At 71.4% G+C, this 56,368-nt stretch carries 50 protein-coding genes and 1 tRNA gene; 24 read left to right on the top strand and 27 right to left on the bottom strand.

Features of this window, described 5'->3' with window-relative positions:
- The first annotated feature begins 149 nt into the window (after positions 1-149).
- The 3 genes from ABFX81_RS27335 to ABFX81_RS27325 all read left to right on the top strand — a co-directional run bounded on the left by ABFX81_RS27335 (position 150) and on the right by ABFX81_RS27325 (position 3,596).
- Positions 150-809, top strand: a complete 660-nt coding sequence (locus ABFX81_RS27335; RefSeq protein WP_346138813.1) for an ATP-binding protein — start codon at positions 150-152, stop codon at positions 807-809.
- Positions 806-1,240 (top strand): hypothetical protein, encoded by a 435-nt coding sequence (locus ABFX81_RS27330; RefSeq protein WP_086847352.1) that lies wholly within the window; start codon positions 806-808, stop codon positions 1,238-1,240. The genes ABFX81_RS27335 and ABFX81_RS27330 overlap by 4 nt, the downstream gene beginning before the upstream one ends.
- Before the next feature lie 382 nt (positions 1,241-1,622).
- Positions 1,623-3,596: an ABC transporter ATP-binding protein gene (locus ABFX81_RS27325; protein WP_086847350.1), complete on the top strand. Its 1,974-nt coding sequence runs from the start codon at positions 1,623-1,625 to the stop codon at positions 3,594-3,596.
- A gap of 24 nt (positions 3,597-3,620) precedes the next feature.
- On the opposite strand, the gene ABFX81_RS27320 is transcribed toward ABFX81_RS27325, so the two are convergent.
- From ABFX81_RS27320 to ABFX81_RS27310, 3 genes are all read right to left on the bottom strand, one after another.
- Positions 3,621-3,803 (bottom strand): hypothetical protein, encoded by a 183-nt coding sequence (locus tag ABFX81_RS27320; RefSeq protein ID WP_086847348.1) that lies wholly within the window; start codon positions 3,801-3,803, stop codon positions 3,621-3,623.
- Between the two features lie 155 nt (positions 3,804-3,958).
- The gene (locus ABFX81_RS27315) at positions 3,959-4,648 is read right to left on the bottom strand and encodes a DUF899 family protein (protein WP_086847346.1); all 690 of its coding nucleotides are present in this window, start codon (positions 4,646-4,648) and stop codon (positions 3,959-3,961) included.
- Between the two features lie 139 nt (positions 4,649-4,787).
- Positions 4,788-6,152, bottom strand: coding sequence for an amidohydrolase family protein (locus tag ABFX81_RS27310; protein ID WP_086847343.1), 1,365 nt, complete (start codon positions 6,150-6,152; stop codon positions 4,788-4,790).
- A 134-nt stretch (positions 6,153-6,286) separates the two neighbouring features.
- On the opposite strand from ABFX81_RS27310, the gene ABFX81_RS27305 reads away from it, so the two are divergent.
- On the top strand, positions 6,287-7,237 hold the full coding sequence (locus ABFX81_RS27305) for an endonuclease/exonuclease/phosphatase family protein (RefSeq protein ID WP_086847341.1): 951 nt from the start codon (positions 6,287-6,289) through the stop codon (positions 7,235-7,237).
- Positions 7,216-7,803, top strand: a complete 588-nt coding sequence (locus tag ABFX81_RS27300; protein WP_086847339.1) for a methyltransferase domain-containing protein — start codon at positions 7,216-7,218, stop codon at positions 7,801-7,803. Before ABFX81_RS27305 ends, ABFX81_RS27300 begins: the two co-directional genes overlap by 22 nt.
- Here the strand turns inward: ABFX81_RS27300 and ABFX81_RS27295 are convergent.
- Together ABFX81_RS27295 and ABFX81_RS27290 are read right to left on the bottom strand one after the other, a co-directional pair.
- Complete coding sequence (locus ABFX81_RS27295) at positions 7,771-9,753, bottom strand: FUSC family protein (protein WP_346138812.1); 1,983 nt, start codon at positions 9,751-9,753, stop codon at positions 7,771-7,773. The genes ABFX81_RS27300 and ABFX81_RS27295 overlap by 33 nt on opposite strands.
- 223 nt (positions 9,754-9,976) lie before the next feature.
- On the bottom strand, positions 9,977-10,753 hold the full coding sequence (locus tag ABFX81_RS27290; RefSeq protein WP_428837218.1) for a nucleotidyltransferase domain-containing protein: 777 nt from the start codon (positions 10,751-10,753) through the stop codon (positions 9,977-9,979).
- Positions 10,754-10,904: 151 nt separating this feature from the next.
- Between ABFX81_RS27290 and ABFX81_RS27285 the strand changes: the two genes are divergently transcribed.
- Both ABFX81_RS27285 and ABFX81_RS27280 read left to right on the top strand, forming a co-directional pair.
- Positions 10,905-11,318, top strand: a complete 414-nt coding sequence (locus ABFX81_RS27285; protein WP_086854936.1) for a Rid family hydrolase — start codon at positions 10,905-10,907, stop codon at positions 11,316-11,318.
- A gap of 17 nt (positions 11,319-11,335) precedes the next feature.
- A complete protein-coding gene (locus ABFX81_RS27280) occupies positions 11,336-11,938 on the top strand; it encodes a transferase (RefSeq protein ID WP_086854937.1) in 603 nt (200 codons plus the stop codon).
- Here the strand turns inward: ABFX81_RS27280 and ABFX81_RS27275 are convergent.
- Entirely contained in the window at positions 11,935-12,657 is a 723-nt protein-coding gene (locus ABFX81_RS27275) for an aspartate/glutamate racemase family protein (protein ID WP_086854938.1), read from the bottom strand. The two genes, ABFX81_RS27280 and ABFX81_RS27275, sit on opposite strands and share 4 nt — an antisense overlap.
- A gap of 5 nt (positions 12,658-12,662) precedes the next feature.
- Positions 12,663-14,126 (bottom strand): cytosine permease, encoded by a 1,464-nt coding sequence (locus ABFX81_RS27270; RefSeq protein WP_086854939.1) that lies wholly within the window; start codon positions 14,124-14,126, stop codon positions 12,663-12,665.
- 175 nt (positions 14,127-14,301) lie between these two features.
- On the opposite strand from ABFX81_RS27270, the gene ABFX81_RS27265 reads away from it, so the two are divergent.
- A complete protein-coding gene (locus tag ABFX81_RS27265) occupies positions 14,302-14,976 on the top strand; it encodes an FCD domain-containing protein (protein ID WP_086854940.1) in 675 nt (224 codons plus the stop codon).
- A 6-nt stretch (positions 14,977-14,982) separates the two neighbouring features.
- On the opposite strand, the gene ABFX81_RS27260 is transcribed toward ABFX81_RS27265, so the two are convergent.
- From ABFX81_RS27260 to ABFX81_RS27250, 3 genes are all read right to left on the bottom strand, one after another.
- Positions 14,983-15,687, bottom strand: a complete 705-nt coding sequence (locus ABFX81_RS27260; RefSeq protein ID WP_346138810.1) for a uracil-DNA glycosylase — start codon at positions 15,685-15,687, stop codon at positions 14,983-14,985.
- A gap of 85 nt (positions 15,688-15,772) precedes the next feature.
- The gene (locus ABFX81_RS27255; protein ID WP_346138809.1) at positions 15,773-16,993 is read right to left on the bottom strand and encodes an MFS transporter; all 1,221 of its coding nucleotides are present in this window, start codon (positions 16,991-16,993) and stop codon (positions 15,773-15,775) included.
- A gap of 98 nt (positions 16,994-17,091) precedes the next feature.
- Positions 17,092-17,709: a helix-turn-helix domain-containing protein gene (locus ABFX81_RS27250; RefSeq protein ID WP_086854943.1), complete on the bottom strand. Its 618-nt coding sequence runs from the start codon at positions 17,707-17,709 to the stop codon at positions 17,092-17,094.
- A 134-nt stretch (positions 17,710-17,843) separates the two neighbouring features.
- Between ABFX81_RS27250 and ABFX81_RS27245 the strand changes: the two genes are divergently transcribed.
- Complete coding sequence (locus ABFX81_RS27245) at positions 17,844-18,491, top strand: RNA-binding S4 domain-containing protein (RefSeq protein WP_346138808.1); 648 nt, start codon at positions 17,844-17,846, stop codon at positions 18,489-18,491.
- 18 nt (positions 18,492-18,509) lie between these two features.
- Here ABFX81_RS27245 and ABFX81_RS27240 read toward each other — a convergent pair whose 3' ends face one another.
- The 3 genes from ABFX81_RS27240 to ABFX81_RS27230 all read right to left on the bottom strand — a co-directional run bounded on the left by ABFX81_RS27240 (position 18,510) and on the right by ABFX81_RS27230 (position 20,851).
- Entirely contained in the window at positions 18,510-18,974 is a 465-nt protein-coding gene (locus ABFX81_RS27240; RefSeq protein ID WP_346138807.1) for a DoxX family protein, read from the bottom strand.
- A 112-nt stretch (positions 18,975-19,086) separates the two neighbouring features.
- The gene (locus ABFX81_RS27235; RefSeq protein WP_346138806.1) at positions 19,087-20,148 is read right to left on the bottom strand and encodes a protein kinase family protein; all 1,062 of its coding nucleotides are present in this window, start codon (positions 20,146-20,148) and stop codon (positions 19,087-19,089) included.
- On the bottom strand, positions 20,141-20,851 hold the full coding sequence (locus ABFX81_RS27230) for a methyltransferase domain-containing protein (RefSeq protein WP_086852688.1): 711 nt from the start codon (positions 20,849-20,851) through the stop codon (positions 20,141-20,143). Before ABFX81_RS27230 ends, ABFX81_RS27235 begins: the two co-directional genes overlap by 8 nt.
- Positions 20,852-21,013: 162 nt before the next feature.
- Between ABFX81_RS27230 and ABFX81_RS27225 the strand changes: the two genes are divergently transcribed.
- Entirely contained in the window at positions 21,014-21,277 is a 264-nt protein-coding gene (locus tag ABFX81_RS27225) for a DUF6343 family protein (RefSeq protein WP_086852686.1), read from the top strand.
- Positions 21,278-21,346: 69 nt separating this feature from the next.
- On the opposite strand, the gene ABFX81_RS27220 is transcribed toward ABFX81_RS27225, so the two are convergent.
- The 4 genes from ABFX81_RS27220 to rpsA form a co-directional block, all read right to left on the bottom strand.
- Complete coding sequence (locus ABFX81_RS27220; protein WP_086852684.1) at positions 21,347-21,727, bottom strand: tetratricopeptide repeat protein; 381 nt, start codon at positions 21,725-21,727, stop codon at positions 21,347-21,349.
- Positions 21,728-21,777: 50 nt separating this feature from the next.
- Entirely contained in the window at positions 21,778-22,398 is a 621-nt protein-coding gene (gene coaE / locus ABFX81_RS27215; protein ID WP_086852681.1) for a dephospho-CoA kinase, read from the bottom strand.
- A gap of 52 nt (positions 22,399-22,450) precedes the next feature.
- Positions 22,451-23,389, bottom strand: a complete 939-nt coding sequence (locus ABFX81_RS27210; RefSeq protein ID WP_086852678.1) for a PAC2 family protein — start codon at positions 23,387-23,389, stop codon at positions 22,451-22,453.
- 232 nt (positions 23,390-23,621) lie between these two features.
- Complete coding sequence (gene rpsA, locus ABFX81_RS27205; protein WP_086852676.1) at positions 23,622-25,118, bottom strand: 30S ribosomal protein S1; 1,497 nt, start codon at positions 25,116-25,118, stop codon at positions 23,622-23,624.
- A gap of 365 nt (positions 25,119-25,483) precedes the next feature.
- Between rpsA and ABFX81_RS27200 the strand changes: the two genes are divergently transcribed.
- Together ABFX81_RS27200 and hrpB are read left to right on the top strand one after the other, a co-directional pair.
- A complete protein-coding gene (locus ABFX81_RS27200; protein ID WP_086852675.1) occupies positions 25,484-26,293 on the top strand; it encodes a methyltransferase domain-containing protein in 810 nt (269 codons plus the stop codon).
- Between the two features lie 4 nt (positions 26,294-26,297).
- Positions 26,298-28,838 (top strand): ATP-dependent helicase HrpB, encoded by a 2,541-nt coding sequence (hrpB, locus tag ABFX81_RS27195; RefSeq protein WP_346138805.1) that lies wholly within the window; start codon positions 26,298-26,300, stop codon positions 28,836-28,838.
- A gap of 12 nt (positions 28,839-28,850) precedes the next feature.
- On the opposite strand, the gene pgfA is transcribed toward hrpB, so the two are convergent.
- From pgfA to ABFX81_RS27180, 3 genes are all read right to left on the bottom strand, one after another.
- Positions 28,851-29,843, bottom strand: coding sequence for a cell envelope lipid trafficking protein PgfA (gene pgfA, locus ABFX81_RS27190; protein ID WP_086855486.1), 993 nt, complete (start codon positions 29,841-29,843; stop codon positions 28,851-28,853).
- Between the two features lie 26 nt (positions 29,844-29,869).
- Positions 29,870-30,004, bottom strand: coding sequence for an SPW_0924 family protein (locus tag ABFX81_RS27185; protein WP_106975450.1), 135 nt, complete (start codon positions 30,002-30,004; stop codon positions 29,870-29,872).
- A gap of 162 nt (positions 30,005-30,166) precedes the next feature.
- The gene (locus ABFX81_RS27180) at positions 30,167-31,915 is read right to left on the bottom strand and encodes a lytic transglycosylase domain-containing protein (RefSeq protein WP_346138804.1); all 1,749 of its coding nucleotides are present in this window, start codon (positions 31,913-31,915) and stop codon (positions 30,167-30,169) included.
- Between the two features lie 316 nt (positions 31,916-32,231).
- Between ABFX81_RS27180 and ABFX81_RS27175 the strand changes: the two genes are divergently transcribed.
- Positions 32,232-33,107 carry a DUF4184 family protein gene (locus ABFX81_RS27175; RefSeq protein WP_086848817.1) on the top strand — a complete coding sequence of 292 codons (876 nt, stop codon included), beginning with the start codon at positions 32,232-32,234 and terminating at the stop codon, positions 33,105-33,107.
- On the opposite strand, the gene ABFX81_RS27170 is transcribed toward ABFX81_RS27175, so the two are convergent.
- Positions 33,007-33,606, bottom strand: a complete 600-nt coding sequence (locus tag ABFX81_RS27170) for a hypothetical protein (protein WP_346138803.1) — start codon at positions 33,604-33,606, stop codon at positions 33,007-33,009. The genes ABFX81_RS27175 and ABFX81_RS27170 overlap by 101 nt on opposite strands.
- 137 nt (positions 33,607-33,743) lie before the next feature.
- Positions 33,744-36,470: a DNA polymerase I gene (gene polA / locus ABFX81_RS27165; protein WP_346138802.1), complete on the bottom strand. Its 2,727-nt coding sequence runs from the start codon at positions 36,468-36,470 to the stop codon at positions 33,744-33,746.
- A gap of 155 nt (positions 36,471-36,625) precedes the next feature.
- On the opposite strand from polA, the gene ABFX81_RS27160 reads away from it, so the two are divergent.
- From ABFX81_RS27160 to ABFX81_RS27125, 8 genes are all read left to right on the top strand, one after another.
- Positions 36,626-38,905 (top strand): FdhF/YdeP family oxidoreductase, encoded by a 2,280-nt coding sequence (locus ABFX81_RS27160; RefSeq protein WP_346138801.1) that lies wholly within the window; start codon positions 36,626-36,628, stop codon positions 38,903-38,905.
- Positions 38,906-38,962: 57 nt separating this feature from the next.
- Positions 38,963-39,451 carry a hotdog fold thioesterase gene (locus tag ABFX81_RS27155; protein WP_086846451.1) on the top strand — a complete coding sequence of 163 codons (489 nt, stop codon included), beginning with the start codon at positions 38,963-38,965 and terminating at the stop codon, positions 39,449-39,451.
- Between the two features lie 151 nt (positions 39,452-39,602).
- Entirely contained in the window at positions 39,603-40,475 is an 873-nt protein-coding gene (locus ABFX81_RS27150; protein WP_346138800.1) for a trypsin-like serine protease, read from the top strand.
- Between the two features lie 794 nt (positions 40,476-41,269).
- Complete coding sequence (locus ABFX81_RS27145) at positions 41,270-42,496, top strand: ABC transporter substrate-binding protein (RefSeq protein WP_086855522.1); 1,227 nt, start codon at positions 41,270-41,272, stop codon at positions 42,494-42,496.
- A 138-nt stretch (positions 42,497-42,634) separates the two neighbouring features.
- Positions 42,635-43,564, top strand: a complete 930-nt coding sequence (locus ABFX81_RS27140; protein ID WP_086855523.1) for a branched-chain amino acid ABC transporter permease — start codon at positions 42,635-42,637, stop codon at positions 43,562-43,564.
- A 4-nt stretch (positions 43,565-43,568) separates the two neighbouring features.
- Positions 43,569-45,380 carry a branched-chain amino acid ABC transporter permease gene (locus tag ABFX81_RS27135; protein ID WP_346138798.1) on the top strand — a complete coding sequence of 604 codons (1,812 nt, stop codon included), beginning with the start codon at positions 43,569-43,571 and terminating at the stop codon, positions 45,378-45,380.
- A 5-nt stretch (positions 45,381-45,385) separates the two neighbouring features.
- On the top strand, positions 45,386-46,252 hold the full coding sequence (locus ABFX81_RS27130) for an ABC transporter ATP-binding protein (RefSeq protein ID WP_086848239.1): 867 nt from the start codon (positions 45,386-45,388) through the stop codon (positions 46,250-46,252).
- Entirely contained in the window at positions 46,249-46,965 is a 717-nt protein-coding gene (locus tag ABFX81_RS27125) for an ABC transporter ATP-binding protein (RefSeq protein ID WP_059414413.1), read from the top strand. The genes ABFX81_RS27130 and ABFX81_RS27125 overlap by 4 nt, the downstream gene beginning before the upstream one ends.
- Positions 46,966-47,030: 65 nt before the next feature.
- Here the strand turns inward: ABFX81_RS27125 and ABFX81_RS27120 are convergent, their stop codons facing one another.
- Positions 47,031-47,687 (bottom strand): response regulator, encoded by a 657-nt coding sequence (locus ABFX81_RS27120; RefSeq protein ID WP_086848237.1) that lies wholly within the window; start codon positions 47,685-47,687, stop codon positions 47,031-47,033.
- Between the two features lie 103 nt (positions 47,688-47,790).
- Between ABFX81_RS27120 and ABFX81_RS27115 the strand changes: the two genes are divergently transcribed.
- Together ABFX81_RS27115 and ABFX81_RS27110 are read left to right on the top strand one after the other, a co-directional pair.
- Positions 47,791-47,865, top strand: a tRNA-Leu gene (locus ABFX81_RS27115).
- Positions 47,866-47,971: 106 nt separating this feature from the next.
- The gene (locus ABFX81_RS27110; protein WP_086848235.1) at positions 47,972-48,718 is read left to right on the top strand and encodes a helix-turn-helix domain-containing protein; all 747 of its coding nucleotides are present in this window, start codon (positions 47,972-47,974) and stop codon (positions 48,716-48,718) included.
- 12 nt (positions 48,719-48,730) lie between these two features.
- Here the strand turns inward: ABFX81_RS27110 and pyk are convergent, their stop codons facing one another.
- Together pyk and ABFX81_RS27100 are read right to left on the bottom strand one after the other, a co-directional pair.
- Positions 48,731-50,167 carry a pyruvate kinase gene (gene pyk, locus ABFX81_RS27105; RefSeq protein WP_086848233.1) on the bottom strand — a complete coding sequence of 479 codons (1,437 nt, stop codon included), beginning with the start codon at positions 50,165-50,167 and terminating at the stop codon, positions 48,731-48,733.
- A gap of 163 nt (positions 50,168-50,330) precedes the next feature.
- Positions 50,331-51,050: an SIMPL domain-containing protein gene (locus ABFX81_RS27100; RefSeq protein WP_086848231.1), complete on the bottom strand. Its 720-nt coding sequence runs from the start codon at positions 51,048-51,050 to the stop codon at positions 50,331-50,333.
- 161 nt (positions 51,051-51,211) lie between these two features.
- Here ABFX81_RS27100 and ABFX81_RS27095 point away from each other — a divergent pair, with 161 nt between their 5' ends.
- Complete coding sequence (locus ABFX81_RS27095; protein WP_086848229.1) at positions 51,212-53,017, top strand: 5'-nucleotidase C-terminal domain-containing protein; 1,806 nt, start codon at positions 51,212-51,214, stop codon at positions 53,015-53,017.
- Between the two features lie 13 nt (positions 53,018-53,030).
- Here ABFX81_RS27095 and ABFX81_RS27090 read toward each other — a convergent pair whose 3' ends face one another.
- Together ABFX81_RS27090 and ABFX81_RS27085 are read right to left on the bottom strand one after the other, a co-directional pair.
- Positions 53,031-54,509 (bottom strand): lysine N(6)-hydroxylase/L-ornithine N(5)-oxygenase family protein, encoded by a 1,479-nt coding sequence (locus tag ABFX81_RS27090; protein WP_346138797.1) that lies wholly within the window; start codon positions 54,507-54,509, stop codon positions 53,031-53,033.
- Positions 54,506-55,912 (bottom strand): pyridoxal phosphate-dependent decarboxylase family protein, encoded by a 1,407-nt coding sequence (locus tag ABFX81_RS27085; protein ID WP_346138796.1) that lies wholly within the window; start codon positions 55,910-55,912, stop codon positions 54,506-54,508. Before ABFX81_RS27085 ends, ABFX81_RS27090 begins: the two co-directional genes overlap by 4 nt.
- Positions 55,913-56,368: the final 456 nt, after the last annotated feature.

Raw genomic sequence — 56,368 nt, 5'->3', positions numbered from 1 at the left:
GAACTCACGTTCCGAACAGATCTTCGACGATCTCAACTGGCGCCGCGCGAGGTGCTGTTGCGAGCAGTGTGCCACGGCCTTCCAGACCGTCACACGGCACTCTGCAATTTTCAGAGTGACACTTGCCAAGTGTTCACGGCGGGGCGATAGTGGCAAGCGTGATTCCGTCCGCGCCCTTAGGAACAGACGCCGCCGCAGGCCCCCTCGGCCTGGGTGCCACCTCGGAAGCAAGCCCCGTCGGGGCCGCTGCCGAGCGCCGGTTCCGTTTCGAGCTGGCCGCACATCCGGGTTCTCCCGCACAGGCCAGACGCCTGACGCGGGCCCGGCTGACCGGCTGGTCGGTGTGCGAGGACACCTGCGACAGCGCGGCCCTGGTGGTTTCCGAGCTGGTCACCAACGCCATCGTGCACACGGCGAGCACGCACATAGTGTGCGAGCTGCACGACGGCGACGACCTGGTGCGGATAGCCGTGCGTGACGAGGGCTGCGCCCCGGGCCAGCCCCACGCGGCCAGCCGCACCCGGCCCGAGGAGGAGCACGGGAGGGGACTGCTTCTCGTCGACGCCCTCTGCGACGCCTGGGGTGCCCATGAGCACGGCCCCGGGCTGCTGGTCTGGGCCGAGCTGCCGCGCACGGCGGACACCCCGGGCGAGGCGGCGGAGCCCCGGAGCGACCTGGGCTGGGGCGCCCGTCCGAAGCCGGGACCGTCCGACGACCCGGGCGACGGGGACGGAGCAGACCGGGCCCACACGAAGGGCGCCCAGGAGGTTCCCCCGCAGGAGCGCCGCCGACAGCGGGGGCCTGCATGAGTCCCGGGCGCGGTGGCCGCGTCCTGAACCTGGACACCCTGACCCGCCTCCGGCGCGGCCTGGGGACGACGGGGCCGACGCTGCGGCTGCCGGTCCCCGACGGCATGACCGCCCCGCTCGGCTGCGACGCGGTCGCCGTGCCCGCCCGTTTCGGCCCGCTGGTCATGCCCCGGCTGCCCCGCGTGGGCTGCGTCTACGCCGACGAGACGCACTGGTGGTGGCTGGTGCCGTCCGACTCCGACCACGCCCTGGAGTGGCCCGCCCCGGCGCACTACGCCACCGGCGCGGTCGTCCCGGACACCCCCGAGCTCCCCGACCTGATCCACCGCCCGGACGGCCGGCTGCCGTACACCCCGCCGATACCGCTGTATCTCGCCCTGTGCCGCGTGACGGGGACCGCTCCGGCCTGGTCGCGGCCGGTCAGCGCGTAAGGTCCGGCGAGCTCGCCGGACACGGCTCGGCCGGCGCATACGCACCACCCCGCCGAACACAACGGCCGGCGCATACGCACCACCCCGCCGAACACAACGGCCGGCGCATACGCACCACCCCGCCGAACACAACGGCCGGCGGATACGCACCTCCCCGCCGGACACGGCTCGCCCGGGGCACACGCACCACCCCGCCGGACACGGCCCGGCCTGGACATTCGCACCACCCTTGCGACTCCGCGCCGTCCCACGCCTCCCCTGGTCGGGTCGTGCGCCCGCGCGCCTCCGGCGCCCCGGGCTGCGCCCTGCCCGGGCGGGCTCCGCCCCCGCCATAGTGACCGTTCGTCCACGAGCGGGGCATGACGGGGGAGGTCGGTCGACGGTGGCGAAGAAGCGGACCGCGCCGGAGGTGTCCGAGTCGGAGCGGCTGCTCTTCGGCGGACCGCTGCGCTACGACATGGGCTGGAACCAGCACGCCGACGCGTTCCTGGAACTGAACTTCCGCGCCATGATCAGCCGGCTGCCGTCCCTGCTGGCGTCCAGCCTCCGGCTCGCCCGGCAGGCCGACCGGGGCGCCGCGCGGGTCGTGCTGGCCGCCGAGGCGGGCCGGGGCGTGGCGCAGGCGGTGGCACTGCTCGCGGTCAACAGCGTGCTGGCACGGCTGATGGGCGGCGGCCCGATCGAGGACCGGCTGCGCGGCGCCGTCCCCGCGCTGGTCACGGTGGCCGCCGTGATGCTGCTCGCGGCGCTGCTGCGGGCCGCGAGCATCTACGCCACCGGACGGCTGGAGCCCAAGGTGGAGCGGGTGGCGACCGAGCAGTACCTGGAGCGGGCCGCGGCCGTCGAACTGGCCGCGATCGAGGACCACGCCTTCCACAAGCTGCTGGACACCGCGCAGTACGGGGCCGCCTCCGCACGCCGGATGATCATGTACGGGACACGCGTGATCAACGCGATGATCTCGCTGGTGGCGGCGGCCGGTGTCCTGACCGTGCTGCACCCGGCGCTCCTGCCGCTGCTGGTGACGATGACGCTGCCGAGCGCCTGGAGCGCGCTGACCGTGGCCCGGCGGCGCTACGAGTCCTTCCACGCCTGGGTGCAGCACGCCCGTGCCGGCCGGCTGATCGGCAATCTGCTGATCGAGCCCGAGGCGGCCCCCGAGATCCGGGTGCACGGGGTGGGCGCGTTCCTGCTGCGGCACTTCCGCGCGATGTCGGAGACGGCGGAGGCCGAGCAGGCCCGGCTGGCCCGGCTGGCCGCCCGTACCGGCCTGATCGCGGCGGCGTGGACGGGCCTGGCGACGGTGGCGACGTACGCGACGCTCGGCGGGCTGCTGCTGGCGGGGGCGATGGCCCTGTCGGTGGCGGGTACGGCCGTGATCGCGATCCGGACCGGCTCGCAGAGCCTCGACACGCTCGTCGTGGAGGTCAACGCGCTGCACGAGGAGGCCCTCTTCGTCGGCGACCTGCAACGGCTGTACACGGAGGCGGCACAGCGGGCCATCCCGGTGGGCGGCCGGCCGCTGCCGGAGAACCCGCACGAGATCCGCTTCGAGAACGTCACGTTCCGTTACCCGGGCGACTCCGCCCGCCCGGCCCTCGACGACGTGTCGCTCACCCTTCCGCTGGGCCGGATCGTGGCACTGGTCGGCGAGAACGGCTCCGGCAAGACGACCCTGGTGAAGCTGCTCGCCGGGCTCTACACGCCGGAGAAGGGGCGGATCCTGTGGGACGGCGTGGACGCGGCGACCGCCGACCGGCACCGGCTGGCAGAGCGGATCGCGATGGTGGCGCAGGACTTCAAGCGGTGGCCTTTCACGGCCCGGGTGAACGTCGCCCTGGGGCGCACGTCGGCGCCGGTGTGCGAACAACGGCTGGCCGAGTCGATCGCCGAGGCCGGGGCCGAGCCGGTGATCGCGGACCTGCCGCGCGGGCTGGACACGCTGCTCGCCCGCAACTTCAGCGGCGGGCACGAACTGTCGGGCGGCCAGTGGCAGCGGCTGGGCATCGCCCGGGCGGCCTACCGCAGGGGCCGCATCCTGATCGTGGACGAGCCGACTGCGGCCCTGGACGCCCGGGCCGAGCTGGAGGTCTTCGAGCGGATCCGCGCCCTGGCCGACAGCGGCCAGACGGTGGTACTGATCACGCACCGGCTGGCGTCCGTACGCCACGCGGATCTGGTGCACGTCCTGGACCAGGGCCGGCTTGTGGAGTCCGGGACTCCGGAGGAGCTGCTGGCGACCGGCGGTCTCTACGCCGAGCTGTACACCCTCCAGGCGGAGCAGTTCGCCAAGTCACCCACCACGGTCCAGCCGGTTCAGCCGGTTCCGAAGGTGCCGTCGCCCAAGGCGGGCTGAGCCGGGCCCCCCTCGGGGCACGCGTCAGGCCACGGCGTCGGCACCGTCCCCGCTGCGCACGATCACCAGGAACATGTCCGTGGCGAGGTCCATGACGACCTCGGCAGGCAGGCCCTCCAGACGCCGCGCCTGCGCGAACTCCTCCGCCGGCCAGGAGCCACGCGGCCCACCGGCGGGAAAGCTCTCGAGCACCGTTCGCCCGTTCACCCTGCACCTCCATGTCGCGCTGTACTCGTAGAGTTAAACGCCAACCATGGGGTGAACGGCTCGCTAAGTGACGGTTCTGAGACGTAGTTGACACTCGTTCACCACCGAGTGTGACAAACCTCTCAGCCCTCTGGCCTATCTTTTCACTTTCCGTATCAGTCGTCGTACTCGTCGTGATACCGGATGCGCTCACTTCCCGCAGCTGCCCCAAGGGCCGACGCGCGCCCCTTGGGCTCCTCCCACTCCTCCTGGCGGCCCAGTGCGGTGAGGTCCAGCAGGCTGGTGGTCGAGCCGAGGCCGTCCAGGCCGCGCTCGTACGTCGAGTAGGTGTGGAAGACCCGGTCACGGTCCCGCAGGAAGCAGCTGAGGCCGGGGCGCTCGACGAGCTCGCCTTCGTGTTCGAGGGTCACCTCGAAGTCGTGGTTGAAGTCGCCGCCGTACGACGAGTACCAGGGCACGGTCCAGCCCATCCGTGCTTTGAACGGCAGGATCTTCGGGTACGGCGCCCGGGACACGGCCGCGAACGACGTGCCGCGGGCCGCGAGATGGGCGAGATGCCCTATTTGGTCCAGGAACCCGGAGCAGCTGGGGCAGCCGGCGTCCCACTCGGGCGCGAACATGAAGTGGTAGACGACGAGCTGGTGCCGGCCCTCGAACAGGTCGAGCAGGGTCGCCTTGCCGTCCCCGCCCTCGAACACGTACTCCTCGTCGACCTCCACCATGGGCAGTCCGCGCCGCTCGGCGTTGAGCGCGTCCCGCGCGCGGGTGGCGGCCTTCTCCTTGACCAGCAGTTCCGCGCGCGCCGCGCGCCACTGCCCGCGCGAGACGATCTCCGGAAGCGACATGGGCCCTCCTGTGGCAACGGTCCGTCCGTGGGTGGTGACCGGCGGGAGGGACGGAACTCATCGCTGCCCTGGAAGGAATTCCGGAGGAAAGCCTGGAAGGAATCCGGAGGGAAGCGATTCCGCGGGTTCTTCCGGAAGGTCAGGCGTCGTAGTCCTGGACGCGCCGGCCGTGGCTGCGGTCGACGAGGGCGGGCAGGCGCTCCTCCAGTTCCCGTACCACCGCCGGCACGTCGATCGTCAGCAGCGTCCGGTCGCGCATCAGGATCCGTCCGTCGACGATCGTGGTGCGGACGTCGGCGGAGCGGGCGCTGTGCACGAGGGTGGCGGCGAGGTCGTGGACGGGCTGGGTGTGCGGTCCGGTGAGGTCGACCAGGACGATGTCCGCCCGCCGCCCCGGCGCGATGCTGCCGACGCTGTCCCCCAGGCCCACGGCACGGGCGCTCTGGAGGGTGGCGTGGTGCAGGGCCTGGCGGGAGGTCAGCCAGCGCGGGTCGCCCTCGGAGGACTTCTGGACCAGGGAGGTGAGGGCCATCGACTCCCACACGTCGAGGGAGTTGTTGGAGGCGGCGCCGTCGGTGGCGAGTCCGACGTCGACGCCGATGTCGCGCAGGGCGCGGACCGGTGTGGTGTCGGGCCAGGCGAACTTGAGGTAGCCGCGGGGCGCGGTGGCGACGGCCGTACGACCGTCCGACCGCTCCAGCAAGGAGAGGTCGCTGTCGACGATGCCGGTGCCGTGGGCGAGGAGCAGGTCCGTGTGGAGGATGCCGGTGCGTTCCAGGACCTCGATCGGGGTCTCGCCGTGGCGGGCCAGGCTGGTCTCGGTCTGGTCGCGGTTCTCGGCGGCGTGGAGGTGCACGGGCAGGCCGTGTGCGCGGGCGAGCCCGGCTGTGGCGGCGAGGTCGGTATCGTCGACCGTGTAGGGGGCGTGGGGCGCCAGCGCGGTGGTGATCCGGCCGTCGGCCGCCCCGCGGTGCCGGAGCGCGAACTCCAGTGACCGCTCCCGGCCTTCGGGACCCTGGGAGGAGAAGTAGGCCTCCCCCAGCAGCGCCCGCATGCCGCAGTCCGCGACCACTCGCGCCACCGCGTCCATGGCGAAGTAGTGGTCGGCGAAGCAGGTGACGCCCGCGCGGATCATCTCGGCGCAGGCGAGCCGCGCCCCCAGCTCGACGTCCTTCTCCGTGAGGTTGGACTCCACGGGCCAGACCACGTCGTTGAACCACTCCTGCGTGGGCAGGTCCTCGGCGAGGCCGCGCAGCGCGACCATCGGCGCGTGCGTGTGACAGTTGATCAGACCGGGCAGGGCGACCTGGCCCCGGGCGTCGAGGCGCTCGGCGGCGGGCAGGTCCGCGACCCCCGCGGTGGTCGTCACCGCCTCGACGACGCCGTTGCGTACGACGATCGCGGCGTCCTCCTCGAACCCGATGCGCTCTTGATCGTCGTGCACGAGGACGGTACATGCGCTGATGATGAGGTCGGCGGGACTGTCCGCGGCAGAAGGCGTCATCGCGCCAACGTACGACGAGGTCGTAGGGCGGCATGGGCCGAACCGCACATCCCGTCGCGGCTCTGTCGCGGGACGGGCCGGGGGAGCACCCTGGTCCCACCACCCCGCCTGTCGGCTTCTGAAGGGAGCCCGGCATGCTCCTCGGCACCTGGAACCTGGAGAACCTCTACCGGCCCGGCGGCCCGTACGGCCCCGAGGACGAGGCCGCGTACGAGGCGAAGCTCGCCGCGCTCGCCGCCGTGATCACGGAACTCGACCCGACGCTGCTCGGCGTGCAGGAGGTCGGGGACCCCGAAGCCCTGAAGGACTTGGCGGGAATGCTCGACGACGACTGGCAACTCGCCCTGTCCGAGCATGCGGACAGCCGGGGCATACGGGTCGGGTTCCTGAGCCGTACGGGCGTGACGGTGCTGGCCGACACGACGGCGTTCCCGGCGGAGCTGCGTCCCGTGCAGGTGGACGACTCGGGGGTGACGAGGGCGGGGCGGGGCTTCCTTGCCGTGGAGGTCGTGGAGGCCGGGGGCGGGCCGCTGCGGGTGGCCGTCTGCCACCTGAAGTCGAAGCTGCTGTCGTACCCGAACGGCCGGTTCCAGCCGCGCGACGAGGGCGAACGGGCCCGGTACGGCGCCTACGCCCTGTACCGGCGGGCCGCCGAGGCGACGGCCCTGCGCGCCCTCGCGGACGAACTCCTGGACGGCGACGGGCAGGGCAGGGACGTGGCCGTACTGGGCGACCTCAACGACGAGGTGCAGGCCGCGACCACACAGATCCTGCTCGGCCCGCCCGGCTCGCAGATCGGCACGCCGGGGTACGAGAAGGCCGACAAGGGTGACGCGACCCGGTTGTGGGACGTGGCCCCGCTCATCCCGCCCGGACAGCGCTACTCCCGCGTGAACTCCGGGCGGCGCGAGCTGATCGACCATGTGCTGCTGAGCCACCGTCTGGTGCACCGGGTGACGGCGGCGGGCACGGGCCTGCCCGGCGAGGGGCCGCCCGGTCTGCCGTCGGTCGGCCCCGACCCGGCGGAGCGACGGGGCGCGCCCGGGTCGGACCACGCGCCGGTGTGGGTGCGGATCGGGGGCTGAGCACCATCGACGTCCCCGAGCGCCTGACCTGGGCGGTGCGGATCCTCGACCCGGCACCCGACGACCGGGTGCTGGAGATCGGCTGCGGCCGGGGGGTCGCCGTCGCGCTGGTCCGCGACCGCCTCGTCACGGGCACCGTCACCGGCCTCGACCGCTCCGCCAAGGCCGTCGAGGCGGCACGCCGCCGCAACAGCGACGCGCTCGCCACCGGGAGGGCCTCCTTCCACACCGTGTCGCTGGAGGACGCCGACTTCGCCACCGGTTCCTTCGACAGGATCCTGGCGGTCGATGTGAACCTCTTCTGGACCCGCCCGGCGGACCGGGAACTGGCCGCGCTGAGGCGCTGGCTGGCCCCGGGAGGCCTGCTGTGCCTGTGCTGGGCACCGCCGGACGGGAAGCGGGCCGGGGAGATCGCCGCGAAGGTGGGACCGGCGGTCGCGGGGCACGGGTTCGCGACCGAGGTGCGCCGGGCGGCGACCGCGCGGGGCGCCGCCCTCGTGGGGGTGTTGGGCAGGGCGGTGGTGCCGGGGCGGCTATCCGGCGAGGGTCGTCCGGTGAGGTCGTAGCCCCACGCGCTCCACCGGTCCGGCGAGTTCGTCGAGGAGGGCGGTGAGGCGCTCGGTGTGCTCGGGGCCGATCCGTCCCGTGTCGTCGAGGTGGACGGCGCAGGCGGTGGTGGTGTCGACGAGGCGTTCGAGGAGGTCGGCCACCTCGTCCGCGCCCTCGGTGTGCCGGGCGAGGGCGGGCAGTTCGTGCGCGGACAGGGAGATGGCCGTTCGGGCCTCGGCGAGGGTCCGGTAGGCCTCGCGGCGCAGGGTCCAGCGGGTGGCGCGGTCGTCGGAGGGGATGACGCGGCGCTCGGAGGCGGTGGCGCGGTGGCCGGTAGGCGTGCCGCGACGCTCAGAAGCTGCGGCGCGGCGCTCGGAGGGCGTGCCGGAGGTGCCGATGCGCGGGGTGTCGGCCTCGTCGAGGACATGGGTGAGGTAGGCGTACGCGGCCTCGTTCGCCGCCGCGAGCCGGGCGCGCACTCCCCCGCCCCGCTGCCCCGGCATCGGCAGGTGCCCGACGATCAGCACGATCGCGCAGGCCAACAGCGTCTCGCCGATCCGCCCCATGGAGGCCTGCGGCTCGCCGCCGACCATGACCAGGGCGAGGACGAGGACGGTGACGACGGCCGTCTGGGCGGCGAAGTGCCGGGTGGCGACGGGGATGAGCGCTCCGCTGAGGGCGACGAGCGCGACGAGCCCTTCCGGCCGGGGCAGGACGACGGCGAATCCGGCGAAGAGGACCGCGCCGAGCACGGTCCCGGCGGCCCGGTTCAGTACCCGCGAGGCCAGCGGCCCCAGGTCGGGCTTGACGAGGAAGACGGCGGTGGCCGGCAGCCAGTACCAGTGCTCGTGCTGCCCGTACCACTGGCCCTGGTGCAGGGCCTGGGCGGCCGCCGAACTGGCCCCGAAGCAGAGGGCGACACGCAGTCCGTACTCGCGTCCGGCGCTGCCGAAGGCGGCGCGCAGCCGGTCCCTCGGCGTACGGGGCCGGGTGTGCAGATCGCCGCCCCTGCCCTGGTCGAACACCTCGGCGGCGTGCAGGAGGGCGTCGTCGAGGGCGCGCAGCGCGGGTGCCGAGCGGGAGGGCGCGGGCAGCGGTCCGGTGTGGTTGTTGCCTCGTACGGCGGCGGCCAGCCGCCGGGGTCCTTCGGAGGCCCGCTCGGCGACGGCCTCTCCGGCCCACGCCAGCGCGGTGGCGGCCTCGGCGAGGGGCAGGGCTGCGGCGTACTGCGCGTGCAGCCGCCGCTCGGCGGAGGAGGAGGCGTACCGCCGCAGCCGGGGCCCGGCGAGGGCGTCCTGCGCGTGGTCGAGGGCGGCGGTGAGCGCGGCCCGGCGACGCATGGCCTCGGGCCCGCCGACGGCGTCGAGCAGCTCGGCGACGGCGTCGTACACGCCGGCGACGGCCTTCCGCTCCCCGTCGAACCGGAAGTCCCCGGCGAGGGAGCCGGGCGTGGGCAGCACGAGCCGGAGCACGAGCAGCCACCCGGCGCCCGCGACGTAGGCGAGCGCACGCTCCCAGCCCGGCTCCGGCAGGGGCATCCCGGCCCCGATCGCCGAGGCGACGAGCAACTGTGTCCCGACGGCGGACGCGACGGGCCCGATCGCGCTGATGCTGCCGGCGACGAGCCCGACGAGGGTGAGGATCACGGTCAGCACGACCGCGCCGGTCTGCTGCCCGGCGTACGTCCCGGCCACCAGGCCCAGGGCACCGCCCAGCGCGGGCACCCCGATCCGCTTGACCGAGACCCGCCTGCTCCCCGGCCGGTCGTTGATCCCGGCGAGCATGGCGGCGATGGCGGCGACGACCCCGAGCGAGGTACGCCCGACCTGCACGGCCACCAGCAGCAGCGGCCCCGCGGACAGAGCCCCCCGCGTCACCGCGCTCCAGGGCACCGGACCCCGCTGGGCGCGCAGGGCGTGCGCGAGCCAGGGCGGCAGCTTGAGAAGGACACGGCGGGACCGGGACACAGGGCTCCTGTCGACTTGTCGAGGGCAGGGGTGGGCCTTCGGGCGACGGTGGCCGGGCGGGGGTCTGGGTGCCCACAGTAGGCCGGGTTCCTGGAAGGAAGGTTGCCGGAACGTGACGGAGTCCGGGAAAGCCGGGTTCTTTATGAACGCAATCGCTCTGGGAACGCGATCGCTCTATGAACGCGCTCGCTCTATGAACGCAGTCGGCGACGGCTGTATCCGGTCAGGTCCGCGCCGCCTCCACGGCCCGGTTCAGGAGGGTCTCCACGTCGGTGATCCTCTGCGCGAGTTCGTCCGGAGCGCGGGTGAAGGTGCCCAGGAGCGCGTCCACGTCACGCAGGCCCGCCCGTGCGACGAGGCCCTTCTCGTTCGTGACCCACTCCCCCCGCGCCGCCAGCACCGCATGCGCCGTCTGCGTCACGGCGAGGGCGATCGCGCCCGCGGCCTGGGTGACCGCCCCCCTGGGCGCGTGGCCCGCCTTCGCGTAGGCGAGGGTGGCCGCGGCCATGCCGTGCCAGTGGGCCGGGGCGGTCTCGCGCAGGGCCGGCGGGTAGGCCGCGGGGCGCGGCAGTTCGCCCCGCAGCACCTTGTTGATCGCGAGTTCGGCGGCGAGCAAGTAGGTCGGGATGCCCGCCAGGTGGAACATCAGCGGCTCGACCCGGAAGCGGCCCTGCTCCGCTTCCGCCACCTCGTGTTCGACGACGTCGAGATCGCGGTAGTGCACGTCCACGCGCCGGCCGTCGACGGTCAGCCAGGCGCCGCCGTTGAAGACGCCGCCGCCCCACGCGCCGAGCTCGGAGACCTCTCCTTCCCAGCCGACCGCACGGAGGTCGTCCGGGTCGAATCCGCCCCGGTAGTAGATCGCCAGGTCCCAGTCGCTGTCCGGGCGTTCGGTGCCCTGGGCGCGGGAGCCGCCCAAGGTGACGGCCCGGACGGCGGGGAGGGCGGCGAGGCGGTCGGCGGTCGTGTCAAGGAAGGTCTGGTCCGGGAGGGTGGGCACGGGCACGGCTCCTCGGCGGGCAGGTGAGGGGGGTCTGGCGAAGCGTAGGGGGACGGCTCTGCCGGAGTGAAACGAAAAACGGGTGCGTCCGCGGACCAGGCCTCGCATGATCGGTGGGTTGCCCTCGGCTGCCCGTAGATCGGAGATCCCCGTGATCCAGCGAGTCACTGTCCCGAGCCTGTTTCCGCCGCCCGTCTACTCCCACGCCTCCGTCGTGGAAGCCGGCACCAGACTCGCGTTCCTCGCCGGGTCCGTTCCGCTGGATGCCGACGGCAAGCTCGTCGGTCCCGGAGACCCTGTACGGCAGGCCGAGCAGGTGATCGACAACCTCCGCGAGCAACTGCGTGCGGTCGGCAGCGACCTGGCGCACGTCGTGGTGACCGATGTGTACGTGGTGAGCAGTGAACCGGCGACGCTGTCCGCCGTCTGGGACGTCGTCGAGGCGTCCGGGCTCAGTGCCGGTCCGCACTCGTCGACACTGATCGGCGTGGCGTGCCTCGGATACACGGGACAGCTGGTGGAGATTACGGCGACAGCGGTCGTGCCCGGCGAGCCGCCGGCCTGAGGCCTGAGGAGAACGCCATGTTGATCGAGCACCGAGGGCGGCGCCCCGTCGTCCCCGAGTCCGCGTACGTCGCCCCGACGGCCGTCCTGTGCGGGGCCGTCGTCCTGGGTGAGCGCAGCCGGGTGCTGCACGGGGCCGTGCTCACCGCCGAGGACGGGGAGGTGCGGGTGGGCTCGGACGTCGTCGTCATGGAGAACGCCCTGGTGCGGGGGCGGGCCCGGCACCCCGCGGTGATCGGTGACGCCGTGCTCGTCGGCCCGCACGCCCATGTCAACGGGGCGACCCTGGAGGACGAGGTCTTCGTGGCGACCGGCGCCTGCGTCTTCCCGGGCGCCGTCGCGAGCGCCGGATCCGAACTGCGGATCCACAGCGTGCTGCACGTCAACTCCGTGCTGCCGCCCGGCACCGTCCTGCCCATCGGCTGGATCGCGGCGGGAGCGCCCCGGGCCCGCCTCTTCGCCCCCGGCGAACACGACGAGCTGTGGCAGGTGCAGGAGGCGCTGGACTTCCCCGGCACGGTGTACGGCATCCCGCGCGGCACCTCCATGCGGGAGGTGATGGCCCGCCAGGTGCGGTTCTACGGCGCCCATCGCGACGACGTCACGCTCGACGCCCCCTAGTGCCGTTCCGGCCGCCCCCACACCCTCCGCTTCGCCAGCGGCTCGGCGTAGCTCCCCGCCCGGCTCGTCGTCAGCCCCAGCGCCACCAGCGACTCCGCCAGTTTGACCGCCGCGGCGACCCCGTCGACGACCGGCAGGCCCAGTTTCTCCCCGACCACCCGCTGCAACCCCGTCATGCCGGCACAGCCCAGTACCAGCACCTCTGCCCCGGCCGTGCACGCCCGCTCGGCGGCGGCCAGGAACGCCGTCTCGGTGCGCTCGTCGTCGCCGAGGTCGAGCACGTTCAGGCCCGTGCCGACGATCGCGGCGCAGTTCCGCGCCACGCCCGCCGTCTCCAGGCTGTCCTCGATCTGGCCGACGGACCTGGCCAGCGTGGTGACGACGCCGTAGCGGCGGCCCAGCAGGCAGGCCAGATGTGCCGCCGCCTCGGTGATGTCGACGACCGGTACGCCCACCAGTTCCCGGACGCCCTCGCGCCCGTGCTCCCCGAAACCGGCCATGACGACGGCGTCGTAGGGCGGTCCGTCGTACGTCCGCAGCGTGTCCAGGACGGCGGCGGCGGACAGGTAGCTGTCGAGCCAGCCCTCCGCGGACTCCGGCCCCCAGTCGGGGGTCAGTCCGGTCACGGCGGTGCCCGGGCCTGCGGCGGCCCGGGCACCTCGTACGATCTCCTCGGTCATCTCCTGCGTGGTGTTGCAGTTGGTGACGACGATCCGCACGTCTCTCAGACCTCCACGGCCACGCGATCGGCGGCACGTTCGCTGCGGCACAGGACCGCGTACAGCCCGGCCGCGAGGGCCGTGCCGATGAACCAGGAGTACGGCGCCACGTCGCTGAAGTCCTTCACCAGCGCGAGCACCGCCGCGACACCCGCCGCCGGCAGGAAGGCCCACAGCGCCTTGGGGTTGACGCCCTTGCGGTAGTGGTAGCGGGAGCCGGGGGTCGCGTCGAACAGTTCGTCCACGTTCACGCGGCCGCGCTTGACCCAGTAGTAGTCGAGCATGATCACGCCGAACAGCGGGCCGAGGAAGGCACCGAGGCCGCCGAGGAAGTAGTTCACGACCGTCGGGTTGGAGAAGAGGTTCCAGGGCGTGACGAGCAGGGCCGCGACCGTGCTGATCATGCCGCCGACCTTGAAGGTGATCTTCTGCGGCCAGACGTTGGCGAGGTCGTACGCCGGCGAGACGAAGTTGGCGACGATGTTGACGCCCATCGTGGCGATGGCGAAGGTCAGCGCGCCCAGCACCAGCACCCACGTGTTGCCGATCTCGGCGACGAGGTAGGCCGGGTCGGTGATCTCCTTGCCGAACACCTCGAACGCGCCCGCCGTGACGATGACCGACACGATCACGAAGGCCGTGGAGTTGACGGGCAGGCCCCAGAAGTTGCCGCGCCTGACCGACTTGTAGTCGGGCGAGAAGCGGGAGAAGTCGCAGAAGTTGAGCATCAGGGTGCCGTACGTGGCGAGGACCAGGCCGATCGCGCCGAACCACTGGCGCCACTGCTCACCCACGGAGACCGGGTGCGGAGTGGAGGTGAGCGAGATCGTCCAGCCGGCCTTGGCGAGGATCCACACGGCCAGCGCGATCATCACGAGCCAGATCGCCGGACCGCAGAAGTCCTGGAACTTGCGGACCGATTCCATGCCCCGGCTGATGATCGCCGCCTGGACCAGCCACAGCGCGATGAAGGAGACCCAGCCGAGCGCGTCCAGCCCGAGGAACGAGTTGTGCGTCCACGACTCCAGACCGGGCCAGGCCGCGAGCAGCATCACGTTGACGGCGACGGAGGCCAGGTAGGTCTGGATGCCGTACCACATGATGGCGATCACGGCCCTGATCAGCGCCGGGATGTTGGCGCCCCAGACGCCGAAGGCGATACGGCTGACGACCGGGAAGGGGACGCCGTGACGCTGCCCTATCTTCCCCATCCAGTTCATGCCGATGTAGATGATCACGAAGCCGACGAGCAGGGACGTGAAGATCTGCCAGACGTTCATGCCCAGGAAGAGCAGCCCGGCGGCGAAGGTGTAGTTGCCGAGGTTGTGGACGTCGGACATCCACATGGCGAAGAGGTCGAAGACCTTCCAGTTGCGCTTCTTCGCGGGCGCGAGGTCTTCGTTGGTGAGCCGGGGGTCGGGGACGAACGCTGGGGTGCCGGTGGGTGCGGCACGGTCGGCGAGGGACACGGGGGCCTCCATGAGCGAGGGACGTCGGAGGACTGCTCTGTGAGGAACTGCTGTGCGGGGTCCGCTCTGCTGGGAGCTTTGGTATACCAAACTGCGGTCATGGTCCCGCCGTCAACAGTTCTGACCGATGTCGCTCTTGTTAACGCTCCGTAAAAGACCCCTCGCCTCGGCGAGGATGGTCTCCATGACGAAGATCGAACCTCTTGGAGCGGTGCGCGAGCGCGTCACGGCCGAGCTGCGGCAGCAGATCATCGCGGGCAGCCTCCGTCCCGGCGACCGCTTGGTCGAACGCGAGCTGGCGGAACGCTTCGGCGTCTCGCGCGTTCCCGTCCGGGAGGCGATCCGGGCGCTCGTCGCCGAGGGCTTCGTCCACTTCGAGACACCCCGCCGCACGGTCGTACGCCGGCTCACCCCGAACGACGTCAAGGAACTGTTCGAACTGCGCGAGGCCCTGGAGGTCTACGCCGCCGGACTCGCCGCGTCCCGCGCGACTGCGGAGGACCTGGCCGAGGTCCAGGAACTCCTCGACCGCGCCGCCGCCGCGACCGAGGCCGAGGACGCCGAGGTGATCACGGACGTCAACAGCCGCCTGCACGACCGCATCGTGGCGATGGCGGGCAACAGCCTGCTGACCGAGGCCCTGGAACCGGTCGCCGGCCGGCTGCGCTGGATGACCCGGCGCAACGAGGAGTGGCCCCAGCTCCTCGTGGAGCACCGCGAGCTGTTCGAGGCGATCGCCTCGGGCGACCCGGACCGGGCCCGCGCGCACGCGCTCACGCACGTACGGACCAACTACCGCTCCACGGTGCGGCATCTGTTCGAGGAGGAGCACACCCCGGACATCCCCTAGCCGTCTTCAGCCGGCGGTCGTCGGCAACTCCGCCGCCCGCGCGGCCGTCCGCAGGACGTCGCGCAGCATCACCGGCGTGAGCCGGCCGGTGAAGGTGTTGCGCTGGCTGACATGGAAGCAGCCGAAGAGCTCGAGGCCGTCCAGACGGAACCGGGCGCCGTGGCCGAAGGCGGGCCGGGGCCGGGGCACGGACCAGCCCGCCTCGGCGAACGCGGGCAGCGCCGCCTGCCAGCCGAAGGCGCCGAGCACGACCACGGCCCGCAGCGTCGGACGCAGCAGCCGCAGTTCCTGCACGAGCCAGGGACGGCAGGTGTCACGCTCCTGAGGGGTGGGTTTGTTCGCGGGCGGTGCGCAGTGCACGGGCGAGGTGACGCGCACGCCGTACAGCTCCAGACCGTCGTGGGCGTGCTCGGCGGTGGGCCGGGACGCGAGGCCCACGTCGTACAGCGCCTCGTACAGGACGTCCCCCGACCGGTCGCCGGTGAACATCCGCCCCGTGCGGTTGCCGCCGTGGGCGGCGGGGGCGAGTCCGACGATCAGGAGCCGGGCGTCCTCCGGTCCGAACCCGGGAACCGGCCGCCCCCAGTACGTCCAGTCCGTATAGGCGGCTCGCTTGACCCGGGCCACCTCCTCACGCCAGGAGACCAGCCGCGGGCAGGCCCGGCAGTCCGTGATGCGCCGGTCGAGGAGAGGGAGACCGCTGGCGTCCATCACTCCACGGTAGGCGCAGGCGGGATCGTGGTCGTCGGAGGGAGGCGGGTTTCCCGGGCCGGTCCGGACGCCCCGGTGCGCCGGTTCAGGTGGTGGTCGTGACCGGCGTGGAGCGGACGCCGGCCCGACGGAGCCAGAGCAGGGCCCCGGAAAACAGCACGGCACCGGTCAGCAGCCAGGGCAGGGGGCCCGACGGCAACACCCCGACGGCCAGGCCGGTGAGCGCGCCGACCAACTGCTGCGCGAGGGACTGGACGGACAGGGCGGTGGCGCGCTGCGCGCTGGGGACCCGGCGGTGCAGCAGTTCGTTCTCGTTCGGGGAAGCCGCACCGATGCCGAGGTGGAACAGGCAGAAGCCGACGACCGCGAGGGCCGTGCCGAGCAGGTGCGTGGTGGACGCTGTGACGCCGAGCAGCAGCATGCCGCCCGCACAGCCCCCGAGGCAGACCAGCACGGCCCGTTCACCGCTGCCCGCGACCCGGGCGGCGAACGGCGCGAGGTGACTGCCGACTCCGCCGCAGACGAAGCCGGCGCAGGAGAGCGCGGCATAGGCCATCGCGCCGGAGCCGATCGCCCCGGTCAGCGCCGCGGTACGGCCCGGCATGAGCAGTTCGACGACGGCCAGGGCACTGCCGACGGCCGCGGCGGTGAGCAGGACCCGCCGGACCAGCGCGTCGCGTCCGCCCAGCCGCAGTCCGCCCAGGACGGTGACCGGGACGCCGCGCAGCACGGAACGCGGGGTGGCCGCAGGCCGCGGCGGCTCCCGCAGGACGGTCAGCACGTAGCAGACGAAGACGATCCTGACCGCGGCTCCGAGCAGCACGGGAACGGACAGGGGCAGCACCGCCCCGGATGTCGCCTCGCTCAGCCGGGCACCGAGATCGGGCCCCACCCCGAGCAGCCAGGGCAGGGCACCGCCGAGCAGGATGCCGGCCGCGAGGGCGGCGGAGGTCGCGGATCCGCCCCGGGCCAGGCCCGTCCGCAGCTCGGCGTCGGGGCCGGAGTGCGCCTGGACGGTGTCGACGTACCAGGCCTCGGCGGTACCGCTGGCCAGGGCGCGGGCCGCGCCCATGAGCACCATGCCGGCGGTGAGTACCCAGGCGGTCGTGCCGAGGCCGACCAGGGCGAAGGCGACCACGTTGAGCGCACCGGCCATGGCCAGGACCGGCCGGCGTCCGAGGACGTCCGAGAGCCCGCCCGTGGGCAGCTCCAGCGCGGCCACGGTCAGCGAGTGAGCGGCGAAGAGCCCCGCCACCGCGGCGAGGGACATGCCGCGCTCGCTGAACAGAAGGACCAGCGAGGCCATACCGAGGCCCGGTGGCAGCCATAAGAGCGCGCAGACGGTGACGTACCGGCGACGAGCGGCCCGTATCCCGGACGCCTCCAACGGTTCCCGCAGCTCTGTCATGAGGCACTCTCGCGATCCGTGCCCTCACGGTCGTGCGGGGCGAGCGGCAGGCCGGCGGTGAGGAGCATGACGTGCTCGGCGCGCGGATCCTCCGCGTCCCTGGCGGTCAGTTCCTCCAGCTTCCGGGCGACCGTGTCCCAGAGCTCGGTGAGCGACTCGGCCGTCAGCCGGGGCATGAGGTCGCTGATCCCGGACGGCTCCACCCACTCCTGGCCGAACCGCCCGGCGGCCATGTCCGCCTCGTGCCGGGCGAGGGAGGTCTCCAGGTGCTCCAGCTGCCGCCGCCGCGCCAGACTGACGAAGGCACGGCCCGCCTCGGAGGACTCCATCGCCTCGTTGCTCCAGGACGTCACGGTGTGCCGGGCCCGCCAGCGCCGCTCCCGGCCGTCACGGTGCTCGGCCTCGGCGATGAACGCGTACTTCGCCAGCACCCGCAGGTGGTAACTGGTCGACGCCGACGACTCCCCCGTCCGTGCGGCGAGCTCACTGGCCGTGGCGGGCCCGTCCTGCCGCAGCAGCCCGAGCAGCTGGATGCGCAGGGGGTGGGTGAGGGCCTTCAGGGCATCGGTGTCGTGCTCGGGATCGAGTACGCGCTTGTGCTCGTCGCTGTCCATGCCCGGGAGGGTAGGTGACCGTCCGCATTTTCCAAAAGACTTTTTGCAAAACTAATCTTGCAGATTCCCCTCGAGGACGACCACCTGCCCGGACGGCCCTAAAACAGGTGCCTCGAAGGACTAAGGTCGGGGGCATGGCTTCTGAAGGCGCGGAGTACGACGGAGCGGACGCCACGAAGGCTGACCCGAAGGCCGTGGACGCGAAGACCGCGAACCCCAAGGCCGTGGACCCGAAGGCCGTGGACCCGAAGGCCGTGGAACCGCAGCCCGTGGAACCGCAGCCCGTGGACCCGAAGGTCGCGGCGGCGATCGCTGCCGCCGAGGCCGCCGGGCCGCAGAGCGGCGGGACGGTCCGCGTCGACAGCTGGATCTGGGCCGTACGCCTCGTCAAGACCCGTTCCCTGGGCGCCACCGCCTGCCGGGGCGGACACGTCCGCGTCAACGGTGAGCGTGTGAAGCCCGCCCACGGCGTGCGCGTCGGCGACGAGGTGCGCCTGCGGCACGACGGCCGGGAGCGGGTCGTCGTCGTCACACGGCTGATCCGCAAGCGGGTCGGCGCCCCCGTGGCCGCCCAGTGCTACATCGACAACTCCCCGCCGCCCCCGCCCCGCGAGGCCGTCGCCCCGGCCGGCATCCGCGACCGCGGCGCGGGCCGCCCGACGAAGCGGGACCGCCGCGAACTGGAACGCCTACGCGGCCTGGCAGGCCCGGGACCAGGCCCGGGCACCGGAAGCGGCTTCGGCCCCGGCCCCGGCGGAGGGTCGGGCAAGCCGAGGCCGTGAGCAGCGCACGCGGCAGGATCACCCCCGGAGCCGCAGCAGGCGCAGGAGCTCCGCGTTGTGCCGCCGCCGCGCCCAGGCTATGAGGGCGAGCGGCACGATCAGGATGAGCGGCGTCGCCGCGTACTGCCCGCCCATGACGGTGATCTGGACGACGAACGCGCCCACCATCAGCGCGCCCAGCGCCATCGCCGCCACCGACTGGAGCACCGGGATCAACAGGGCGACCGCTCCGGCCAGTTCGAGCGCACCGATGGTGTACATCCCCGCGCTGCCCCAGCCGAGCTCCTCGAACGACTCGGCAGCCGACGGGTGCGCGATGAGCTTGGGCAGGGCGCTCGCGATTCCGTAGAAGAGGGCGAGCAGCACCTGGAGGCCGCGCAGCGCGATCCGGGCACGCCGCCCACGAGCGGTCGCGGATTCGGCGACGACCACACCGGCCGGGGCGGAGGGGGCGGCGGTGACGGGAGCCGTGGTCTCGGGCATGGAGGTCTCCTGGGGAAGCGGTTCGTGGTGATGTCGCAGGGATAGACCGCCCCTCGCCCTCGAACTCATCGCCGCCCGTCAGATTTCGCCCGCCTCGCTCCGGCCCTGCCTGTCACGGGCAGAACCGCCGGAGTCGTTCCGCCGGGTAGGGAGTCGTCCTGCTCACCTCCTGGATCGTGCGGTAGAAGTCCGTCATCACGGCCGCGACCGGCGCGTGGCGGGCGAGGATCCTCGCCGTCCCGGGTGGCACCCCGGTGGGCTGCTGTCCTTCGGCCCAGGCCCGTATCAGTGCTCCACGCATCTCCCAGTCCCCGCCGTACAGGGCGGTGACCAGCCAGTTCACGAGGTAACTGGCCGTGTAGCAGCGGTCGTAGCCGGCGTGCCGGTCGTGGAAGTCGGTCTCGGCGGGTGAGAGGTCGAAGCGGCTGGACAGGGCGAGGCCGTAGTCGGCGAAGTACAGGCGTCGGCCGTCGGTCAGGACGTTCTCGAAGTGTGCGTCGAAGTGGAGCAGCCCCCGGCTGTTCATGAAGGACGTACCGGCCCGCAGTTCCTTCTCCACGAGCGAGCAAGCCCGGTCGAGCGCCGCGCCGCCCGTGCGTAGCTGCTCCGTGAGCCACGCGTGCAGCGTCTGGGGGACGTACTCCAGGAACAGCGCGACGCTCGCCGAGGACTGACGCAACGCCTCGATACGACGCCGTACTTCCGCGCTGCCTTCCCAGTAGGCCACGGCCCGTTCCACATCGGCCAGTTCCTCCGCGAGGGTGGGTGCCTCGTCCGGCAGTACGCGCCAGTGGTACATCAGCGGAAAGCCCGGGAACTGCCCGGAGAGCACCCAGTTCGTCGTCATCGTGTGGACGGCGACCTCACGCCACGCCCCGAACCCGGGCCCGCCGACGCCGTACTGGCAGAATGTGGGGAGCCCGAACACGTTGGCCGTGGACCGGAGGTGTTCCGGCCGCCGCTCCAGGTCCGTCAGTGGCACCCGTTTCACGAAGACCGTCGTGCCGCCCACGTCCATCCGCGCCGACTTCCCGCCGATGCCCGTCCCCAACGGCACGGCCGCGTCCACCAGCTCGCGCAGCTCGGCGTCCCCGCACAGCGCCAGTGACGTCGAGACCGTGTCGTAGCCGGCCAGTCGCCCGGCCTCCCCCACCCCGTACGGCGCCTCACGCACCCCGCTCGCCCGGACCGCCGGGCTGCCGGGCCTGCACCGCCCTCACCCAGGTCCGATCCTCCGTCAGGTACTGGTCCACTCTCAGGCCCGTCTCCTCCAGCGCCTCCTCGAACTGTTCCGTGGTCAGCGGTCGCGCCCGGAACGTATGGGTCCAGACCGCGTCCGGGAACTCGTACTCCGCGCGTACCGAGTTGACACCGTCGCCGACCGGCTCCGACGACACGACCCGGACGGTGAAGCCGCTGGGGTCCACCCGCTCACGCGGCACGTTCGTGTGGTAGTCCTCGCCCTCCCGCTGGATCAGCACGCAGCCGCCCGCCGCGACATGCCGCACACAGGTGCGCAGCAGGCCCCGCCGCACCTCGGCGTCCCCGGCGTGCACGAGGAACGACGCCAGCAGCACCACGTCGAACTTCTCGGCCAGGGCCAGGTCCTCGATGGGGCTGCATATCGTCCGCGCTCCGCGCACCCGCTCCAGCATCTCGGCGGACTCGTCCACCGCCGTGACCTCGAATCCGCGCTCCAGCAGCGCATGGGTCATGCGCCCGACGCCGCTGCCCAGCTCCAGGATGCGCGCGCCCGCCGGCACCGCTGCCGCGATGACGTCCGGTTCGTCCCCGAGGGGCAGCCGCGCGTAGAACTCCACAGCGCAGCCGTCCGGGGTGATGGCCCCGGGTCCCGTCCCCTCGTACCCCTCACGCATTTTCAGCTCCATGCCCGCCCAACGGCCCACATCCGCACGCCCGTTCCCGTCCCGGCCACGTTCACCCGCCCGAGTGAACGGCATCCCGTACCGGGCACGGCTCCCCATTGGTCGGCATCCGCGGCGAGGAGTACTTTGCAGAGAGGGAGGAGCGGAGATGTGATGCGTACAGGCAGTGAACCGAGGACTGCGCGCAGTGCTCTGCGCGTGCGCTTCTGGCTGAGCGTGTGGGGACTGGTCTGGGCGCTCTTCGGGACGGTCGCTTTCACGCTCGCCGGGCGGACCGGCTGGGCCATCGCCTGTGGCGCGCTGCTGCTCGTCGTCACGATCGACCTGGTGGTCGTCCTCAGGCACATCCGCCAGGGCCCGCACTACCAGCCGGGCCCCGACATCCCGCCCTACCGTCCACCGGACGATCACCCCTGAGGCAGCGGGATCATCCCTGATGCGGACAGATCACCCAGGATCATCCTCGATGCAGACGGGGAAGGCCGCTCACGAGTCGAAACCCGCCGCCTTCAGGAACCGCGGGTTCGGGTCCAGCGCGGCGGCCAGCCGGAAGTGGCGCTTGGCCTGGTCGGGGCGGTTCTGCCGCTCATAGGTGCGGGCGAGCGCGAAGTGCGCGAACGCGTTGTCCGGCTCGCGCTCGAGCACGATCGAGAACTCGAGCTCCGCCGGCCTCAGCTGCGCCGCCGCGAAGAAGGCACGCGCGCGCAGCAGCCGCGCGGCGGTGTTCTCCGGGTGCGCGGCGATGACTCCGTCGAGCAGCTTCACCGCGCCCCGCGGGTCCCGCGCCGCGAGCAGTTGCTCGGCGGCACGGAAGTCGATGACGTGCGTCTCCGGAGTACGTCCGGTCGAACCGCTGGTCTCGGGCACGGCTGAGTCCTTCCCTCACTGCAAGGGTTCAACGCCCCCGCGGGATGCCGCTATTCCTGAGAGGACGGCCGGGGCGCCTGCGACCTGCGCTCCAGCTCGGCCCACACGTCCTTCACGCGGCGCTCCAGGTCCTCCAGCGGGACGTCGTTGTCGATGACGATGTCCGCGATCTCCCGGCGCTGCTCGCGTGTCGCCTGGGCGGCCATCCGCGCGCGGGCGTCCTCCTCGGTCATGCCGCGCAGCCGTACGAGCCGGTCGAGCTGGGTCTCGGGGCTCGCGTCGACGACGATCACGACGTCGTACAGCGGCGCCAGGCCGTTCTCCGTGAGGAGCGGGACGTCGTGCACGACGACCGCGTCCTCGGCGGCGGCCTCTTCGAGCTCGCGGGAGCGGGCGCCCACGAGGGGGTGCACGATCGAGTTGAGCGTGGCGAGCTTCGCCGCGTCGGCGAAGACGATGGAGCCGAGCCTCGGCCGGTCCAGGCTCCCGTCGGCCGCGAGCACCTCCTCGCCGAAGGCCTCCACGACCGCGGCGAGTCCCGGGGTCCCGGGTGCGACGACCTCCCGTGCGATACGGTCCGCGTCGATCAGCACGGCTCCGCACTCGACGAGCAGCCGTGACACCTCACTCTTGCCGGCACCGATACCGCCGGTCAGGCCCACCTTCAGCATGAGCCGAGCTTAGGCCCTGCCGGCGGCAGGCCCCTGTCCAGGTCTGCCGGGCTCAGCTGTCGCCTTCCCTCTCCGCCAGGAACTTCTCGAACTCCCGGCCGATCTCGTCCGCCGACGGGATGTCCACCGGCTCGGCGAGCATGTTGCCCCGGGTCTCGGCGCCCGCGACGGCGTCGTACTGGTGCTCCAGGCCCTCCACGAGCGCGGTGAGGTCCTCGTCGCCCTCGCGGATCTGCCGGTCGATCTCCGTCTGGGTGCGGTGGGCGTCCGAGCGCAGGGCGTGGGCGATGCCGGGCAGCACCAGTCCGGTCGCCGCCGTGATGGCCTCCAGGACCGTCAGGGCCGCGTCCGGGTACGGGGAGCGGGCGATGTAGTGCGGGACGTGGGCGGCGACGCCCAGGACGTCGTGCCCGGCCTGGAGCAGGCGGTACTCGACGAGCGACTCGGCGCTGCCGGGCACCTGCGCCTCCTCGAACGGGCTGCGGTGGCCCGGGACGAGGTCAGTGCGGTTGCCGTGCGGGGTCAGGCCGACGGGCCGGGTGTGCGGGACGCCCATGGGGATGCCGTGGAAGTTCACCGACAGGCGGACGCCGAGCCGTTCCACGATCTGCCGCACGGCTGCCGCGAAGCGCTCCCACTCGACGTCCGGCTCGGGACCGGACAGCACCAGGAACGGCGCTCCGGTGGCGTCCTGCACCAGCCGCACCTCGATGGCGGGATCCTCGTAGTCGCTCCAGCGGTCGCGCTTGAACGTCAGCAGCGGACGGCGGGCGCGGTAGTCCACGAGCCGGTCGTGGTCGAAGCGGGCGACGACCTGGTGAGGCAGCGAGTCGAGCACCCGGTCGACGATCTGGTCGCCCGTCTCGCCCGCGTCGATGTATCCGTCGAAGTGGTAGAGCATGACAAGTCCGGCCGACTCCTGGGCCAACGCCATGTCGACGACGGCCAGGCCCTTCGGCTCCCATGCGTACAAACCCTGCGGATCTAGCACAGTGACCGCTCCTCCTCGTGTTCACACCTCACAACACCGTTGGGGGCATGGGCATTCCCCGGAGCAGGAGAACATTGATCTTGACTGCTGGGACAACGCCCTTGAGGGGCGCGGGGAACCGCGCGACAAGCCCCCGCCGGCCCGTAGCCGAACGACGGCCCCGGACACACGCTGAGGGCCCGCACCTCGAAAGGTACGGGCCCTCAGTCAGGAGCTACAGCTCAGTGGGCGTTCAGCTCTGCCCACCCGCCAGCTTCTCTCGCAGGGCGGCAAGCGCCTCGTCCGAGGCCAGCGCGCCGGAGTTGTCCGGGCCCTCGGAGGAGTACGAACCGCCACCGGACGCGGCCGGAGCGGCGACCTCGCCACCACCCTCGGCAGCGGCCTTCTCGTCCGCCTCGCGGGACTTGATGACCTGCGCCTGGTGCTGCTCGAAGCGCTGCTGCGCCTCGGCGTACTGGGTCTCCCAGGCCTCGCGCTGGGTCTCGTAGCCCTCGAGCCAGTCGTTGGTCTCGGGGTCGAAGCCCTCGGGGTAGATGTAGTTGCCCTGGTCGTCGTAGGACGCGGCCATGCCGTAGAGGGTCGGGTCGAACTCGACCGTCGACGGGTCGGCACCGAAGGCCTCGTTGGCCTGCTTCAGCGAGAGGCTGATGCGGCGGCGCTCGAGGTCGATGTCGATGACCTTGACGAAGATCTCGTCGTTGACCTGGACGACCTGCTCCGGGATCTCCACGTGGCGCTCGGCCAGCTCGGAGATGTGGACCAGACCCTCGATGCCCTCGTCCACGCGGACGAACGCACCGAACGGAACCAGCTTCGTGACCTTGCCGGGCACGACCTGGCCGATCTGGTGGGTGCGGGCGAACTGCTGCCACGGGTCTTCCTGGGTCGCCTTCAGCGACAGGGAGACGCGCTCGCGGTCCATGTCGACGTCGAGGACCTCGACCGTGACCTCCTGGCCGACCTCGACGACCTCGGAGGGGTGGTCGATGTGCTTCCAGGACAGCTCGGAGACGTGAACCAGGCCGTCGACGCCACCCAGGTCCACGAAGGCACCGAAGTTGACGATCGAGGAGACGACGCCGGAACGGACCTGACCCTTCTGGAGGGTCGTGAGGAACGTCTGGCGGACCTCGGACTGGGTCTGCTCGAGCCAGGCACGGCGGGACAGGACCACGTTGTTGCGGTTCTTGTCGAGCTCGATGATCTTGGCCTCGAGCTCCTTGCCCACGTAGGGCTGGAGGTCGCGAACGCGGCGCATCTCGACCAGGGAGGCCGGGAGGAAGCCACGGAGGCCGATGTCGAGGATGAGACCACCCTTGACGACCTCGATGACGGTACCGGTGACGATCCCGTCCTCTTCCTTGATCTTCTCGATGGTGCCCCAGGCACGCTCGTACTGGGCGCGCTTCTTCGAGAGGATCAGGCGGCCTTCCTTGTCCTCCTTCTGGAGAACAAGGGCCTCGATCTCGTCACCGACGGCGACGACCTCGTTGGGGTCGACGTCGTGCTTGATCGAGAGCTCGCGGCTCGGGATCACACCTTCGGTCTTGTAACCGATGTCGAGCAGGACCTCGTCCCGGTCGACCTTCACGATGACGCCGTCGACGATGTCGCCGTCGTTGAAGTACTTGATCGTCTCGTCGATCGCGGCGAGGAAGGCTTCCTCGTTACCGATGTCGTTGACCGCTACCTGCGGGGTGGTGGCGGTGGTCTCGGTGCTGCTCGTCATGTGGGAAAGGGCTCCGGTACGGACATTGAAGTCGTAGGTACTGCTACGCCGGGAGCCCGTTTCGCTCTGCAGAAGCCGGACAGCCAAGGAAGCGCCACACAAGATCGGTGGCGCCTCGACAACCGAGGGGACATACATACAGATGCGAGCGCAACCTGCTACGTCTGAGGTGCGCAGGCCCGCAGCGCAACTTGTAGCATACGGGGGCAGCCGGGCAGGGTCAATGCGCGAAGCCGCCCACCCGGGGCGGAACACCGCATACCCGGCACAAGTCGTGTCGTCCGAGGCCACGCAGGGCGTGTGACGCCCCCTTCGGGACACCTCCGGGACCGGCTGGACGGAAGAGTACGACGAGGGAGCCGATCATCCAAGAGCCCGAAGCGTCCGAACCAGAGGCGACCCGGCGTGACGCAGATGTCACGGAGAGCTCCCGGGCCAACCGGGGCTGGTGGGACCGCAACGCGGACGAGTACCAGACCGAGCACGGCACCTTCCTCGGCGACGACCGCTTCGTGTGGGGCCCCGAGGGTCTGGACGAGGTGGAGGCCGAGCTGCTCGGCCCGCCGGAGGAGCTGAAGGGCAAGGACGTCCTGGAGATCGGCGCGGGCGCGGCGCAGTGCTCGCGCTGGCTGGCCGGCCAGGGCGCCCGCCCGGTGGCCCTGGACATTTCGCACCGGCAGCTGCAGCACGCGCTGCGCATCGGCGGACCGTTTCCCCTGGTGTGCGCCGATGCCGGGGCGCTGCCCTTCGCGGACGGCTCGTTCGACCTGGCCTGCTCGGCGTACGGGGCGCTGCCCTTCGTCGCCGACCCGCGGCTGGTGCTGCGGGAGGTGCGCCGGGTGCTGCGGCCCGGGGGCCGTCTGGTCTTCTCGGTGACGCACCCGATCCGCTGGGCCTTCCCGGACGAGCCGGGGCCGGAGGGGCTGTCGGTGTCGGGTTCGTACTTCGACCGCACGCCCTACGTCGAGCAGGACGAGGAGGGCCGCGCGGTCTACGTCGAGCACCACCGCACGATCGGCGACCGCGTCCGGGACGTGGTGGCCTCGGGCTTCCGGCTGGTGGACCTCGTGGAGCCGGAGTGGCCGGCGTGGAACTCCTCCGAGTGGGGCGGCTGGTCCCCGCTGCGCGGGAACCTGATCCCGGGGACGGCGATCTTCGTGTGCGTACGAGACTGAGTGCGTGATCCGTTACGACGCCCTGGACGCCCTGCCCGTACGCGGTGCCCTGCCCGCCCTGGACGACGCCCTGGCGGGGCACGGCACCGCCGTCCTCGTGGCGCCGCCCGGCACCGGAAAGACGACCCTGGTGCCGCTGGCCCTGGCGGGGCTGCTCGGTGAGGGGCCCCGGCGGCGGGTGATCGTCGCCGAGCCGCGGCGGATCGCGGCCCGGGCGGCGGCGCGGCGGATGGCGTGGCTGCTGGGCGAGAAGGTCGGCGAGAGCGTCGGCTACACCGTGCGCGGGGAACGCGTCGTCGGGCGGCACACGCGCGTGGAGGTCGTCACGACCGGGGTGCTGGTGCAGCGGGTGCAGCGGGACCAGGAGCTGGCCGGTACGGACGTGGTGGTGCTCGACGAGTGCCACGAGCGGCATCTGGACGCGGACACGGCGGCGGCGTTCCTGTGGGACGTACGGCAGACGCTGCGCCCCGAGCTGCGGCTGGTGGCCGCCTCGGCGACGACCGACGCGCAGGGGTGGGCCGCGCTGCTGGGCGGCGCTCCGGTGGTCGAGGCCGAGGGGGCGGCGTATCCGGTGGAGGTCGTGTGGGCGCCGCCGGTGCGGCAGGTACGGCCGCCGCACGGGATGCGTGTCGATCCGGCGCTGCTGGCGCATGTGGCGTCGGTGGTGCGGCGGGCACTGGCCGAGCGGGACGGGGACGTGCTGTGTTTCCTGCCGGGCGTGGGCGAGATCGCCCGGGTCGCCGGGCAGCTCGGGGGGCTCGGGGACATCGAGGTGCTTCAGGTGCACGGGCGGGCGTCCGCGGCCGTGCAGGACGCCGTGCTGGCCGGCGGGGAGGGTCGCCGGGTGGTGCTGGCCACGTCGGTGGCCGAGTCGTCGCTGACGGTTCCCGGGGTGCGCGTGGTCGTCGACTCCGGGCTGGCGCGGGAGCCTCGCGTCGACCACGCGCGCGGGCTGAGCGCGCTGACGACGGTGCGGGCGTCGCAGGCGGCCGGGCGGCAGCGGGCGGGGCGGGCCGGGCGTGAGGCGCCGGGGGCGGTGTACCGGTGCTGGGCGGAGGCCGAGGACGCGCGTCTGCCGCGCTTTCCCTCGCCCGAGATCAAGGTGGCCGACCTGACGGCGTTCGCGCTTCAGGTGGCGTGCTGGGGTGATCCGGACGCGTCCGGGCTGGCGCTGCTGGACCCGCCGCCGGGCGGGGCGATGGCGGCGGCTCGGGAGGTTCTGGCGGCGGTGGGTGCGGTCGACTCCGTCGGGCGGGCCACGGAGCGGGGCGCCGCGCTGGCTCGGCTGGGGTTGCATCCCCGGTTGGGGCGGGCGTTGCTTGACGGGTCCGGCTTGGTCGGGGCGGAGAGGGCCGCTGAGGTCATCGCGTTGCTCAGTGAGGAGGCTCCGCGGGAGTACGGGGATGATCTGGCGGGCGCGTTGCGCCGTGCCCGGCGTGGGGGTGACGCCTACGCCTCGCGGTGGCGCGGTGAGGTTCGGCGGCTGCGGGCCGTCGTTTCAGGGGTTTCCCACCCGCCCAGCCGTAACCGGCGTCCAGAGGGTGCGGCCGAGAGGTCGGCTCCCGCATCGGAGGACCGGCAGGTGGGGCTCGTTGCCGCTCTCGCCTTTCCCGAGCGCGTCGGCAGGGTCGACGGCGGGTCGTGCCTCATGGTGTCCGGAACCCGGGCCGAGGCCGGCGAGGCGAGCGGGCTGCGTGGGGCGGAGTGGGTGGCCGTCGCCGTGGCCGACCGGCCCGTCGGCAAGGGGCACGCGCGCGTGCAGCTCGGGGCTGTCGTCGACGAGGAGACGGCCCGGCTGGCGGCCGGCGCGTTGCTGGAGGAGCGGGACGAGGTCTTGTGGGACGGCGGGGACGTCGTGGCCCGGCGGGTGGAGCGGCTGGGGGCCGTGGAGCTGGCGGTGCGGCCGCTGAAGAACGCCGATGCGGGGCTCGTACGCGGTGCGCTGCTGGACGGGCTTCGGCGGGAAGGGTTCGGCGTGCTGCGGTGGTCGCCGGATGCCGGTGTTCTACGGCAGCGGCTCGCGTTCCTGCGGCTGCACCTCGGTGAACCGTGGCCCGACGTCTCCGACGACGCGCTGCACGCGCGCGTGGACGAGTGGCTGGAGCCGGAGCTGAGCCGGGCCCGGCGGCGGGCCGATCTGGCGCGGATCGACGCCGGGGCGGCGCTCGCGCGGCTGCTGCCCTGGGCGTCCGGGGAGGCCGGGCGGCTGGACGAGCTCGCCCCGGAGCGGATCACCGTGCCGAGCGGGTCGAGGATCCGCGTCGACTACTCCCGGCCCGAGCAGCCTGTGCTGGCGGTGAAGTTGCAGGAGATGTTCGGGCTCCAGGAGTCGCCGCGGGTCGCGGGGGTGCCGCTGCTCGTCCATCTGCTGTCCCCGGCCGGGCGGCCGGCCGCCGTCACCGCCGATCTCGCCTCGTTCTGGAAGGACGGCTACAAGGGCGTACGGGCGGAGTTGCGCGGGCGGTATCCGAAGCATCCGTGGCCGGAGGATCCGGCCGGGGCCGAGCCGACCCGGCACACCAGCGCCCGGCTCAGGCGCTGACCACCGCCGGGCTCAGGCGCTGACCGGTGACGGTTCCTCGGCCTCGGTGGGGGCCGGACCGGACGGGCGTCGGCTGCGGGCCTCCAGGTACAGCGCGAGGGCCAGCAGGAGGACGCCGAGAGTCAGGGAGCCCCACGGCAGGTAGGACGTCAGCAGCAGGATGAGCAGGCGCTGGGATTTCACCAGGTCGACCGTGTGCGTGATGTAGTCCTCGCGCATCTTCACGTGCCCGGCGAACGCGGTCACCTTGTCGCGGTCGCCGAGGAGGGTGCCGCCGCGCAGTTCCTCCTTGTGGAGTTCCTCGCCGTAGACGGGGGCGCCGGTGAGGGGTTCGACCCAGAACTTGCGGACCGTGGTGTACCAGCGGGTGGTGCCGGTCTGCGCGACCGACTCGGGGGTGAGGCCCTCCACGGGCAGCGTCTTCGGGATCCTCACCTTGGTCCAGGGGATGGTCTGCTCGAAGTAGTAGACCTCCAGGCCGCGGAAGTCCTGGGTGCCCTTGTAGTGGATGGGGGCGGTGACGCGGGCCTGGGTGTCGAAGTACTCGTAGTCCCGTTTCTCCGTGAGGAACGGCCATTTGAACTCGATGCCCTCGCGGCGCACCGGGTCGCCGTCGACCATCTCGCCGGTGGCGTGGACGGGTTCCTGGGTGTGGGCGTCGAAGATGTAGCGCTCGGGGATCTTCGACACCATCTCGCCGTCGGGGCCGACGACGTAGGACAGGCCGTCCCAGACGACCACGTCGCGGCCCGCCGACTCCTCGATCCGCTCGGAGGCTTCGACGTTGCCCTTGAGGGTCTGCACGATCGTGACCTTGGGGACCGTGCGGGCCCGCATCGTGCCGTAGTCGAGGAGGGTGGCGTTCTCCGCCTCCAGGACCATGTCCTGGTACTGGTGCGCGGGGACCTTGGCGAGGCGCGGGAAGGCGTACCAGCGCAGCAGCGGGGACAGGGCCGCGAAGAACACGGCGAGGGCGAGCAGGACCAGGCCGGCCTTGCGGCGCATCTCGGCCTCCCTCCCGGACGGGGCGGTCAGGGGTGTGCGGGAACCGTCGTCAGCAGCGGCTTCGGGGACGTCCCGCCCGAGGGGGTGCCCAGGGCGGTCAGCGTCAGGACCACGGCGAACGCGACGGCGAGACCGGTGGCGGCGGCGACGAGGGCGCGCATACGGGGGGCCTCCCCACGGGCGAGCTGATACACCGTCAGGTTTCTCGGCACCGTAGCAACGCGCGGCGGAGATGAGAACACGTTGCACGCACAACGACGCGCCCCTCCTGAAAAAACGACGCCCCTCTTGAAAAGAGGGGCGTCGTCCGTCGTACCTGAGAGCTACGCGCTCGGGGAGGCCGAGGGGCTCGGCGAGGACGTCTCGGCAGCCGCCACCGTCAGTTCGACGGTGAGGGTCGCTCCGCCTTCGGTGGTGATGCGGAGCAGGAACGTGCCGGTGGTGTCGTCCGCGTACAGCTTGGGCAGCTTCAGCAGGCCCTTCGCGTCCGTCTTCAGGCCCGCCAGCGTGCGTACGGCCTTGCCGTCGGCGTCCTTGAAGAAGGGGCCCTTGTCGTTGGCGGTCGGGTCGTCCGCCGACTTGATCAGCGTGGCGGTGGCCGCCACGCCGTCCGCGACGGCGCCCTTGTACGTGGCCTTCACCTCGACCTGGTTGGCGAACTCGCCGCCCGGGGCGCAGGTCAGCGCGGCGTCACCGGTGCGGGCGAGGGCGTCGGCGGCGCGCTCGGTGACGGTGGCCGTGTAGTCGAGGCCCGCGACCATACGGCCGACGACGGTGGCCCGGACGGTGACGTCGCCCGTCTTCTCCCCCGCCTGGAGCGCGGGTGCGACGGCCACTCCGGAGCTGTTGGTGGCGACCGTGGCCACGCTCTCGCCGCCCGTGAAGGTGGTGTCCGTGTCGCCGACGATGGTGAAGCGGATCCTGACCTTGCCGACGGCCTTGCCGGCCTTCGTCTCGGCGCGGGTGCTGATCCGCTTGGTGAACGTGTCACCCGCCATCGCGGTGAGCTTCGCCGTCCCGGCGTCCTCCAGATGGTGCACCGTGTCGGTGGGGGTGGCGGGCGGCGAGGGCGGTGTGCTCGGGGAGTCCGGCGGGGTGGCGGGCGGTGTGGTGGGCGGCTTCGGTTTCGTCGTACCGCCCCCGCCGGGCTTCGCAGGGGGGCTGGGCTTGGGCTTCGAGCCGCCCGCGCCCGGCGTGCCGGGCGTGCGCGGCGCGGAGGGACCGGGGCTCGCCCCGGCCCCGTTGTCGCTGCGGTTGCCGGGCAGCGTGCCGGTGCCGTCGGGGATCTCGTGCGTGCCCTTGCGGTAGTACTCCAGCCACCGCATGACCAGGTTCAGGTACTCCCGCGAGTTGTTGTAGCTGAGGATCGCGCGGTCGAGGTCCTGCTGGTCGGACAGGTCCCAGTCGAAGCGGCAGAGGTAGTGGCCGGCGGCGAGCGCGGCGTCGTAGATGTTGTTGGGGTCCTTCTTGCCGTCGCCGTTGGCGTCGCGGCCCGCCCAGGCCCAAGTCGACGGGATGAACTGCATGGGGCCGACGGCCTGGTCGTACGTGCTGTTGCCGTCGTAGGCGCCGTTGTCGGTGTCCTTGATGAGGGCGAAGCCGTTGCCGTCGAGCTGCGGGCCGAGGATCGGCGAGATGGTGGTGCCCTCCGCGTTCACGCGGCCGCCGCGGGCCTGACCCGACTCCACCCGGCCGATGGCCGCGAGGAGTTGCCAGGGCAGGTTGCAGCCGGGCTTGGCGTCGCGCAGCGCGGCCTCGGCCTTCTTGTACGCGTCGAGGACGGTCGCGGGGATGCCCGCCTCGGAGGTGCCGGGGGTGGCGGGCCCCGTCCCGGTGCTCGGTGACGGGCTCGGGCTGTTGAGCGGCGGCAGGTCCGTGTAGTACGGGGAGTTGCCGGTGGCGCTGCCGTCGGAGGCACTCGCGTCGGGTGACGGTGTGGCGTCCGCGGCCGACTGTCTGCCGTGGTCGTTCACGCCCGGAGCCTGGGAGGCTGACAGGGCCGCGACCGCTACCGCGGCCACGGCGGTGGTCGCCGCCCCCTTGCACAGCCTCCTGCCGAATTGCGCCGCCATAGAGTGAACCCCTCCCGTGGACGCCCGAGCGCCCGTCTCTGTCTGTCGCGCGCTTCTGTTGCGTACGCGTACTTCTGTTGCGTTCGCTCTGTTGTGACGATCGACCGGCCCGAGTGGTTGCCCTCCACAGGCCTGTCTCCTGCCACCGGCACGGTGACCCTGGCGACCCTACGGCAACTTCCTTTGCTCGGGCACCCGTTCGTGCCCGTTTTTCACCAGTTGGTCATGTGACGAGCATGGCGGGCGGCCGCAGTTCGTCATCCCGCATACTGGGCCCTTCCGATCACCCGGCCAACGACCGTCACAGGGAGCCGAGTTGCCGTTCACGCTGAGCCACGCGGCAGCCGTACTGCCCGCCGTACGCACCGACGGCACCGGCCGGGGCCCGCTGGTGCCCGCCGTGCTCGTGGCGGGTTCCTTCGCGCCCGACATGACCTATTACGCGGCGAGTGCGGTGTCCGGGGCGATGGAGTTCGGTGACGTCACGCACTCGTTCCCGGGTGTGTTCACGGTCGATGTGCTCATCGCCTGGGCGCTGGTGGGGCTGTGGCTGCTGGTGCGCGAACCGCTGGTGGCGCTGCTGCCGCGAGCCCGGCAGGGGCGCGTTTCCGCGCTGATGCGGTGCGGGGCGCCTCGCGCGCGCGTGCGGACGCCCCTGGTGCTGCGGTGGTACGTGTCCGCGGTGCTCGGCGCGTTGACGCACGTCGTGTGGGACGCGTTCACCCACCTCGACCGGTGGGGGATGCGGGTGTTTCCGGTCCTGGGCCGGGAGGTGGCGGGCTCACCGCTGTACTGGTACTTGCAGTACGGCGGTTCTGCGGTGGCCGCGGGCGTGATCGCCGCATTCCTGGTGCGGGCCGTACGGCGGGCGCCCGCGCGCGTGCCGGTGGGGGTCCCGGCGCTGTCGGTGCGGGACCGGTGGCTGGCCGGTGCGGTGATCGGCGGCTTCGCGCTCGTGGGCGCGGTGCAGCGGGCGTCGCGGTGGTGGGCCTACTGGGGTTCGAGCGCGAAACCGTGGGAGATCATCCCGACGGTGTGCTTCGGAGCGGGCGCGGGTCTCGTCCCGGCGCTGCTGCTGTATGCCCTGGGGGTCAGGGTGTGGCGTCCGGTTCCGGTCCCGGATCCGGACCCGGCCCCGGGCGGTCCTGGCCAGGTCGACGGCGTGGAGCCGAGTCGGCCGGCCGCTCGCTGAGGGGCGCTGTCGTCGCGATGTACACGGTGATGGTGGTGTGCGCGGGGCGGCGGGGCCGTGGAAGCAGGGTCAGGACGAGCGTCAGGTAGCTGCGGGCCAGGTCCGCCCAGGGGCGGCCCGTCCTGCCGGGGCGCTCGGCATGGCCCGGGTGCCGGGCGGCAGGGGATGTGCCGCCGGTGAGACCGAGGATCTCGGACACGTCGCCGGGGCTGGTGAGACCCGTGAGGGCGGGCAGGTCGCCGGTGCCGGTGAGCCCCGTGAGGGCGGGCACGTCGCCGGCGCCGGTACGGCCGGTCGCGGCGGGCGCCTCGGTGGCGCGCGTGGGGTCGGCCGGCCGCCGGCCCTTGGCCAGACGCTGCCGGAGGTCCGCCGTCGTGCGGCGCAGGGCCGTGGTGAGGCCGGCGGGGACGCGGACCGTGCTTGCGGCGGCCGCGAAGGGCTGAACCGGCGGGAGTGCCACGCCTGGGGCCGTGCGGCGGAGGAGCGTGCGTATACCCATGCCCGCATCCTTGCGACCGCCGGGGACGGGGGCCCTTTGTCGGGGGCCACGCGAGTGACGGTTCCGGCGGGGGTTCAGCGGGGGTGGGGGGCGGGTGCCCCCGGCTCAGGACCTGGCCGAGGGCACTCCGCGCCGGACTAGTGCGCCGCCGACTCCCAGTCCGGGCCCGCGCCCACCGAGACGCCCAGCGGGACGCGGAGGTGGACGGCGTTCGCCATCTCGCGGCGGACGAGTTCCTCGGCGGCCGCCCGCTCCCCGGGGGCGATCTCCAGCACGATTTCGTCGTGGACCTGGAGCAGCATGCGGGAGGCGAGCCCGGCGTCCTTGAGCGCGCCGTCCACCTTGAGCATGGCGATCTTGACGATGTCGGCCGCCGTGCCCTGGATGGGCGCGTTGAGGGCCATCCGCTCGGCCGCCTCGCGGCGCTGGCGGTTGTCGCTGTTGAGGTCGGGGAGGTAGCGGCGGCGCCCGAAGAGCGTGGCCGTGTAGCCCGTCGCCCGGGCCTCGTCGACCGCCCGGCGCAGATAGTCCCGTACGCCGCCGAACCGCTCGAAGTACGCGTCCATCAGGGCGCGGGCCTCCGCCGCCTCGATGTTCAGCTGCTGGGAGAGGCCGAAGGCCGACAGACCGTAGGCCAGGCCGTACGACATGGCCTTGATCTTGCGGCGCATCTCGGCGTCCACCGCGGTCGGCTCGACCGCGAAGACCTGGGAGGCGGCCGTGGTGTGCAGGTCCTCGCCGGAGGTGAACGCCTCGATCAGGCCCTCGTCCTCGGAGAGGTGGGCCATCACGCGCAGTTCGATCTGGCTGTAGTCGGCCGTCATCAGGGACTCGAAGCCCTCGCCGACGACGAAGCCGCGGCGGATCGCGCGGCCCTCGTCGGTGCGGACCGGGATGTTCTGGAGGTTCGGGTCGGTCGAGGACAGGCGGCCGGTGGCGGCGACCGTCTGGTTGAACGTGGTGTGGATGCGGCCGTCCGCGGCGATCGTCTTGATCAGGCCCTCGACGGTGACCCGGAGCTTGGCCTGCTCGCGGTGGCGGAGCATGATCACCGGCAGCTCGTTGTCCGTCTGCGTGGCGAGCCAGGCCAGCGCGTCGGCGTCCGTCGTGTAGCCGGTCTTCGTCCGCTTGGTCTTGGGCAGGGCCAGCTCGCCGAAGAGGACCTCCTGGAGCTGCTTGGGCGAGCCCAGGTTGAACTCGTGCCCCGCCGCCGCGTGGGCCTCCTTCACCGCCTGCTGGACGGCGCCGGCGAACATCTGCTCCATGGCTTCCAGGTGGGGCCGGTCGGCGGCGATGCCGTGCCGCTCCATGCGGGCGAGCAGCGCGGACGTGGGCAGCTCCATGTCGCGCAGCAGGTCGGCGGCGCCGACCTCCTCCAGGCGGCTCTCGAAAACCTCGCCCAGGTCGAGGACGGCGCGGGCCTGGATCATCAGGGCCTCGGCCTCGGCGCCCTCGTCCGCGCCGAAGGCGAGCTGGCCGTCGGCCGCGGCTGCGGGGGTCAGCTCGCGGTGCAGGTACTCCAGGGACAGCGCGTCCAGGTCGAAGGAGCGGCGGCCCGGCTTGACCAGGTAGGCGGCGAGGGCGGTGTCCATGCGCAAGCCCTCGACGCTCCAGCCGTGCTCGGCGAAGACGCGCATGGCGCCCTTGGCGTTGTGGAAGATCTTGGGCCGGGCGGCATCGGCGAGCCAGGCCGCGAAGGCCTTCTCGTCGGCCTCGTCCAGCTGGGAGGGGTCGAACCAGGCGGCCGCCCCGCCGGGCGCGGCGAGCGCGACCTCGGCGACCGAGCCCGTGCCGAGCGCCCAGGCGTCGACCGTGGCGACGCCCAGGGGCTGGGTGCCGTGCTCGGTGAGCCAGCCGGCCAGCTCACCGGTGCCGAGCACCGTGCCGTCGAGCTGCACGCCGTCCGTGCTGATCGGGGTGGTCTCGGCCTCCTCGGCGCCGGGGTCGACGGCGAAGAGCCGCTCGCGCAGGGAGGGGTTGCGGATCTCCAGGGTGTCCAGGACCATCGCGACGGCCTTGCGGTCGTAGGCGGTCCGCTCCAGCTCGGTGACGCCCTTGGGTAGCTCTACCTGGCGCTCCAGCTCGGTCAGCCGGCGGTTGAGCTTGACCGCTTCCAGGTGGTCGCGGAGGTTCTGCCCGGCCTTGCCCTTGACCTCGTCCACGCGCTCGACGAGCTGCGCGAACGACCCGAACTGGTTGATCCACTTCGCGGCGGTCTTCTCGCCGACGCCGGGGATGCCGGGGAGGTTGTCGGACGGGTCGCCGCGCAGGGCCGCGAAGTCGGGGTACTGCGCGGGCGTCAGCCCGTACTTCTCGAACACCTTCTCGGGGGTGAAGCGGGTCAGCTCGGAGACGCCCTTGGTCGGGTACAGCACCGTGGTGTGCTCGCTGACCAGCTGGAAGGAGTCCCGGTCGCCGGTGACGATCAGCACCTCGAAGCCCTCGGCCTCGGCCTGCGTGGCGAGCGTGGCGATCACGTCGTCCGCCTCGAACCCGTCGACCGCGAAGCGGGCCGCGCCCATCGCGTCGAGGAGTTCGCAGATCAGCTCGACCTGGCCCTTGAACTCGTCGGGGGTCTTGGAGCGGTTCGCCTTGTACTCCGTGAACTCCTGCGACCGCCAGGTCTTGCGGGAGACGTCGAAGGCGACCGCGAAGTGCGTGGGCGCCTCGTCGCGCAGCGTGTTGGCCAGCATCGACGCGAAGCCGTAGATCGCGTTCGTCGGCTGGCCCGTCGCGGTGGTGAAGTTCTCCGCGGGCAGCGCGAAGAACGCTCGGTAGGCCAGCGAGTGCCCGTCCATGAGCATCAGTCGCGGACGGCTGCCGCCGGAGGTCTTGTCGGTCGTCTTCGATGCTGTCTCTGCCACGCCCCCGATCCTGCCACGCCCCACTGACACTCGGCCCCGGCCCCGACCGCGCGGGCGCCGGGGCCGGACGCCGCCCCGCCCGCCCTCACCGGATGTCACCGCAGCGTGGGAGGATCGGAGACGTACCTCACAGTGCAGTCGAAGGGGAGCGTGCGATGGCGACCAAGCCGCCCAAGAGTGATCCGGTACAGGACGCGCCGCAGGTCGCCGGGCCGAAGCACGCGGCAGCGGGCCTCCCCGCGATCGGGCACACGTTGCGAGTCGCCCAGCAGCAGATGGGTGTGAAGCGCACGGCGCTGACGCTGCTGAGCGTGAACCAGAAAGACGGCTTCGACTGCCCGGGCTGCGCCTGGCCGGAGCCGGAGCACCGGCACAAGGCGGAGTTCTGCGAGAACGGCGCGAAGGCCGTCGCCGAGGAGGCCACGCTGCGCCGGGTCACGCCCGAGTTCTTCGCCGCGCACCCGGTCGCCGACCTGTTCGGCCGCAGCGGCTACTGGCTGGGACAGCAGGGGCGCCTGACCCACCCCGTGTATCTCCCCGAGGGGGGCACGCACTACGAGCCGGTCACCTGGGAGCGCGCCTTCGACATCGTCGCCGAGGAGATCGCCGCCCTCGGCTCCCCCGACGAGGCCGTCTTCTACACCTCCGGCCGCACCAGCAACGAGGCCGCGTTCCTCTACCAGCTGTTCGCCCGCGAGCTCGGCACGAACAACCTGCCCGACTGCTCGAACATGTGCCACGAGTCGTCCGGCTCGGCCCTGTCCGAGACGATCGGCATCGGCAAGGGCAGTGTCCTGCTGGAGGATCTGTACAAGGCCGACCTGATCATCGTCGCCGGACAGAACCCGGGGACGAACCACCCGCGCATGCTGTCCGCCCTGGAGAAGGCCAAGGACAACGGGGCGAAGATCATCAGCGTCAACCCGCTGCCCGAGGCGGGCCTGGAGCGCTTCAAGAACCCGCAGACCCCGCAGGGCATGCTCAAGGGCGCCGCGCTGAACGACCTGTTCCTCCAGATCCGCATCGGCGGCGACCAGGCCCTGTTCCGCCTCCTCAACAAGCTGATCGTCGAGACCGAGGGCGCGGTCGACGAGACGTTCGTGCGGGAGCACACGCACGGCTACGAGGAGTTCGCCGAGGCCGCCCGCGCCGCCGACTGGGACGAGACGCTCACGGCGACCGGCCTGAGCCGGGACGACATCGAGAAGGCCCTCGGCATGGTCCTGGCCTCCGAGCGGACCATCGTGTGCTGGGCGATGGGCCTCACCCAGCACAAGCACTCCGTTCCCACGATCAGGGAAGTGGTCAACTTCCTTCTCCTGCGCGGCAACATCGGCCGCCCGGGCGCGGGCGTCTGCCCGGTGCGCGGCCACTCGAACGTGCAGGGCGACCGCACGATGGGCATCTTCGAACGCCCCGCCCCGGCGTTCCTGGACGCCCTGGAGAAGGAGTTCGGCTTCGCCCCGCCGCGCGAGCACGGCTACGACGTCGTACGGGCCATCCGCGCGCTGCGCGACGGCGAGGCGAAGGTCTTCTTCGCCATGGGCGGCAACTTCGTCTCGGCGTCCCCGGACACGGAGGTCACCGAAGCGGCCATGCGGCGGGCCCGGCTGACCGTGCACGTGTCGACGAAGCTGAACCGCTCGCACGTGATCACGGGCGCGCGTGCCCTGATCCTCCCGACGCTCGGCCGCACCGAGCGCGACCTCCAGGGCAGCGGCGAGCAGTTCGTGACCGTCGAGGACTCGATGGGCATGGTGCACGCCTCCCGTGGGCGGCTGGAGCCCGCGAGCCGGCATCTGCTGTCCGAGCCGGCCATCGTCTGCCGCCTGGCCCGCCGCGTGCTGGGCGAGAACAGCGCCACGCCCTGGGAGGAGTTCGAGAAGGACTACGCGACGATCCGGGACCGTATCGCGCGCGTGATCCCCGGCTTCGAGGACTTCAACGCGCGCGTGGCCCGCCCCGGCGGCTTCACGCTCCCGCACGCCCCGCGCGACGAACGCCGCTTCCCCACGGCCACCGGCAAGGCCAACTTCACCGCCGCAGCCGTGGAGTACCCGAAGCTGCCCGAGGGCCGCCTGCTGCTCCAGACCCTGCGCTCGCACGACCAGTACAACACCACGGTCTACGGCCTCGACGACCGTTACCGGGGGATCAAGAACGGCCGCCGGGTGGTGCTGGTCAACCCCGAGGACGCGCGTGCCCTGAAGCTGGCGGACGGTTCGTACGTGGACCTGGTCAGCGAGTGGAAGGACGGCGTGGAGCGCAGGGCGCCCGGTTTCCGGGTCGTGCACTACCCGACGGCCCTGGGCTGCGCCGCCGCGTACTACCCGGAGACCAACGTGCTGGTGCCGCTGGACGCCACGGCGGACACCAGTAACACCCCGGCCAGCAAGTCCGTCCTGGTGCGTCTGGAACAATCGGCGACCGACTGAGCGTTTGCTCAGCCACAGAGGTGACCGCATGATCTGGACGAACGGAGACCGGGCCCCATGGGCGAACAGCAGCACGTGAAGTTCCCGCAAGAGGTCATCGACGAGTACGCCGCTCTCGGCGTGGACCTCTTGACCCTGTTCTCCGCGGGCCACCTCGGGACCCGGATGGGCGTCCAGATCGTCGAGGCGTCGGCGGACCGGGTCGTCGGGACGATGCCGGTCGAGGGCAACACCCAGCCCTACGGACTGCTGCACGGCGGGGCCTCCGCGGTGCTGGCCGAGACGCTCGGCTCGGTCGGCTCGATGCTGCACGGCGGCAGCTCCAAGATCGCCGTGGGCGTCGACCTGAACTGCACCCACCACCGCGGGGCGCGCTCGGGCCTCGTCACCGGTGTGGCCACACCCGTGCACCGGGGGCGCTCGACCGCCACGTACGAAATCGTCATAACCGACGAAAACGACAAAAGGGTGTGCACGGCCCGGCTGACCTGTCTGCTGCGCGATGTGAACCCCGGCGACGAGGAGCTCATCCGCGCCGCGAGCTGACGCCCCGTCGGGCCGGCCGACGGAGCCGGCCGACGTAGGGAAAACCCTGGAGGGGCGGGCGCGCTCTTGTCGCGACCGCCCCCGGGCGCTTCACTGACGACGCCCCACCCCCCACAGGAGAAGACCCGTCCCACCCCCAGAAGGGTTTCTCTTGACCTCCGTACGCGCCCTCGCCGTCACCGCCGTGGCCGGTGCCGCCGTGCTCGCCACCGCGCTGCCGTCGTCCGCCATCAACTCCTACAACGCCACACCCGCACCCGAACGCACCGAGGTCGGCGCGCTCGTGGCCACTTGGGACGACGACGGCGACCCCGCGACCCCCGACCGGGTCGACTGGGTCTGCTCCGGCACCATGATCGACGCGGACACCTTCCTGACCGCCGCGCACTGCACCACCGACTGGCCCGACAACGTGCGGTTCCACGTCTCCCTGGACCAGGACGTGCAGTCCGGGCTCGACGCGGCGGCGAAGAAGTACCCGGGCGACCCGGCCGCGCAGGCCGCCGCCGTCGCCGTCCCGGGCACCGCCCACTCCCACCCCGACTACCCGGGGCCCGCCTCCGACACCCACGACATCGCGGTGGTCGAACTGCCCGCCGCGAAGGTCAAGGCCCGCTGGAGCTTCACCCCGGCCGCCCTGCCCACCGCGAACCAGCTCGGCAGGCTCGGCCCGCAGGGCCTGAGCACCACCGACTGGTTCGTCGCCGGCTACGGCACGCAGGAAGCGGTCAACGGCCCCGGCGGCCAGACCCACCCCGGCGGCGGTGTCCGCATGAAGGCACCCGTCACCTTCAACGCCCTCAACGAATCCTGGGCCCGTCTGGCGATGACCGCCCCGCAGGGCAACGGAGGTGCCTGCTACGGCGATTCGGGCGGCCCCAACTTCGCCGTCATCGGCGGGCGGACCGTCCTCGCCGCCACCACCATCACCGGCGACTCCCCCTGCTACGCGACCAACGTGACGTACCGACTGGACACCCCCGGCGCCCGAGCCTTCCTGGCGCCGTTCGTCAAGCTGCCGTAACCGGGCGCCGACGGCCACCCGGCCACCCGGCCACCCGGCCACCCGGCGTGATCGACTGCCCCGTCGCACCTGGCCCATCCGGAGCGGCGGGGCATCGCCGTTCTTCCAACTCGGCGGAGCGAGAGGGGAGTTACGACGCCAGTGGCACGCCGCTGCGCCAGGCCCGACCAACCGGCCTGCCGGCTGCTGCGCCTCGCTGTCACCTCGGCGACACGCAGCAGGCGTCAAGGTGTCCGCGGTGGCGATGGCGGCGGCAGTGATGCGGCAGGCGCCCTCACCCCGACGCCCGGTCCCGGCCGTGACCGGCCCGACCGGCCCGGCCGGCGCGCCCCGGAGCCTCACCGTCGGAACAGCCGTTTCCGATGGCCCGGAACTCCCCCGGGATGCCGGCCACCCCTCTCTCTGCGTAACGCTCCGTAACGCGCGCGCAATACAGCAGCACAGTTCCGTCTTCTGGCGTGCCCGCGCCCGGGGCCTTTCCGGACTCGTTCACGCCGCACGCGCCCCGGCCACCGCATGATCTCGGCCAAGGCCAACCGGAAGTGCGCGTTCTCAGAATGCGGACTTCGGAGAAAACCTCCCAAACCCACCGAGACTGCCCACCACCGAAGCCGGGCATCCACCGCGTCATAACAAGAAAGTCACAAGCCAGCCCACGCCGCTGACCCTGCCTCCACACGGGCTTAGAGTCACGGCCAGTCACCGCTCCATCGGGAGTTCGGTACCAGCGCGGCACTCACCCCCCGATCAGGGCGGGCCTGCCTGTGAAAGGACTGATCGTGCGACAGCGTTCCTTGGTGATTCTTACCTCCGTTCTTACGACCGGAGCTCTGACTCTCACCGCCTGCGGCTCCCGAGACGACAGCGGTAAGAGCGGAGACAGCGGCGACGGCACCACGCTGACCATCGGCGTGGACGCGCCCCTGTCCGGTGAGAACTCCACCACCGGCCTCGGCATTCAGTACGGCGCTCAGATCGCCGTCGACGACGCCAACAAGAACAACTGGGTCCCGGGCGTGAAATTCAAGCTCAGGGCCCTGGACGACAAGGCGCAGCCCGCCACCGGCCAGTCCAACGCCACCAGCCTCACCGGCGACAAGACCGTCGTCGGCGCCGTCGGCCCGCTGAACTCCGGCGTCGCCCAGACGATGCAGCAGGTCTTCGCCTCGGCCAACATGGTCCAGATCTCCCCCGCGAACACCGCCCCCGAGCTGACCCAGGGCAAGAACTGGCAGACGGACAAGAAGCGCCCGTTCAAGACGTACTTCCGCACCGCCACCACCGACGAGCTGCAGGGCAGCTTCGCGGCCGGCTACGCGTACAACGGCCTCAAGAAGAAGAAGGCCTTCGTCGTCGACGACAAGCAGACCTACGGCGCCGGTCTCGCGAAGATCTTCAACGAGCAGTTCAAGAAGCTCGGCGGAAAGGTCGTGGCCACCGACCACGTCAACACCGGCGACAAGGACTTCGGCTCCCTCGTCACGAAGATCAAGAACTCCGGTGCCGACCTGCTGTACTACGGCGGCCAGTACGACGAGTCCGCGCTGATCACCAAGCAGCTCAAGGACGCCGGCGTCAAGATCCCGCTGTTCGGCGGCGACGGCATGTTCGCCTCCACCTACATCGAGGCCGCCGGCAAGCCCGCCGAGGGTGACCTCGTCACCGCGATCGGTGTCCCCGCCGACACCCTGCCCGCGGCCAAGCAGTTCATCCAGACGTACAAGGACAAGGGTTACAAGGGCGACTACGGCGCCTACGGCGCCTACGCCTACGACGCCACCACGGCCATCATCAAGGCCGTCAAGGCCGCGGCCGACGCCAACGGCGGCAAGGTTCCCAGCGACATCAACGACCTGCGCTCCAAGGTCGTCGACGGCGTCCAGAAGTCCGACTTCGAAGGCCTCACCGGCAAGGTCTCCTTCGACCAGTACGGCGACACCACCAACAAGCAGCTGACGGTGTACCAGGTCGAGAAGGGTGCCTGGAAGGCCGTGGAGACCGGCACGGCCGACCTCCAGTAGTTCCGGCCCCCCAGTACGCAGCACCACGGGCCGCGCGGGAGGACGACCCCGACCGCGCGGCCCGTTTTCACACCCCCACAGCACGCGACCACGCACGCATCCAGTGCACACGACCACCAGCGACATGGAGGCCATGCGGTGAACACCCTGCCGCAGCAGCTGGCCAACGGGCTGCTTCTCGGCTCGATGTACGGGCTGATAGCCATCGGTTACACGATGGTGTACGGCATCGTCCAGCTCATCAACTTCGCGCACGGCGAGATCTTCATGACCGGAGCGTTCGGCGCCCTCACGGTCTACTTCTACATCCTCCCCGACGGCACCTCGATGGCCCTCGCCGTACCCCTGATGCTCATCGGCGGCGCCCTCGTGGCCATCCTCATCGCCGTCGGAGCGGAACGGTTCGCCTACCGGCCACTGCGCGGAGCACCACGACTGGCACCGCTCATCACAGCCATCGGCCTCTCCCTGGCACTCCAGGAGGTCGTGCGCAACTTCTACCCCGGCGCCGACCGCGCCCGCGCCTTCCCCGGCCTCGACGCCACCCACGACATCGGCTCCATCACCATCAAGGACGCCGACATCTTCCTCATCCTCGCCGCCGTCATCTGCATGGCCGCCCTCGCCTTCTTCGTGCGCCGCAGCCGCACCGGCCGCGCCATGCAGGCCACCGCGCAGGACCCCGACACCGCGCAGCTGATGGGCATCGACACCAACCGCATCATCGTCATCGCCTTCGCCATCGGCGGCTTCTTCGCCGCCGTCGCGGCCGTCGCCTACGGACTCAAGTACGGCAACGTCGACTACCGCATGGGCTTCCTCATGGGCCTCAAGGCGTTCACCGCGGCCGTCCTCGGCGGCATCGGCAACATCTACGGCGCCATGCTCGGCGGCGTCGTCCTCGGCATCGCCGAGACCCTCGCCTCCGCCTACATCGACGAGATCCCCGGCATGCAGCAGCTCGGCGGCCAGAGCTGGGCCAACGTGTGGGCCTTCTGCCTCCTCATCCTCGTGCTCCTCTTCAGGCCACAGGGCCTGCTCGGCGAGCGCGTCGCGGACAGGGCGTGATCACATGACCGAGACGACCAAGACCCCCGCCCCGGACGCCATGCCCACCCCGCCCGCACTCCGCGGCCTCATACCGCTGCCCGCGGCGGCCGCCCGCGCCCTCCTGCTCGCCGGCGGCATCGCCACCGCGGCCTCCGCGTTCCTCGCCTGGACCTGGACCGACGAGTTCCCCGGCGACCTCACCATCAACGGCTACCCCGGCGGCCTTCAGTGGCTCACCTTCACCGCCGGAGTCCTCACCGCACTGTTCGCGCTCGCCTCCTACGGCGTCCGCGGCCTCGGCTGGCTGCTGCCCGCCCGCAACAACGCACCCCTCGCGCTCACCGCACTCGGCGGCTTCACCGTCACCTGGTTCACGGTCATCGCCATCAGCGTCGAACTCGGCGGTGTCGTCAACCTCGAACCCGGAGGCTGGATCGCGGCCATCGCCTCCCTCCTGCCCGTCCTCGGTGCCTTCGCGCTCCCGCAGGAGCGGACCGGCGGCGACGGCACCAAGGAAGCCCTCAAGGCCTACATCGCCAAGCCCGACCGCATCCCCGCACCCCAGGCCACCAGCGGCTGGGTCCAGCGGGCCGTGATCACCGCCGTCACCGTCATCGGCCTCGGCGTCTTCACCTACGGCATCGACACCGAGTACGGCCAACTCTTCGTCGGCTACCTCTTCGTCGTCACCTTCGCCATGTGGGCGATCCACACCGCCGGCCTGCTCGACCGCTTCTCCGCACTGGTCGCCGCCAACCGCAGCTTCACGCTCGCCATGGGCTTCGCCGCGGCCATCGCCTTCCCCTTCACCCAGACCGACGACCACTACGCCAACATCGGCGTCAACATCCTGATCTTCGGGACGGTCGCCCTCGGCCTCAACATCGTCGTCGGCCTCGCCGGACTCCTCGACCTCGGATACGTCGCCTTCCTCGGCGTCGGCGCCTACACCGCCGCCCTCGTCTCCGGCTCCGAGTTCTCCACCATCTCCGGCGTCCACCTGCCCTTCTGGGCCTCCGCCCTGGCCGGCGCCGCCGCCTCCCTCGTCTTCGGCGTCCTCATCGGCGCCCCGACCCTGCGGCTGCGCGGCGACTACCTCGCCATCGTCACCCTCGGCTTCGGCGAGATCTTCCGCATCGCCGTCAACAACATGGACGGCGACTCCGGCCCCGACGTCACCAACGGGCCCAACGGCATCTCCAACATCCCCGACCTGAACCTCCTCGGCTTCAACTTCGGCCAGGCCCACGACATCGGCGGATTCACCCTCGGCCGGTTCGCCAACTACTACCTGCTGATGGTCCTCATCATGGCCATCGTCGTCCTCGTCTACACCCGCGCCGCCGACTCCCGCATCGGCCGCTCCTGGATCGCCATCCGCGAGGACGAGACCGCCGCGACCGCCATGGGCATCAACGGCTTCCGCGTCAAGCTCGTCGCCTTCGCCCTCGGCGCCGCCCTCGCCGGCCTCGCCGGCACCGTCAGCGCCCACGTCACCTACAGCGTGGTCCCCACGCCGTACCAGTTCGCCGGCTCCACCCCGCCCAACTCCGCGTTCCTCCTGGCCGCGGTCGTCCTCGGCGGCATGGGCACGGTCGCCGGACCGCTCCTCGGCGCGGCCCTGCTCTACCTGCTCCCCGAGAAGCTCGTCTTCCTCCAGGACAAGTCGCTCCTCGCCTTCGGCATCGCGCTCATCCTGCTGATGCGCTTCCGCCCCGAAGGCATCATCGCCAACCGCCGGCGCCAGCTCGAATTCCACGAGACCGGCCAACTCGACGTACCCAAACAAACCACGCTGACCGACGAACCGGCCGTCACCAAGGCGGGGGCGTAACCATCATGACGACACCTGTACTCGAAGCCCGCGGCGTCACGATGCGCTTCGGCGGCCTCACCGCCGTCCGCTCCGTCGACTTCACGGTCAACGCCGGCGAGATCGTCGGCCTCATCGGCCCCAACGGCGCCGGCAAGACCACCTTCTTCAACTGCCTGACCGGCCTGTACGTCCCCACCGAGGGCACCGTCTCCTACAAGGGCACCGTGCTCCCGCCCAAGCCCCACCTGGTCACCCAGGCCGGCATCGCCCGGACCTTCCAGAACATCCGCCTGTTCGCCAACATGACGGTCCTGGAGAACGTCCTCGTCGGCCGCCACACCCGGACCAAGGAAGGCCTCTGGTCCGCCCTCCTGCGCGGCCCCGGCTTCAAGAAGGCCGAACGCGCCAGCGAGGAACGCGCCATGGAACTCCTCGAGTTCATCGGCCTCGCCCACAAGCGCGACCACCTCGCCCGCAACCTCCCCTACGGCGAACAGCGCAAGCTCGAGATCGCACGCGCCATGGCCTCCGAGCCCGGCCTGCTGCTCCTCGACGAGCCCACCGCCGGCATGAACCCCCAGGAGACGCGGGCCACCGAGGAACTCGTCTTCGCCATCCGCGACAAGGGCATCGCCGTCCTCCTCATCGAGCACGACATGCGCTTCGTCTTCAACCTCTCCGACCGCGTCGCCGTCCTCGTCCAGGGCGAGAAGCTCGTCGAAGGCACCTCCGACGTCGTCCAGGCCGACGAGCGCGTCATCGCCGCGTACCTCGGCGAGCCGTTCGAAGGCGACCCCGGCGAGGCCGAAGCCGCCGAGGTCGAGGCCGCCGAAGCCGCCGCGGAAGCGTCGCCCAGCACCACCAGCAGCACCAAGGGAGAAGCCAAGTGACCGCACTCCTCGAGGTCGAGGACCTCCGGGTCTCCTACGGCAAGATCGAAGCCGTCAAAGGCATCTCCTTCAGCGTCGAGGCCGGCCAGGTCGTCACCCTCATCGGCACCAACGGCGCCGGCAAGACGACCACGCTGCGCACGCTGTCGGGTCTGCTGAAGCCGACGTCCGGGAAGATCCTCTTCGACGGCAAGCCCCTCAACGGGGTCCCCGCCCACAAGATCGTCGCCCTCGGCCTCGCCCACTCCCCCGAAGGCCGGCACATCTTCCCCCGCCTCACCATCGCGGAGAACCTCCAGCTCGGCGCGTTCCTCCGCAAAGACAAGGAAGGCATCGAGAAGGACATCCAGCGGGCCTACGACCTCTTCCCCATCCTCGGGGAACGCAGGAAGCAGGCCGCCGGAACCCTCTCCGGCGGCGAACAGCAGATGCTCGCCATGGGCCGCGCCCTGATGTCCCAGCCCAAGCTCCTCATGCTCGACGAGCCCTCCATGGGCCTCTCCCCGATCATGATGCAGAAGATCATGGCGACGATCTCGGAGCTGAAGTCCCAGGGCACGACCATCCTGCTCGTCGAGCAGAACGCCCAGGCGGCGCTCTCGCTCGCCGACCAGGGCCACGTCATGGAGGTCGGCAACGTCGTCCTCTCCGGGACGGGGCAGGACCTGCTGCACGACGAGTCGGTACGCAAGGCGTACCTCGGCGAGGACTGAGGTCCGGCCCGCACACGAAGAGGCCCGCCCCTGTCGAAAGGGGCGGGCCTCTTGTTCTGCTGTTCTCAGCCCTTGTCGGCCTTCTTCTCCTCGGCGTCCTGGATGACGGCCTCCGCGACCTGCTGCATCGACATCCGCCGGTCCATCGACGTCTTCTGGATCCACCGGAACGCGGCGGGCTCGGTCAGCCCGTACTCCGTCTGGAGGATGGACTTCGCCCGGTCCACCAGCTTCCGCGTCTCCAGCCGCAGCGTGAGGTCCGCGACCTCCTTCTCCAGCTCCTTCAGCTCCGTGAACCGCGAGACGGCCATCTCGATCGCCGGCACGACGTCGGCCTTGCTGAACGGCTTCACCAGGTACGCCATCGCACCGGCGTCCCGGGCCCGCTCCACGAGGTCGCGCTGCGAGAAGGCGGTCAGCATCAGCACCGGCGCGATGCTCTCCTCAGCGATCTTCTCGGCCGCGGAGATGCCGTCCAGCTTCGGCATCTTCACGTCCAGGATCACCAGGTCGGGCCGGTGCTCACGGGCCAGCTCCACGGCCTGCTCCCCGTCCCCGGCCTCACCGACGACGGTGTACCCCTCCTCCTCCAGCATCTCTTTGAGATCGAGCCGGATCAGGGCCTCGTCCTCGGCGATGACGACCCGGGTCGTCATCGGAGGCACGTGCGAGTTGTCCTCATCAGGCACGTCAACAGGCTGGGGCGACTCGGGGGCGCTCACGTGGGCTCCTTGGTACGGGGCAGGCCGGTACTGCTCCCAAGAGCGTACCTAGCTGCGGTATGGTGGTCAGGCAGTGGGTCGAGGTCAACCTTGGATTCACCGGGCCCCGGTAGCCCAATTGGCAGCAGGCAATGGATTCAAAACCCATACAGTGTCGGTTCGAGTCCGACCCGGGGCACTTTTCCTTGGTTTCCAAGGTCACCGTTCATAAGTGGGTGTCCACGTTCTCGTGAACATCCACTTTTTGCTGTGTGTCGTCGGGTTGGCCCTTCCACAGTGGATCCGTGTACGACATCAGCACACGCAGACGAGCCCTCGCACTGGTGGCCCAGGGCCGTAGCCTGAACTCGGTGAGCCGTGAGACAGGCATCTCGCGGGCCGCGATCCGCTCCTGGAGGGACCGCCTCGAGCCGCTGCCCCGATCGGCGCCTCCAGACCCCGGCCCCCCTGCCGACCAATGCGCGTACGCCTACGTACTTGGCCTCTATCTCGGCGATGGTTGCATCAGCGGCCACCCTCGAGGCAACGGCTACTACCTGCGGATCGCCTGCGCGAACTCATGGCCTGGCCTGATCGACGCCTGCGAACTCGCCGTGCGAGCCATCAACCCAACCGGGTGTGCCTATCGCACCCAGGCCCAAGGTTACGTATCAGTGGTCAGTTACAGCCAGCACTGGCCGCGCCTCTTCCCCCAGCACGGCCCCGGCAAGAAGCACGAACGTCGGATCGCCCTCGAACCCTGGCAGCAAGAAAGCGTCGATGCCCACCCCTGGGAATTCATCCGTGGCCTCATCCACTCCGACGGCTGCCGGATCACCAACTGGACGACCCGTCTCGTGGGCGGTGAGCGGAAGCGCTACGAATATCCCCGGTACTTCTTCACCAACCTATCGGCCGACATCATCCGGCTTTTTACCACCGCCCTCGACCAGGTCGGCGTCGAGTGGAAGCAGGCGAACACACGTAACATCTCGATCGCCCGCAAAGCCTCCGTAGCCCTCATGGACGCCCACGTAGGACCCAAGTACTGACGACGCGACGCCCTACTTCGGGCTGTCGTCCTCGCCGATGTGGTGGACGCGGACCATGTTCGTCGAGCCGGAGACGCCGGGGGGCGAGCCCGCCGTGATGACGACCGTGTCGCCCTTCTGGCAGCGTCCGTAGCGGAGCAGCAGTTCGTCGACCTGGTCGACCATCGCGTCCGTCGACCCGACCTGCGGGCCGAGGAATGTCTCCACGCCCCAGGTGAGGCTGAGCTGGGAGCGCGTCGCCTGGTCGGGGGTGAAGGCGAGGAGGGGGATCGGGGAGCGGTAGCGGGAGAGGCGGCGGGCTGTGTCGCCGGACTGGGTGAAGGCGACCAGGAAGCGGGCGCCGAGGAAGTCGCCCATTTCCGCTGCCGCTCGGGCTACCGCGCCGCCTTGGGTGCGGGGTTTGTTGCGTTCCGTGAGGGGCGGGAGGCCCTTGGCCAGGATGTCTTCCTCGGCGGCTTCGACGATGCGCGCCATTGTGCGGACCGTTTCGATCGCGTGTTTGCCGACGCTGGTCTCGCCGGAGAGCATCACCGCGTCCGTGCCGTCGATGACCGCGTTGGCGACGTCGGAGGCCTCCGCGCGGGTCGGGCGGGCGTTGTCGATCATCGAGTCGAGCATCTGTGTGGCGACGATGACCGGTTTGGCGTTGCGTTTCGCCAGTTTGATGGCGCGTTTCTGGACGATAGGGACTTGTTCCAGTGGCATTTCGACGCCGAGGTCTCCGCGGGCGACCATGATGCCGTCGAATGCGGCGACGATGTCGTCGATGTTCTCCACGGCCTGGGGTTTTTCGACTTTGGCGATGACGGGGAGCCGGCGGCCTTCCTCGTCCATGATGCGGTGGACGTCCTGGATGTCGCGGCCGGTGCGGACGAAGGAGAGGGCGATGACGTCGGCGCCGGTGCGCAGGGCCCAGCGGAGGTCGTCCTCGTCCTTCTTGGAGAGGGCGGGGACGGAGACGGCGACGCCGGGGAGGTTGAGGCCCTTGTGGTCGGAGATGACGCCGCCCTCGACGACCGTGGTGTGGACGCGGGGGCCGTCGACGTCGGTGACCTCGAGGCAGACCTTGCCGTCGTCGACGAGGATGCGTTCGCCGGTGGTGACGTCGTCGGCGAGGCCGGCGTAGGTGGTGCCGCAGGTGTTGCGGTCGCCTTCGACGCCTTCTTCGGCGGTGATGGTGAAGGTGTCGCCGCGTTCAAGGAGTACGGGGCCTTCGGTGAAGCGGCCGAGTCGGATTTTCGGGCCTTGAAGGTCGGCGAGGATTCCGACGCTGCGGCCGGTTTCGTCTGCGGCCTTGCGTACCCGTTGGTAGCGCTCCTCGTGTTCGGCGTGGCTGCCGTGGCTGAGGTTGAATCGGGCTACGTCCATTCCGGCGTCGACCAGGGCTTTGATCTGGTCGTACGAGTCGGTGGCGGGTCCTAGGGTGCAGACGATCTTTGCTCGGCGCATGGTCTGAGCCTATGAGTTACCGGCTGGTAGAGAATTGGTCGCGCATGACTACTCAACAGACTTTGAGTGAAGCGTTATTGACAAGTGTTGAATTGTGCGGCGGGGTGCTCCGATGAGCGCATGAGCACCCCGTGGAATTCGGTCGGGCTTTCGGAATGGCCGGTCAGAGCCGCGGCGGCACCATGGTGAAACGGGCGTTGATCTGGGCGTGGACCCGCTGGCGCTGGGGTTCGAGGTCGAGGGGTGGTGCCGGGGCGTTCTCGGCGGCGGCGCCGAAGGCGGCGGAGCGCGCGCGGCCGGGGGCCTGAGGGTAGGCCGGCGTGGCGTTCTCGGCGCCGATGTCGGCGAGTTCGACCAGGGCGGAGAGGGTGGTTCCAAGTGCCTCGGCGTACTCGCGGGCGCGCTGGACGGCTTCCCGTACGGCCTTCTTGCGGGCTTCGCGGTGGGCGGGCGAGTCGGGGCGCAGGGCCCACCAGGGGCCGTCGACGCGGGTGAGTTCGAGGTCGGCGAGGCGGGTGGTGAGTTCGCCGAGGGCGGTGAAGTCGGTGAGTTCGGCGGTGACGTGGACGGTGCCGTGGTAGGTGCGGACGCGTTCGCCGCGGCCGTGTTTGGTGAGTTCGGGGGTGATGGAGAAGGCGCCGGTCTCCAGGCGTTCGACGGCGTCGCCGTAGGCCTTGACGAGGTCGAGGACTCCGGCGTTGCGGTGGGTGAGGTCGTCGAGGGCGGAGCGGCGGTCGCGGCCGCGGGCGGCGACGGTGATGCCTATGCGGGCGATCTCGGGGTCGACTTCGAGGCGGGCCTCGCCGCGGACGGCGATGCGGGGGGCGTCGGGTGTGCCGTAGGGAACGGCGGGTGTGGGGGCGTCTGACGTGGGCGCGGTCATACGCCCCACTCTGTCATGTCTTGGCTGGCCACAGGCGTGGAACGGGCGGGTCGAGTCATCAGATCGCAACCTGGCGGGACTGTTGCTGCCGGTCATGTCCGGGTCAGAATCTACGCGCGTTATCTACGCGCGTCGTTCACAGATTCCGCGAGGAGCCAGACATGCCGTTGAACCGCCGGAAGTTCCTGGAGAAGTCCGCCGTGACCGGGGCGGGGGTGGCGCTGGCCGGTGCGGTCGGGGCGCCGGGTGCGCAGGCGGCCGAGGCGCGCGAGGACAAGCGGGGCGCGAAGCGGTACGCCTTCACCGTGCTGGGGACGACGGACCTGCACGGCAACGTCTTCAACTGGGACTACTTCACGGACAAGGAGTTCGACGACAAGGACCACAACGACATCGGTCTCGCCAAGGTCTCGACCCTGGTGAACCGCGTCCGTGAGGAGAAGGGCCGCCGCAACACGCTGCTGATCGACGCGGGCGACACCATCCAGGGCACCCAGTTGTCGTACTACTACGCGAAGGTCGACCCGATCACGGCCGAGGGCGGCCCGGTGCACCCGATGGCGCAGGCCATGAACGCCATGGGCTACGACGCGGCGGCGCTCGGCAACCACGAGTTCAACTACGGCATTCCGGTGCTGCGGAAGTTCGAGCAGCAGTGCCGTTTCCCGCTGCTGGGCGCGAACGCGCTGGACGCGAAGACGCTGCGGCCGGCGTTCGCGCCGTACAGCATGCACCGGCTGCGCACGCCGTGCGGGCGGGATGTGAAGGTGGCGGTGCTGGGTCTGACCAACCCGGGCATCGCGATCTGGGACAAGGCGAACGTGCAGGGGAAGATGACGTTCCCGGGTCTGGAGGAGCAGGCGGCGAAGTGGGTGCCGAAGCTGCGGTCGATGGGCGCGGACGTCGTCATCGTGTCGGCGCACAGCGGTTCGTCGGGGACGTCGTCCTACGGTGACCAGTTGCCGTACATCGAGAACGCGGCCGGGCTGGTGGCCGAGCAGGTGCCGGGCATCGACGCGATCCTGGTCGGGCACGCGCACACGGAGATCCCCGAGTACTTCGTCACCAACAAGGAGACCGGCAAGCGGGTCGTGCTGTCGGAGCCGCTGAAGTGGGGTCAGCGGCTGACGCTCTTCGACTTCGAGCTGGTGTGGGACAAGGGCCGCTGGACGGTCGAGAAGGTGGGCGCGCAGGTCCTGAACTCCAACACGGTGGAGGAGGACCCGAAGATCGTGCGGCTGCTGTCGGACGAGCACGAGAAGGTCGTGGCGTACGTCAACCAGGTCATCGGCACGAACGCGGCGGAGATGACGTCGTCCGAGGCGCCGTACAAGGACGTGCCGATCATCGATCTGATCAACCACATCCAGGCGGACACGGTGAAGCAGGCCCTGGCGGGCACGGAGCACGCCGCGCTGCCGGTGCTGTCGCAGGCGGCGTGCTTCTCGCGGTCCGCCCGGATCCCGGCGGGCGAGGTGACGATCCGGGACGTGGCGGGTCTGTACGTCTTCGAGAACACGCTGGAGGCGCGTCTGATGACGGGTGCGCAGATGAAGGCGTACCTGGAGTTCTCGGCGAACTACTTCGTGCAGACGGCGCCGGGTACTGCGGTGGATCCGGCGAAGCTGACGAACGCGAACGGCACGCCGGACTACAACTACGACGTGGTGAGCGGTCTTTCGTACGAGATCGACATCGCGAAGCCGGCCGGTTCGCGGGTGACGAACGTGCGGTTCGAGGGGCAGCCGCTCGCGGACGACGCGAAGTTCGTGTTCGCGGTGAACAATTACCGGGCCAACGGCGGCGGCAACTTCCCGCATGTGGCCGCCGCCCCGTTGCTGTGGTCGAACTCGGACGAGATCCGCAACACCATGATCGCCTGGGTGAAGGCGAAGGGGGCCATCGATCCGGCCGGGTTCGCGGCGGTGGACTGGAAGCTGACGCGGAACGGCACGCCCGTCTTCTGAGCCGGATGCTTCGTCACCTTCGGTCGTCGACGAGCGGGGTCAGTGCCGGTGCCTCACGGGGCGGCGGGACCTGCTGCCGCTGGGTGAGGCCGAAGGTGGTGAAGGCGGTACGGCGCGGGAGCGCGTACGCCTCCCTGCCCGTCAGGGAGTTGAGGATGATCGCGCTGCGCCAGGCGGCGAGGCCGAGGTCCGGGGCGCCGACGCCGTGTGTGTGGGTCTCGGCGTTCTGGACGTACACCGTGCCGGTGACGGACGGGTCGAGGACGAGGCGGTAGTCCTCGTCGATGCGCGGGCGGTCCTGGCTGTCGCGGCGCATGTAGGGGTCGAGGCCGGCGAGGATGCGGTCGAGGGGGCGTTCTCGGTAGCCGGTGGCGAGGACGACGGCGTCGGTGGTGAGGCGGGAGCGGCTGTCCTGCCGGCCGTGTTCCAGGTGCAGTTCCACCTTGGTCGTCGCGACGCGTCCGGCCGTGCGGACGCGGACGCCGGGGGTGAGGACGGCGTCGGGCCAGCCGCCGTGCAGGGTGCGGCGGTACAGCTCGTCGTGGATGGCGGTGATGGTGGCGGTGTCGATGCCCTGGTGCAGCTGCCACTGTCCGGCGAGGAGCCGGTCGCGGGCGGGCTCGGGCAGTGCGTGGAAGTAGCGGGTGTGGTCGGGGGTGAAGTGCTCCAGGCCGAGCTTGGAGTACTCCATGGGCGCGAAGGCCTCGGTGCGGCCCAGCCAGTGGAGCTTCTCGCGCCCGGCTGGCCTGCCCCGCAGCAGGTCGAGGAAGATCTCGGCGCCGGACTGTCCGATGCCCACGACCGTGACGTGCTCGGCGGCGAGCAGGGCGTCGCGGTGGTCGAGGTAGTCGGCGGCGTGCACGACGGGGACGCCGGGGGCCTCGACGAGGGGTTTGAGGGGGTCGGGGACGTAGGGCTCGGTGCCGATGCCGAGGACGACGTTCCGCGTGTACGTGCGGCCGAGGGCCTCCGCTTCTCCGTCGGCGTCGAGCTGGGTGAAGTCGACCTCGAAGAGGTCGCGTTCGGCGTTCCAGCGGACGGCGTCGACCTGGTGGCCGAAGTGGAGGCCGGGGAGGCTCTCGCCGACCCAGCGGCAGTAGGCGTCGTACTCGGCGCGCTGGATGTGGAGGCGCTCGGCGAAGTAGAAGGGGAAGAGCCGCTCGCGGGACCTGAGGTAGTTGAGGAAGGTCCAGGGGCTGGTGGGGTCGGCGAGGCTCACCAGGTCGGCGAGGAACGGCACCTGGATGGTCGCGCCCTCGATGAGCAGGCCGGAGTGCCAGCCGAAGGCGGGGCGCTGCTCGTAGAAGGCGGTGTCGAGTTCGCCGAGGGGCTGGGCGAGCGCGGCGAGGGACAGGTTGAACGGGCCGATGCCGATGCCGACCAGGTCGCGGGGTGCGTCGGGCTCGTGGTGGGGGTGCGGGTAGGGGTGCTGGGGCCAGGTGGCCCGGGCGGGGTTCGGTTCGTGCGGCTGGGGGCTCGGCGCGGGATTCATCGGGGGGTGTGTCCTTCCACGAGTGTCGCTTGCCGCGCTGTGACGAGGTGGAGCAGCGCGGCCAGGTCGTCGGGCCCGGTGGCGGGGTTGAGGAGGGTGGCCTTGAGCCAGAGCCGGCCGTCGAGGCGGGCCCGGCCGAGGACGGCGCGGCCGTCGGTGAGGAGCGCGCGGCGTACGGCGGCCACGGTGGCGTCGCCGGCGCCCGCGGGCCGGAACAGGACGGTGCTGATGACGGGCCGGGCGTGGAGTTCGAAGCCGGGGTGCTCCTCGACGAGGGCGGCGAAGTCCCGGGCGCGGGCGCAGACTCGGTCGACCAGCGTGCCGAGGCCGTCGCGGCCGAGGGTCTTGAGGGTGACGGCGAGTTTGAGGACGTCGGGGCGGCGGGTGGTGCGCAGGGACCGGCCGAGCAGGTCCGGCAGGCCGGCCTCGGTGTCGTCGGCGGCGTTGAGGTAGTCGGCGCGGTGCCGCAGGGCGGTGAGGTCGCGGGGGTCCTTGACGGCCAGGAGGCCCGCGGCGACCGGCTGCCAGCCGAGTTTGTGCAGGTCGAGGGTGACGGTGTCGGCGGTGTCGAGCCCGGCGAGCCGGGGGCGGTGGCGGTCGCTGAAGAGGAGGCCTCCGCCGTAGGCGGCGTCGATGTGCAGCCGGGCGCGGTGGGTCGCGCAGCGGGCGGCGATGTCGGGCAGGGGGTCGATGAGTCCGGCGTCGGTGGTGCCTGCGGTGGCGGCTACGAGCAGCGGGCCGGGCAGTCGGGAGAGGGCTTCGTCGAGCGCGGCGGGGTGGAGCGTGCCGGCCGGGGCGGGTACGACGACGGGTTCGGGCAGTCCGAGCAGCCAGGCGGCCCGGGCCAGCGAGTGGTGGGCGTTCGCCCCGCACACCAGCCGCACGGACCCGCCGTACGCCTCCCGCGCGAGGAGGAGGGCGAGCTGGTTGGACTCGGTGCCGCCGGTGGTGATCAGGGAGTCGGGTCCGGTGCCCGCGTCTCCCCCGGCCCCGTAGACCTCGGCGGCCAGCGCTGCCGCGACCAGCGCCTCCAGTTCCGACGCCGCCGGGGCCTGGTCCCAGGAGTCCAGGGACGGGTTGAGGGCGGAGGCCGCGAGGTCGGCGGCTGCGGCGAGGGCGAGGGGCGGGCAGTGGAGGTGTGCGGCGCACAGGGGGTGTGCCGGGTCGGCGGCGCCCTCGGCGAACGCGCGGACCAGGGTGCGCAGGGCGTGCGGGTCGCCCTGGTCGGGCAGGGCTTCCCCCACCGCCTCCCGCAGCCGCGCCGCGACGGCGTCCGGGCCGCCCGCCGGCAGCGGCCCGCCTCGGGCCCGGGCGCCGTCGTCCAGAGCTCGGAGCACCGTGTCGAGCAACGGCCGCAGGGCGTGGGGGCCTTCGGGGCCTGAGGCGAGGGGCGGCGTGCGCATGGGCTGTCCTCCGGGGCGCGGGGCGGGCGCGCCCGAATAGCCCAACGACCGGATGCGGGAGGAGGTACTTCCGTACGGGGAAACACGTCGCAACGGCCCGGCCCGGGGCTCGGCCCCTGAAGTCGTCCACATGGCCTCCGCCGCGCCGGGCTCGGCCCGCGAAGCCGCCCGCGTGGTTCCCCTCGGCAGCGACGACCGCGGCCCGCAGCCGCCCCGGCGACCAGTACCGGCTTCGGATGCCGCATCCCGGCCTTCGCCCGCGCCCGGGGCTCAGCCCACGAGACCGCCCGCACGGCTCCCACCCGCACCCGGCGCCCGACCCACGAAACCGCCCGCACGGCTCCCACCCGCACCCGGCGCCCGACCCACGAAACCGCCCGCACGGCTCCCACCCGCACCCGGCGCCCGACCCACGAAACCGCCCGCACGGCTCCCACCCGCACCCGGCGCCCGACC

This window comes from Streptomyces coeruleofuscus, assembly GCF_039532725.1.
Taxonomy (GTDB): domain Bacteria; phylum Actinomycetota; class Actinomycetes; order Streptomycetales; family Streptomycetaceae; genus Streptomyces; species Streptomyces coeruleofuscus.
The sequence above is the reverse complement of the archived record's forward strand: the minus strand, read 5'-3'. Positions and strand labels throughout refer to the sequence as shown.

Excerpts from the sequence above, each read along its gene's own strand:
- ABFX81_RS27170 (WP_346138803.1), bottom strand. The coding sequence starts at position 33,606 with ATGGGTATACGCACGCTCCTCCGCCGCACGGCCCCAGGCGTGGCACTC.
- ABFX81_RS27265 (WP_086854940.1), top strand. The coding sequence starts at position 14,302 with ATGGTCTCCATGACGAAGATCGAACCTCTTGGAGCGGTGCGCGAGCGC.
- ABFX81_RS27185 (WP_106975450.1), bottom strand. The coding sequence starts at position 30,004 with ATGCGCGCCCTCGTCGCCGCCGCCACCGGTCTCGCCGTCGCGTTCGCC.
- pyk (WP_086848233.1), bottom strand. The coding sequence starts at position 50,167 with ATGCGCCGAGCAAAGATCGTCTGCACCCTAGGACCCGCCACCGACTCG.
- ABFX81_RS27245 (WP_346138808.1), top strand. The coding sequence starts at position 17,844 with ATGGCTTCTGAAGGCGCGGAGTACGACGGAGCGGACGCCACGAAGGCT.
- rpsA (WP_086852676.1), bottom strand. The coding sequence starts at position 25,118 with ATGACGAGCAGCACCGAGACCACCGCCACCACCCCGCAGGTAGCGGTC.
- ABFX81_RS27240 (WP_346138807.1), bottom strand. The coding sequence starts at position 18,974 with ATGCCCGAGACCACGGCTCCCGTCACCGCCGCCCCCTCCGCCCCGGCC.
- ABFX81_RS27310 (WP_086847343.1), bottom strand. The coding sequence starts at position 6,152 with ATGACGCCTTCTGCCGCGGACAGTCCCGCCGACCTCATCATCAGCGCA.
- ABFX81_RS27260 (WP_346138810.1), bottom strand. The coding sequence starts at position 15,687 with ATGGACGCCAGCGGTCTCCCTCTCCTCGACCGGCGCATCACGGACTGC.
- ABFX81_RS27085 (WP_346138796.1), bottom strand. The coding sequence starts at position 55,912 with ATGCGCACGCCGCCCCTCGCCTCAGGCCCCGAAGGCCCCCACGCCCTG.
- ABFX81_RS27155 (WP_086846451.1), top strand. The coding sequence starts at position 38,963 with ATGGGCGAACAGCAGCACGTGAAGTTCCCGCAAGAGGTCATCGACGAG.
- ABFX81_RS27305 (WP_086847341.1), top strand. The coding sequence starts at position 6,287 with ATGCTCCTCGGCACCTGGAACCTGGAGAACCTCTACCGGCCCGGCGGC.
- pgfA (WP_086855486.1), bottom strand. The coding sequence starts at position 29,843 with ATGCGCCGCAAGGCCGGCCTGGTCCTGCTCGCCCTCGCCGTGTTCTTC.
- ABFX81_RS27095 (WP_086848229.1), top strand. The coding sequence starts at position 51,212 with ATGCCGTTGAACCGCCGGAAGTTCCTGGAGAAGTCCGCCGTGACCGGG.
- ABFX81_RS27230 (WP_086852688.1), bottom strand. The coding sequence starts at position 20,851 with ATGCGTGAGGGGTACGAGGGGACGGGACCCGGGGCCATCACCCCGGAC.
- ABFX81_RS27250 (WP_086854943.1), bottom strand. The coding sequence starts at position 17,709 with ATGGACAGCGACGAGCACAAGCGCGTACTCGATCCCGAGCACGACACC.
- ABFX81_RS27280 (WP_086854937.1), top strand. The coding sequence starts at position 11,336 with ATGTTGATCGAGCACCGAGGGCGGCGCCCCGTCGTCCCCGAGTCCGCG.
- coaE (WP_086852681.1), bottom strand. The coding sequence starts at position 22,398 with ATGCTGAAGGTGGGCCTGACCGGCGGTATCGGTGCCGGCAAGAGTGAG.
- ABFX81_RS27090 (WP_346138797.1), bottom strand. The coding sequence starts at position 54,509 with ATGAATCCCGCGCCGAGCCCCCAGCCGCACGAACCGAACCCCGCCCGG.
- ABFX81_RS27130 (WP_086848239.1), top strand. The coding sequence starts at position 45,386 with ATGACGACACCTGTACTCGAAGCCCGCGGCGTCACGATGCGCTTCGGC.
- ABFX81_RS27255 (WP_346138809.1), bottom strand. The coding sequence starts at position 16,993 with ATGGCCTCGCTGGTCCTTCTGTTCAGCGAGCGCGGCATGTCCCTCGCC.
- ABFX81_RS27315 (WP_086847346.1), bottom strand. The coding sequence starts at position 4,648 with ATGTCGCTTCCGGAGATCGTCTCGCGCGGGCAGTGGCGCGCGGCGCGC.
- ABFX81_RS27160 (WP_346138801.1), top strand. The coding sequence starts at position 36,626 with ATGGCGACCAAGCCGCCCAAGAGTGATCCGGTACAGGACGCGCCGCAG.
- ABFX81_RS27225 (WP_086852686.1), top strand. The coding sequence starts at position 21,014 with ATGCGTACAGGCAGTGAACCGAGGACTGCGCGCAGTGCTCTGCGCGTG.
- ABFX81_RS27100 (WP_086848231.1), bottom strand. The coding sequence starts at position 51,050 with ATGACCGCGCCCACGTCAGACGCCCCCACACCCGCCGTTCCCTACGGC.
- ABFX81_RS27180 (WP_346138804.1), bottom strand. The coding sequence starts at position 31,915 with ATGGCGGCGCAATTCGGCAGGAGGCTGTGCAAGGGGGCGGCGACCACC.
- ABFX81_RS27135 (WP_346138798.1), top strand. The coding sequence starts at position 43,569 with ATGACCGAGACGACCAAGACCCCCGCCCCGGACGCCATGCCCACCCCG.
- ABFX81_RS27330 (WP_086847352.1), top strand. The coding sequence starts at position 806 with ATGAGTCCCGGGCGCGGTGGCCGCGTCCTGAACCTGGACACCCTGACC.